Consider the following 57,671-nt stretch of genomic DNA (forward strand, 5'->3'; position numbering starts at 1 on the left):
CCATACAGCAGATACCCGGAACCGACTGGGACACTCTCACCCGGGACCTGGACACCCCTTTTCTGGACTGGGAGTGGCTGCACCTCCTGGAGGAGTCAGGTTCGGTCTCACCTGAAGCAGGCTGGCAGCCATGTCACCTCGGGCTCTACAGCAGCCACAGGCTTATTGCCGCCGCCCCTTTGTACATCAAGTACCACAGCCAGGGCGAATTTGTCTTTGATCAGCAGATTGCCCGCCTGGCAATGCGTCTAAACCGCGCCTACTATCCCAAGCTGGTGGGCATGAGTCCCTTCACCCCCCTGAAAGCATACCGGTTCCTGGTGCATCCCGGACAGGACCAGGACGCCCTGGTCCGTCTCATGCAGGAAGAAATAGAAAACTTCTGCCTCAGACACAACCTGTCCGGCGCACATTACCACTTTGTTGACCATCCATGGATGAAACTTTTAAACACCAAAAACTTCGCTTCCTGGCTGCATCCAGGCTTTGTCTGGGAAAATCATGGTTACCGGGACTTTGACGCTTTTCTGGCCGGATTCAAGTCCAGCAGGCGCAAGAACATCAAAAAAGAACGCAGCAAACTCGCTACTCAAGGCATAAGAATTCAGGCCCTCACTGGTGATGATATTCAGCCGGAACACCTGCAAAGCATGTACAATTTCTACCTGCACACCAACCAGAAATACTTTCCCTGGAGCTGTAAATACCTGACCCGGGAATTCTTTCTGGGACTGACCCGGGATCTGAAAAAACAGGTCCTGCTCCTGGCCGCCTTAGGTGAGGAACATCAAGAGCCTTTGGGCATGTCCATGCTCCTGTTCAGTAAAGACAGGCTCTTCGGCAGATACTGGGGAGGCATGGATAATCTGCCTTTCCTGCATTTCAGCCTGTGCTACTACGAACCTATAAACTGGGCCATCCAGCAGGGAATACAGACTTTTGACCCCGGTATGGGCGGTGAACATAAACTGCCCAGGGGATTCAGACTGGTTCCCAACTACAGCCTGCACAGAATCTTCGACCCCCAGCTTCAGCACATTCTCAGCACCTGCCTGCAGGAGGCCAATATGCATCTGCAACAAAACATGGATGAACTGAACCGGACGTTGAATTAACAATGCACTGCCTGGTTTTATTTTTTTAAAAATATCAATACAGTATTGACCAAACCTCTGTTCCAGCCTAAACTCGGGACATTACAATAAGTTAATCGGTAGCCATTCAGGGGGCCTCGTTATTGATTACTGGAACCAGGCATCCCCTGAATGGTTACGTTACGTTAATCGAACAAGGCAGGAGGAGAGTATGGCCGGGATAGAATTCAAAGTCCATCACCAGCAGTCGCTTTTTCATAATCCCTTCCAGGACATGCAGCTCACTACTCAGGACCTGGAGGTCCGCACAGACCCCCTTACCGGGCATCAGAGCGTGCTCAACACCGGACTGGAAGGCAAGGCTCAGATCCTGTTTCCCGACACTGACTATGAGTACCTGGAGCAAAGAGGCCAAGAAACCGCCCGGACCTGCTTTTTATGTCCTAAAGACTGGAAAAAGAACACCCCGGCCTACCCGGAGGAATTTCTGCCCCAAGGCAGACTGGAACACGGCCAGGCTGCACTTTTTCCCAACCTTTTTCCCATCGGCGCATATCACAGTGTAATCAGGCTGGGGGACAAACATCTGCGCAAGCTGAATGATTTTCCGGTGCAGCTGCTGGCAGACGGCTTTAGCGTGGCCCTGGACTTCGTGCGCAAATGCCACGGTTATGATCCAGAGATGCGCTATGCCACTCTTAACGCCAACTACCTTTTTCCGGCGGGAGCCAGCCTGGTGCATCCCCATTTCCAAATAATAAACAGCCCCACGCCAAGCACCCATCATGAACTCATACTGCAAAAATGCGCCCGGTATCATGAGCAGCACAACAGCTGCTTCTGGGATGACCTGCTGCAGCAGGAAAAGGCCCGGGATGAGCGCTGGATAGGAACCACTGGAAACGCCTGCTGGATTACCGCTTTCGCACCCATGGGCTACAATGAAATCCAGGTCGTCTGGCCGGACAGGCAGAACTTTCTGCAGTGGACCCACCAGGACGTACAGGACCTGGCCCGGGGCCTAAACCATGTATTTAACGTCTGGCATGAAATGAGCCTTTCCACCTTCAATTTCACCTGTTTCAGCGCACCTCTGGACCAGGACAGCCCGCATTTCTGCTGCATGATGCGCCTGGTGAACAGGCAAAACGTAGCCCCGCATCACAGGACGGATGATTATTTTTTCCAAAAGCTCATGCAGAACGAACTGATTCTGAACAGACCGGAAAACATGGCCCGGAAGATGCGTGAAGCCTTTAGCTCATAATTGCCCTTGTGAAAAATCAATGCCTGATAAATATCAATTCAAACAGATCATAGAACATGTAAGGCAGGATGAAAGAATCCTGGCCCTTTACCTTATGGGCAGCGCTGCAACAGGAAAAATGCGTCCGGACAGCGATGTTGACCTGGCGCTTCTGGTCAAAGATCCCAAGTTATTTAGCGACATGGACCGCCTGCACCTGGCCGGGGACCTGGCCTTTATGACAGGATTGATGCTGGATATAGGAGAAATAAGCTCCCGCAATCTGGTTTACGCAAAGGAGGCCCTTTTGACAGGACAAAGAATTTTTGTCCGGGATAAATCCGAAGCTGACTTGAAAGCCTGCACACTCCTGGGAATGTACATTGTCTTCAACGAAGAAAGACAGGAGGTGCTCCGCGCCTATGAATCATGATGATATCACCCGGAACAAGGCAGCCATAATCGAACGCAGCTTACGCAGGATGAAAGAAGAATACAACCTGGACTCGGACTTAAAACAGCAGACGCACATTGATGCCCTGATTCTGAATTTGGAACGGGCCTGCCAGGCGGCCATCGATCTTGCCATGCACCTTGTGGCCGAAAAGCACCTGGGCATGCCTCAAAGCAGTGCCGATGCTTTCAGGCTCCTTTTCAAAAGCGGCATCATCTCGGAACAGACCGCCCGGAGTATGATTTCCATGACCGGATTCAGAAATGTGGCTATCCATGAATACCAGAGCTTGAATATGAATATTGTCAGATCCATTGCCAGTGAAAAATGGATATCCCTGGTTGATTTCTGCCAAGAACTGGGTTTGAAAATAAAGCCGTAATGCTTGCCGGGGGTATCATGAAAATTGACAACTCTAACCCGGGAAAAAATTATTGACTTGACCCTTTCCAGGGAGTTTCAAAATATTGTGGTCCTGGATCTGGAGATTCATCCGGAAAGGAAGACCCTGATCAAAATCGGGGCCACAGGACCCGGATGGCAGCCCAGGCTGGCCTTTCAGGGAAATTTCAGGGCCGACGAAGCCCTGTCCAGGCTGGAACAGTCCTTCGGCAGAGCTTCATTTATGCTGGGGCACAATATTATCGGTCATGACCTGCCCTGGCTGCGCAAACATTTCCCGGAATTTTCCCTATTAAAGCTGCCTGCCCTGGACACCCTGCACCTCTCCCCCCTGGCCTTTCCCAAAAATCCCTACCACCACTTAGTCAAGGACTACAAGCTGGTGCGTACGGCAAAAAACGATCCCATCCAGGACTGTGCCCAGGCCGAGCTTGTCTTCCAGGACGAAATTCAGGCCTTTCAGGCCCTGCCCCGGGAACAGCTGATATTTTACGGCACACTGATGCACAGGTCCCATCCTGAAAGCGGCCTGGGGCATTTTTTCGCAGTCCTGGCCGGGGCAGACCTCAAGGACAAAGAGTGGTGCAAATCCTTCTGGGAAGAAAACGCCGGGGGGCATGCCTGCGTCAGCCATGCACAGTCCGCCTTTGAGACCCTCTGGGATGACAGCCGGGAATCCTGCTCCCTGGCCTATATCCTGGCCTGGCTGCAGGTGTCCGGGAGCAACTCGGTTCTTCCCACCTGGGTCTGGAAACGCCATGCTGCAATCCCGGGCATTCTGCGCTCCCTGCGCGAGACTCCCTGCAGCGACCCTGCCTGCAGCTACTGCAGCAGCGCCTTTGATTACCGGGCACAGCTGCAGCGCTACTTCGGATACCCCGACTACCTGCCGGTGAAGGACGAGGACCCGCCCCTGCAGAGACTGGTTGTGGAGACGCTGATCCGGGGCAACGACTGCCTGGCCGTGCTGCCCACTGGCGCGGGCAAATCACTGTGCTACCAGCTTCCGGCCCTGATGAAGGCCGAACAGGGCAAGAGACTGAGCATCATTGTCTCGCCACTGCAGTCCCTTATGAAGGACCAGGTGGACGGGCTCCTGCGCAAGGGCATACTGCAGGGCTGCACCATCAATTCCACCCTGACCCTGCTGGAACGCTCCCAGGCCCTGGAAGGCATCCGCATGGGGGACCTGGACCTGGTGTGGATATCCCCGGAACAGCTTCGAAACACCACGGTCAAGGATGCCCTGCGCTCCAGGGAAATCGCCATGGTCATCATGGACGAGGCCCATTGCTTTTCCAAGTGGGGCCACGACTTTCGCCCCGACTATCTGGCCCTGGCCTCGTTTCTGGATGAAATATGCCCCGGACCGCCCCACCCCGAACCCCAGATCGCCTGCTTCACGGCCACGGCCAAAAAGGACGTGGTGGACGAAATCCTGGACTACTTCAGAAATGAAATGGGCCGGGACCTGGTCCTTTTCCAGGGCGGGCACGAGCGCTCCAACCTGCGCTTTGACGTCATCCCCTGCGCTGAACCGGAAAAGACCCAGCGCATGCACTCTATTCTGCAAAGCGTCCTGGTCGACAAGGAAGACGGCGGAGGAATAGTCTTCGCCTCCACCCGCAGAAAAACAAAAGAGTACGCCGAGGCCCTGGAACATATGGGCTGGAACGTGGAATACTACCACGCCGGGCGCACCCCGGAAGAGAGGACCTCGGTGCAGGAAAGGTTTCTGGCAGGTGAAATCCAGGTCATAGTGGCCACCAACGCCTTCGGCATGGGGGTGGACAAGCCCGATGTCCGGGTGGTCATTCATGCCTCGGCCCCGGGTTCACTGGAAAACTACCTGCAGGAGGCCGGACGGGCCGGCCGGGATCATCGTCCTGCTGTCTGCTGCCTGCTGTTCGACCCTGATGATCTGGACACCCAGTTCGAACTCTGCCGGGCCTCGGAAATATCCGCCCGGGACATCAGGTCCATGTACGGCGGACTCAAAAGCCTGGCCTCTTCCAGAAACAACCCGGACATGGTCATGACTTCCGGGGAGCTCCTGGCCAGCGAGGAGTTCGAAGAATACGGTTTCGACACCCTGGACTCCCATGAACCCATGGCCGACACCAAGGTGCGTACCGCCCTGTCCTGGCTGGAGCGCCGGGGCAAGATCAGGCGCGGAGACAACAAGACCACCGCCATCCAGGGTCGTCTGCTGGTCAAGGACAAAGAGGAAGCCCTGAAAATAATGGGCGGCCTGAACCTTTCGCCGTCAGAGCACGCCCTGTGGATGGCCCTGCTGGACATAATCATGCAGGCTGACCCTAAGGAACTTTTAAACACAGACATGCTCTCCGCCAGACTGGGAGCGGAACCGGATCGCATCCTGCGCAGCCTGGGAGCCATGCGCCAGGCCCGGATACTTAACCATGACCTGAACATGACCGCTTACCTGCGAAAAGGCATCCAGGATGACTCCCGGTCCCGCCTCAGGGAATACCTGGGGCTGGAGGAAAGCCTGTTCGCCCTCATGGAGGAGGACGAACCCGATGCCCGGGCCGGGGTCGTGTACAACATGCCCCTGCGCCCGGTTTGCCAGAGGCTCAAGGAACGCGGACATACAGAAGCTGCTCCTGCAAAACTGCTGCATATCCTCAAACTCCTGGTGGATGAAAAGCTCTTGCGTCTGCATCAGCTCTCCCAGAACTCCTACCAGGTAATCCTGCAGCATGAATGGGACCGGATCAGGCAGCACGCATCCAGGCGCAACCAGTCGGCCAGGGTACTGCTGGTTTTTTTGCTGGACAGGATCGACACCGGGGTAAGCGGCAAAGACCTGCTGGTTTCCTTTCGCACCGGAGAGGCGGAAAACGCTCTGCGCGCAAACATGATCACGGCCCACTTGAGCGATCACCCCTCATTGTGCCGGCAGGGCCTGAGCGCCCTGCACCACTGCCGGGCCGTATGTCTGCAGAACGGCCTGTCCATCATCCGCCCGGCCATGAGCATCAGCGTAACCGATCCCAAAGGACGGTTCAGCCCCGGGGACTATCTTTCCCTGTCCTTATTCTACAGGCAAAAAATCGCCCAGGTGCACATCATGGGCCGCTTTGCCGAACTGGGCGCTGTATTCGACGGCATAAGCCAGGCCCTGCGCTTTGTCCGCGATTACTTTCAAAAAAGCCGCACCGCTTTTGTGGCCGAGCACCTCCAGGACCGCAGGGACATCCTGGAACTGCCTGTCACCAGGGAGCAGCACGCAGCCATTCTGGAGAAACTCAGTTCAGTGCAGCGGGGTATAGTGGAGGCCCCGGCCGAAAAAAACATGCTGGTGGTGGCCGGCCCAGGCTCCGGCAAGACCAGGGTCATCGTGCACCGCATGGCCTATCTCATCAAAGTCCTCAAGGTACGCCCCTACAGGATCCTGGCCGTGGCCTTCAACAGAAGCGCTGTGGCTGAAATGCGCCGCCGCCTCAAGGACCTGCTGGGTAAAAGCGGTGCCGGAGTCAAGATCCACACCTACCACAGCATGGCCATGTCCATAACCGGGCATTCACTGGCCGGCAAAGGCGGCGATACATCAGTGTTCCAGGGAATTCTCCAGGAAGCTGTGGACTACCTGGACGGAACCAGCACCCAGGAAGACGGTTCCGCCCTGCACTGGCGGGACAGGCTGCTGGGCATTCAACACATCCTGGTGGACGAATACCAGGATATAAATGACCTGGAGTACCAGCTTATCTCCCTTCTGGCCGGCCGAAACGAAGATGAACAGAGCCCGCGTCCGTCCATGCTGGCCGTGGGGGACGCAGACCAGAACATCTATTCTTTTCAGGGTGCAAATGTACGCTTCATCCAGCGTTTTGCACAGGAGTACCAGGCGGAAATAGTGCACATGGTGCACAACTACCGCTCTCTGCCTCCGGTGACCCTGGCTGCCAATGCCCTGATCCGCCACAACCAGGACCGCATGAACACGCCTCCGGTGGAAGCGGTGCGCAAGGACAAAGCCGAACCCGTGGGGATGATCATGGCCGGGTCCAGGGAAGCCATGCTCAAGGCAGCTCTTGACCAGGCCCGGCGACTTATGGTCCAGGATGGACTGTCCCCAGAGGACATCTGCATCCTGTGCCGCACCAACCAGGAGGTCTTCGCCCTGGCCAACCTGGCCAGGCACGCCGGCATGGAGCTAAGCCTCATGCGCCGCAGAAACATTTCCCTGCCCCTGGTGCGCGAGGTACATGAAATCATGGACCTGCTCATGCGCTGTCCCGGCAGCCTGTGTACAGGAAGCGAGGTTTATGACCTGGTCATGCACCTGATGGTTGAAAGCAGCGCCCGCAGCCGGCTCTGGCTGTACCACCTGGAAATCATGGCCCGGGATTACCGGGATGAATGCGGCTCCATGCGCAGACCTGTGTATGAGTTCTGCGAGCATGTCTGGGATTCATCCAGGGACTTGCGCCGCATGGAAAGCCGCTCTCCCGGCGCTCTCCGGGCGGGCACCATGCACGGGGCCAAGGGGCTGGAGTTTCCGGCGGTGATTCTGGCAGGCACCCCGGGGGACCGGGAAAGCCCGGAAGAGGAGCGCAGGCTTTATTACGTGGGCATGACCCGGGCCAGGGACAGGCTGGTACTCTGCTGCGGTCCGGATCATCCCTTTGCCCCGGAGATTCTTGCCGCCGGACCAGAAGCGGTGAGCAGAATTTCCTGCGACATTGCGTTGACCCCGGTTGAACAGAACCTGGCCCGGGAAGAACTCTGGGAGATGTCCCCGGAACATGTCATCCTGTCCTACCCGGCCTGGGACAACATCCACGGGGAGACCACTGCAGCCATTGATGCCCTGCAGGATAACCCGGGAAAGGAGTTCACCTTTCTGCCCTGGGCAAACAGGTATCTTGTCTGCACCGCAGGTGTTCCAGTCACCGCCCTGTCGGACAGGGGCAGCAGAATATACGAAAACTACCTGTCCCGGGGCTTCAGGGTAAAGCAGGTCATCTTCCTGGCCGCCCTGCACCGCAAGGCCTCCCAGGAAGACCAGACCCTGAAAGAACTGCGCTGTTCTTCATGGTACGTGCCCCTTTTTCAGGTAGTCTGGAGCAGATGCCAGGATTAAAACCCGGCCCGATACAGTGCAGACATCACGGCATTAAACCCTATTGCTCATCTTTTTTTGTTGTTTTTTTTATTGACCGTGGCAGATTTTGGAAATATTAACTTTCAATAAAGATAATGCAGAGACTTTAAAGCAAGGAATAAAGTCATGAATAAGCTCAAACTGACGACTTCTTTGAACACAAACCGCCTGCTTCTGACAGCTGCAGTGATCTGGATCGCCGTACTGGCGGTGTCTCTGGCCTGGAACTGGCATCAGGTGGAAAATACAACCAGGACTCTGGCTGAAAACGAAGCCAGGGCCTACTTTGAAAAAGATATTGCCTACCGGCACTGGGCTGCCATGCACGGCGGTGTCTATGTCCAGCCCACCGAGACCACCCCACCCAACCCTTATCTTGATCATGTCCCTGACAGAGACGTAACCACCACTGGCGGCAAGGATCTGACCCTGCTCAACCCATCGTACATGACCCGTCAGGTGCACGCACTGGGCTTACAACACTACGATATGCTGGGGCACATCACCAGCCTCAATCCCCTCCGTCGGGAAAACGCCCCGGACCAATGGGAGAGCCAGGCCCTGCTGTCCTTTAGGCAAGGCGAAGACCGGGTTTCTTCCGTGGAAGACATTACTGGCCAGCAATACCTGCGATTCATGGAGCCATTAAAAACACAGGAAAGCTGTCTTGGCTGTCACGGGCATCAGGGGTACGCCGTAGGCGATATTCAAGGCGGAATCAGTGTTTCCGTACCCTGGGAGCCATATATGGCCCAGGGCGCAAAGCAGAAAACAGATCTGGGGATTGCCCATGCACTCATCGGTGTTCTGGGGTTGCTGGGGCTGGGCATGGGATACCGTCTTGTGCGACATTCGGAAATGCAGCTGCTGGAAAGCAGGGATCATACAGCAGCTACCCTGCATGCCATAAGCGATGGAGTCTTTTCCTGCGATAAACTTGGACGGATACAGGAAATGAACCCGGCTGCAGAGAACCTGACCGGCTGGACCATTGATGAATGCATGGGTCGCCCCCTGAAAGAAGTCTTCAACATTGTCACATTAGATGACCACAGCCAGGAGGAAAATCCTGTATCTAAGGCGTTGCAGCAGGGCCGTGTCGTTGGCCAGGAGACCTATTCAGTGCTCATAGTTAGAAACGGCAGCAAAATAACCATCAAAAAGAGCTGCTCCCCCATCAAAGACAACATGGGCAACATTATTGGAGCTGTACTTGTTTTTCGCGACATCACCGGTGAACATACAGCTAACCTGCTGACCATGAAGAGGCTGGAGCTTTATGAGTATGCAGAAGCTCATTCCTTAGATGAGCTTATGACCAAGGTTCTGGATGACGCTGAAGAATTTGTGGACAGTTCCATTGGCTTTTTTCATTTCGTGGAAAAAGATCAGAAGACCCTTTCCCTGCAGAGATGGTCAACCAGGTCATTAAAGGAACTGTGTCACATGCCCGGCAACAAAATGCATTATCCCATTGACCAGGCAGGGGTCTGGGTGCAGGCTGCCCGTGAGAAAAGGCCGGTTATCCACAATGATTATGAGTCCATGCCGGACAAAAAAGGCCTGCCAGAGGGACATGCCAGGGTAATTCGCGAAGCCGTGGTTCCGGTTATTCGGGATAACAGGGTCGTTGCAATCATGGGCCTGGGCAATAAACCTGCAGCCTATGATAAAAAGGATGTCGAAGTAATCTCCTTTTTTGCAGATGTAACCTGGGACCTGGTGCAACAGAAGCGCACCCAGGAAGCCCTGCAGAACAGTCAGGCCCGCCTGAAAACAATAACCGATGCTGCCCAGACCGCCATAATCATGATGGATGCCCAAGGATATGTATCTTACTGGAATCCGGCCGCAGAAACCATTCTGGGCTATGCCCGGGATGAAGCCATAGGCCGGGATCTGCATGAACTGATCATGCCTTCCCGGTACACCGAGGATTTCCATGCTTCATTCCCAGAATTTCAAAGCACCGGCCAGGGCAATGCCGTAGGCAGAACTACGGAACTTTACGCTTTGACAAAGAATGGCCGCGAAATACCAGTGGAACTGTCTCTTTCATCTGTGCTTATCCAAGGGCAGTGGCATGCCATAGGCATTGTCCGTGACATTACAGAAAAAAAACAGGCCCAGGAAGAATTGCAGCGCAATGCCAGAAATCTTGAGCTGAAAAATGCAGAACTGGATGCAGCCCGCATAAACGCCGAGGAAGCCACCAAAGCCAAGAGCGAATTTCTGGCCAACATGAGCCATGAAATCCGCACCCCCATGAACGGGGTCATCGGCATGACCGGGCTGCTTCTGGATACGGACCTGGACAGTGAGCAGCAGCATTATGCCCGCACTGTGCGCTCCAGTGCCGAGTCCCTTTTGACCGTGATCAACGACATCCTGGATTTTTCCAAGATAGAGGCCGGACGCTTAGACATTGAAACCGTTGATTTCGACCTGGAGGCCATGCTCAGGGATTTTTCGGGCATGATGGCTGTCAAGGCGGAAGAGAAAGGTCTGGAACTTATCTGTTCCATGGACCCGAACGTACCCTCCATGGTCCGGGGAGATTCGGGCCGGTTGCGTCAGATTCTCATGAACCTGGTGGGCAATGCGGTCAAGTTTACCGAACATGGAGAGGTGGAGATCAAAGTCAGTAGAATGGTGAATGATGAATGCGAAAACCCAAATGCAGAAACTCAGGAAAATTCCCATGACCTGTATCGTTCATCATTTACCACTCAGCATTCCTGCCTCATGCACTTTTCCGTCCGCGACACCGGCATAGGCATCCCTGAAGACAAGCAAGACAGTCTTTTCGAAAGCTTTTCCCAGGTTGATGCCTCCACTACCCGCAAATTCGGCGGTACCGGTCTGGGACTGGCCATTTCCAGGCAACTGGCCGAGATAATGGGCGGTACAGCAGGCCTGGAAAGTGTAGAGGGCCGGGGAAGCACATTCTGGTTTACAGTGCGCCTGGGCATTCAGCATGAACAGCAGCAGGAAAGGCCTGCTCCGGCCTGCCTGCAGGGGGTTCGCACTCTTATAGTGGACGACAATTCCACCAACCGGGAGACACTCAGGGTACGCCTTGGATCCTGGGGTATGCGGTCCGAGGAAGCTGCCAATGGTTCTACAGCTCTGAGCATGCTGCATCAGGCCAAGGCAGATAATGACCCCTTTGAGGTGGCTGTCTTAGACATGCAGATGCCGGACATGGACGGAGAAACCCTGGGACGAAATATCAAGGAGGACGGCCAATTAAAGGACACCAGGCTGATCATGATGTCATCGGCAACCGGACAGACAGGTGATGCTAAGCGTCTACATGAGGCTGGATTCGACAGCATCATGAACAAACCTGTCCTGCCCAGTGAACTGTATGCCTGCCTGGAAAAAATCCTGGCAAAAACAGACACTGCAGACCTGGTGGCGGAGCATGCGGAACGGGAAGAAACTCCGAAGGGGTATCCGGACTTTTCCGGCACAAAAGCCCGCATCCTGGTAGCCGAAGACAACATGGTCAACCAGCAGGTAGCCCTGGGAATTCTCAAAAAAATGGGCCTGCGTGCCGATGCCGTGGCCAACGGCCGGGAAGTCCTCCACGCCCTGCAAAACATTCCCTACGACCTGGTGCTTATGGATGTGCAGATGCCGGAGATGGACGGACTGAAAGCTACCCGGCGCATCCGCGCCTCAGAAGTCAGAGGTCAGAAATCAGAGATCAGAAGTCAGAAGTCAGAGGTCAGTGATCAGAGGCTGGAGAGCGAATCCCAAAATTCCTCAATTCCTGAATCCCCCAATTCCTCAACCCCTAAATCCCCCAATTCCTCAATCCCTGAATCCCAGAATCCCAGAATCCCCATAATCGCCATGACCGCCGGAGCCATGCAGGAGGACCGGGAACGGTGCATTGAGGCCGGGATGGATGATTATACAGCCAAGCCGGTCAATCCGGATGAACTGGCCCGGGTGCTGGAGAAGTGGTTGTTGGAAAACAGAGGACAGAGGGCAGAGGACAGAAGTCAGGGGGGAAAAGAGGAAGTTCTCAGGACCGGAGAGGCTGCGGAAACGAAACAGGAACCCCGGTACGCTTTTACTTGTAAAATGCCAGTCTTCGACCAGGAGGATTTCATTACAAGAATTGGGCATGACAGTGAGATGGCCAGTGAGATCATGAGCATTTACCTGGAATCCATACCCAAAAACATAGAAGCGCTCAAAAAATTTATTGAACAGGGTCAAAAAGAAGGAGCAACCCGGGAGGCTCATTCCATCAAGGGCAATTCAGGCAATGTCAGCTGTCTGGCCATGGCTGAGATTGCCGGAATGATTGAAGAAGCCGGTCATGCCGCAAACCTTGAGCAAATGGGCAACCTTTTGCCCGAACTGGAAAGGCAGTTTGAAATATGCATGGCGGAAATAAGAAAAGTAATGGAAGAGGAACATTAAAAGCTGATTTTGAGAATCTTTATCTGATTTCAACGACAACAACCGCTTTCCAGCTTATTATTTACACTACAGCGAAACTTATTTATTGACCTCCGAAGACAGGGCCATGGATGGTGATCGGGAGAAGTTCCTGGAGGCCGGTATGGATGACTATTTGGCCAAGCCGGTTCAGAAAGAAGACTTGATCAAAGTACTTAAAAAAACATTGTGGCTGATGAACGACTGAGTGAACATAACGGCTATTCTTGGAGCAGTAGTCAGAAAATGAACTTGAATGGAATACCATTCGCATGGATCATTTGACGGGAAGCTGGGACTGCCTATGGCCTGGCACGTAGTCTAGCGTAAAATTTCAGTTATTTTTATTGTCTTACCCAAACCTGCTTGGAGCAACAATGCCACAAAAACCCGCATCCCAAGACTTTTCCGCCCCCTCCCCGGAACAGTGTCAGAAGTTGTTCATAAAGCGAGCTGAAAAACAGATGTCATCACCTGGCAACCAATAAATCAAAAAACAGGCCCATCATGAATAAGAACCAGCAGACATTTCCAAAACCCGTCGTCCTCATTGTGGACGACCAGCCGGCCAGCATTGAGGTTCTGGGCAGTCTGCTCCGGGAGGACTATCACGTGCTGGTGGCCGCGGGCGGTACCAGGGCCCTGGAAATGGTCTTTGGCAATACCCGGCCGGACCTGATCCTGCTGGACATTATGATGCCGGACATGGACGGCTACGAGGTCTGCCGACGGCTCAAGGCGGATGAGCGCACCCGTGGCACCCCGGTGATCTTCTTGACCGCCATGGACCAGGACGAGGACGAAGAACTCGGTTTCAGTCTCGGTGCTGCTGATTACATTACCAAACCCTTCAAACCCTCCATAGTCCGGGCCAGAGTTCGCACCCAGATCAATCTCAAGCTCCATGCCGATCTTCTTGAACAGGCTGCTGTTGAGCGACGCGAACTTTTGATAGAATATGATACCATCTTCAATAATGTGCAAAGTGCATTCTTTTTGATTGATATCGACCCCCAGGGCCGTTTTATTATTGAGAATCTGAACGCTTACCATCAGGAAAAAACCGGGCTGGACCTTTGGAACATCAGAGGTAAAACACCAGTGCAGGCCTTTGGGCCGGAACTCGGTGCCCGGATAGAGGATAATTATCGCAAGTGTTTTGAACTGCAGCAGAACATCAGCTATGAAGAAACACTGCTTCTTCCGGCAGGTGAAAGGACCTGGCTGAGCAGGCTTACTCCGGTTGTAATCAACGGCCGCACTGTTAAACTCGTTGGCAGCGCTCTGGATGTTACGGATTTGAAAAATGCGCAGACAGAACTGCTGACCAGTCAGTCCAGGCTGTCCTGGGCCCAGACTTTGACCCAGTCCGGAGTCTGGGAACACGACATGGACCAGGGCACCGTGTTCTGGTCAAAGGAGTGTGAGGCCCTGTTCGGCTTGCAGGAAGGCGAGTTTGAGGGGACTTATCAGGCGTTTCTGGACCGGGTGCACCCTGACGACAGGGAGTACGTGATCAGCACAGGCCGGCCCATTATTGAAATGAAGGAAGGCACTACTCTGGAATACGACCATCGCATAGTCAAAAAGGATGGTCAGATCTGCTGGGTCAGGGAATCAGCCGGGGTTGTACATGATGAGGCGGGCGATCCATTGCGGGTGGTCGGCTTTGTGCAGGACATCACCCAGCGTAAAGAAGCCGAGCGGGCCATAAACAAGCAGAAGGCCCTGGAAGGCCTGCTTATGGAGCTGGCTGCCGACTCCATCAATGCTCCCCTGGATGATTTCGAGCACACAATAAGCCGGCTTCTGGAAGCTGTAGGCAGGTCAGTGGAAGTAGACCGGGTTTACCTCTTCAATTATGACTATGTCCGTAAAATTGCAGTGAACACGCACGAATGGTGCGCTGAAGACATAAACCCGGAAATCGGCAACCTCCAGGCTGTGCCCTTTGATCTTATTTCTGAATTCATCCCGGCCCATGAACGGGGCGAGAGTGTTCATATTCCTGATGTCGGCGAGTTGATTGAAAATCCTGGCATGCGCTCACACCTTGAGGATCAGGGCATCAAGTCCATAGTTTCCATCCCTTTGATGGACAACCGGGCTTGTCTGGGTTTTGTCGGCTTTGACGCAGTCAGGAAGGAAAAAGTTTTTTCAGACACTGAAATGTATCTGTTGAGCTTTATGGCCCAGGTCATAGTCAACCTCATGTCAAGACTGCAGGCCAGCAAGGAGCATCAGGAAAGCGAGGCCCGCTGCCGGGTCATTGCTGAGAATATTGCCATGGGAGTGGCTGTTATTGATGAAAACATGCGCATCACCAGCGCCAATCCCAGGCTCAGGCAGTGGTTCCCCGGGCTTCGCCCCGAGAACACCCCTCTTTGCTATGACGTCTTTTGCCATACAGCCCGCAAAAAGGTCTGCAAAGACTGTCCATGTATTGTTTCCTTTGAAAACCACCGTGTGCATCAGGGGATAAAACGCAGAAATCACAAGGGTGATGAGCAGATATTTCGCCTGACATCCTCACCGGTACCCGGTCCGGAAGGTCGCGTCAGTCAGGTGGTCCTGATGTTCCAGGAGATCACGGATGAGGTCCTGCGTGAAGAAGAATTGCGCAACAGGCTCAATGAAGCGGAGAACCGCCTGGCCGGGGGCGGCCCGGGCGGGTTGTGCGGACTGCGCGGGGCAAGCCGGGCCATGGGTGAGGTCTACACCCGGATCAGGACAACGGCTGGTACGGACAAAGTGGTGCTGCTCATGGGAGAGACCGGTACAGGCAAGGAGCTGGCAGCCAGAGCCATACATGAATTAAGAGGCCGGGGCGAATTCATGGCTGTCAACTGCGCCAATCTCTCCCCTTCCCTGCTGGAAAGTGAACTTTTCGGACACTGCCGGGGTGCCTTTACAGGGGCATCAAGCGACAAGAAAGGCCTTTTTGAAGCTGCTGGCAACGGCATAATCCTGCTGGATGAAATCGAGGCAGCTCCTTCCCGGATGCAGACTGCTCTGCTCAGGGTGCTGGAATCCCGCGAAGTCACCAGGGTGGGCGATTCCCGGCCCCGGTCCATTGGGGCCAAGGTCCTGGCAGCGGCCAACCAGGACCTGGAAGCCATGGTGGAAAAAGGCCGGTTCAGGGACGACCTTTTCTATCGACTCTGCGAAACAGTAATCCACCTCCCTACCCTGAGGGAGCGCACCGAGGATATATCTATCCTGGCCGACCATTTCCTGGAAGAATACAGCAGGCTTTCCAGCAGGCGTCCCCGTCAGCTGTCTCCCAGGAGCATGGAACTGCTGTGCGGATACAACTGGCCGGGCAATGTACGTGAACTGCGTAACCTGGTGCATACCCTGGCTGAAATATCTCCTGCACCCATGATCCGCCCGGCAGATCTTCCAGACTGGCTGGCCGGCGGCACAGGAGGGTTCACCACCCTGGAAGAGCGGGAAAGAAAGGCTCTGCAGGATGCCATGGACCGGGCTTCAGGCAATAAAACAGAGGCTGCCCGGCTCCTGGGGGTCTCCCGCAAGACCGTCTACTCCCTGATAGACAAGTACGGCATGGACCAGGGCTTATGGTGTCGGACCTAATCAAGTTATTGTACTAAGGGATTTGTCGCTGTGATTTGACATTATATTGCTTGATCTGTAAATGTACGGCGACAATCGGAGAAAAAATGAATCTGTCTGACCTTTTCGCCATTCAGGCCTTGCTGGTGGGGAATCTGCCCGCGACGAGGAGGTTTTTGTTTGAGCGGATCAATTGGGATAACCGCCTGATCTGTCTTTATGGCGGTCGGGGTGTGGGCAAGACAACGCTCATGTTGCAGCGTCTCAAGGACTGCGAGCAGGAAGGCGGCAAAGGGCTTTACTTCGCGGCTGACCATATCCAGGTTACGGCCATGGGCATCTATGACATTGCTGCGGAATTTTTTCGCCACGGCGGTGAAGTCGTGTTCATCGACGAGGCCCATAAGCGGCCTGACTGGGCTCAGGAGATCAAGTCACTGTACGATTCGTTTCCCAGAGGCCGCCTGGTGGTTTCGGGCAGTTCGGCCCTGGCCATGCAGACAGGCAAATACGATCTTTCACGGCGGGCCTTCTACCGCATGTTGCCGGTTCTCTCCTTTCGCGAATATTTGAGCATTGTCCACGGAAGAGAGTACCAGCCCGTGACCCTGGAAACCTTGTTGCGCGACCACCAGCGCCTTGCTTCGGATGTTCTCGGCTCCGGCCAGGTACTCGGGCATTTTCGGGAGTATATCGAAGCCGGGGCGTATCCTTTTGTGCTTGAGGGCAAGGCGGAGTATCTCCAGCGCCTGGAAAACGTGATTGAAAAAACGCTGTACGAGGATTTGAGCCTGGCAGAAGGCCGCAGGTCCGGGGGGGTTCGGGTCATGAAAAAACTGCTCTGGCTGGTGGCCACGTCCCCGCCCATGCAGTTGTGCATTGAGAGTGTGGCCCGTGATGTCGGCGTCAGCCGGCCCACTGTCTACGATTATCTGGCCGTCCTGGAACGGGCCGGGCTGTTGACCACCGTCCCGCCTCACGGACATGGGGCCAGGCTTGTTCGAAAGGATTCTAAGATTTTTCTGGAAAACACGAACCTGTTATGGGCCATCAGCCAGTCCCTGACCCGAACCGATCCCCTGGGCAGCCTGCGTGAAACATTTTTCGTCAACCAGCTGTTCTCCGCCGCTGCGCGGATCAGGGTGGCGGCGCGTGGCGATTTTATAGTGGACGATACATATACGTTTGAAGTCGGCGGCAAAGGCAAGGGCTTTGGCCAGATCGAGGAGACGCAAGACGGCTACGTGGTCAGGGACGGTCAGGAAGTCGGCCATGGTCGAATTCTGCCGCTGTGGTTGTTCGGGTTTTTGTATTGATGGCCCGAGTGCTTGTACGTTCGGTGTGTACGTTCGGGACGTTCGGGGTCGGACCTAATCAAGTTATTGAACTAATTGATTAAAGGACCTCTGCAGGGCTAAAATACTGCCTTAAAATGCCTTTTATGGTGCCAAAAACATAGCTTGAGAGTTCAAAGTTCCTGATTGCAAGAAATTATGTCAATGAATTTGGATAGATACATAGCCTAAAGCGGGCTTTGCCCGCAACCCAAGAAATAAAGAAACCTTAACCGCCCGTTCGAAGACTCACTCAAGACGCAAAGGTCGCAAAGGAAGGCAGGAAGTTTTTTTCATTTGCCGGGTGTACGGCAAATGAAAAGGCAGCCTTGTCCAAAACCGTGTCCCGGTTTTGGACAATACACCTGCTTCGCGTCTTTAACTTTGCGTACTTAGCGTCTTTGCGGTTCAAAGGCCTGCCACGCTTCTTAGCGTGGTTCTTGTTTTTTTGTAACCCCAGTTAAAACCAGTAAAGCAGGAACGCTTTCAGCGTTGTTAAACTGGGCAGGCAGGCTTTCAACGGTTAAGTCACTGACAGTAACGGTATATTGGTATTTTGAATACCCCTAAGTACCCGCAGGGCATCAGTCTGAGGACCGCAAAACGCATTCCCTCTGTCACCAATCTACACATTTTCTCAAAACAGCCAAGAGCCTATGACCTGCCGGGCTTTACAGACAATTTGCCTTTGTATCGCCCAAAGCAGCGTATCAATTTTACCCGTTTCTTTCAATTCCAGCTCAGCACTTGCCTGTAAAGGCTTTACAGATAAATTTCAGCTTTCAGGGGTACTTTGTTGTAACCAAAAGTAACAAAAGCTTCAGACAGTTCCTGAAAGATAAAAGCATCATAAATACAAATACACAATTATTATTGTTGGTTACGCCAAACAATTTGATTTGGCATGATAAGTGCCTTGGCCTGCCAGAAATGTAGGATAACATCCATGACCAGAGATACTTTTATGCACATCCTGATGGCCGGCACAAAGGGAGACAATAAATTCTGGAAGGCCATGGGCCTTCTGGAAGAACTGTCCGCGAAACGCATCGCAGTCACGGACAAAGAGTCCCTTTTCCAGGCTCTAAGTACAATTCCAGGCCCGGTCATGGTTCTTGTTCTTTCCTCATGCCTCTCGGAAAAGCTGACCAAGGAAGAGATTCTAAGGATCCGCGAGGATTATGAGGCCGAGATCATTGTAGCAGGAAAGTTTTCGACCTGGCGAGACGAGCTTAGTGCGCGCACCGCCGGAATCGCCTGCTACATCCTGCTGCCGGATGAAGCCCCTGTCCTGGCAGAGCAGACCAGACATCTGCTGAATACCTGCCGCAGGCGTCTGGACAATCAGCCCGGGCGCTTGCGCGGGAATAACCGGACCGGACGGAATGTACCTTTTGCATCATGAATGTCGCAATACCGGGCGTATAGTAATGGGCGACCGACAGGTAACAATTCAGGAGGCACTCAGTTGGAGTTCCTGGCACAAGGTCTGGGGACTGTCCCTCGCTATGTACTATCTTTGAAGGTTCTCACAACTTAGAGTTTGTCATATTTAAATTGTACTGGAAGGTAATCGCGGGGGCTGTCCCCAGGCCGTTGAGGCACCCCCTGAATGCTTACACCGGAAGAAGAGGTGTAAGATATTGGGCGCTCTGCGGTCACCCTCTTAAATCCAGGATGCCCAGCATTGTTTGCCCGTAACCAGTGGCCTGCCAGATGAATTTTTAATTGTGAAGACATGAGAGGCATAATATGAATTTTTTTCGCAATCTGCGTTTGAGCTTCAAGGTTTTTATTCCCCTGACAATTATTTTGATTGTTTTTATAGGGGTGTTGTTTTGGGTCTTGAATGATCAAACCCAGAAGGTCAGTGACGAGTTTATTTCTCAGATCAGTAAAAATAAACGTGCCGAGATAGAGTCCTCCGTGGATTTAACCATCCAGGAGGCTCAATCTGTAGCCTCCACTTTTTCTCGGTTGCCGGAGGTGATCCAGGCATACAACCTTGCCTTGGAGGGCAACATAAACGACCCGGAATCCCCGGAATCCCAGGAGGCCAGGGAAATGTTACGGGAGAAGCTTTCCGCTCAAATGGAGGGTTATCAAGAGTTTTCCGATCAGCAGTTGACCTTGCATTTTCATCTCCCCAATGGCCGCAGCCTGGTTCGGTTGTGGAGGGATCACAATGCCATGCAGGACGGGGAGTGGGTGGATATATCTGACGATATTTCAGAGTTTCGTGCAACAGTTATGCACGTAAACCAGCAGCAAGAACCAGCGCAGGGAATAGAAGTAGGCAGGGGCGGCTTCACTCTGCGTAATGTTCTGCCTGTTTCCGATCAGAATAGTGATCACCTGGGTTCGGTAGAGCTGCTCATGGATTTTGAGCCTATAGTAGAAGCAGCAGGTGCCGCAGCAGGTGAAGAAGTAATGATTTATATGAACCGAGAGCTCCTGGATATCGCCACCGGGCTTCAGGATGAGAGCCAGTTCCCGTTAATTGACAACAGGTACGTGGAGGCTATCGGGGACAGTCGCTACAGTGACTTAATTACAGCAGATCTCCTCGACATGGGGAGAGAGGAGCTAAGCCTTGTACAAGAGGGTCACTACGCCCTGTCCTTCTTTCCCATCAAGGATTATGCCGGGAATCAAGTGGGTGTGACCGCCTACATCCTGGATATCTCTGATGAACAGGGTATGATAAGCCAAATGACTCAGATCTTGATGGGTGTTACCGCAGGTCTATTAGTAATCCTGCTTTTGGTGGTCAGGTTTGTCATGGGGTGGGCTGTGCTAAGTCCATTTTCCAAGGGAGTTGGATTTGCTCAGCAGATCTCCCAGGGTGATCTGACCCAGAGGCTTGATATCAAACAGAGAGACGAGGTGGGCATTCTGGCTGACGCCTTGAATGATATGGCGGATAGCTTGCGCAATATGTTCGGGGATATAAACAGCGGGGTGGAGACCCTGGCTTCCTCTTCCACGGAACTGAACGCCATATCCGAAGATATGTCCCAGCGCTCCGAGACCACCGCCTCCAAGGTCCAGGGTGTGGCCAGTGCGGCCGAAGAGCTGAGTACCAGCATGAGTTCCATAGCTTCGGCCATGGAGCAGGCTTCCAGCAAAGTCAACACTGTGGCTACTTCCTCCGAGGAGATGGGCGCCACCATCTCCGAGATCGCTCAGAATACGGAAAATGCCAAAGATATTACTGGCAATGCCGTGGAGAAATCCAGGCAGAGCTCCCAGCGGATAGATAGACTGGGCAATGCAGCCCAGGAGATCAGTAAGGTCACTGATACAATTACTGCAATTTCTTCCCAGACAAACCTTCTGGCCCTTAATGCAACCATTGAGGCGGCACGGGCCGGTGAAGCAGGAAAGGGCTTTGCTGTGGTGGCCAACGAGATCAAGGAGTTGGCCCAACAGACCGCTCAGGCCACTGAAGAGATCAGGGACAAGGTTGAGAATATTCAGAGCGAGACCAGCTTAACTGTGGAGGAGATTCAGGAGATCAGCCAGATCATAAGCGATATTGATTCCATCATCAGCACGATTGCTGCTTCAGTAGAGGAACAGAACATCGCCACCCAGGAGATAGCTGAGAACGTGAGCCAGGCCTCCCAGGGCAATCAGCAGGTGAATGAGAACGTGTCTCAGGTCTCCTCGGTGGCCGAAGATGTGGCCAGGGACATATCCGAGGTGAATATGGATACGGAAGAGATGAAGAGCTCCGGGGTCCAGGTCAAGCAGAGCTCCGAGGAGCTCTCCAGGCTGGCGGAGCGGCTCAAGGAGCTGGTATCTAAGTTCAAGGTATGATTTATGTACAGAGGTATGGCTAACGCTGGCCAGGCCTGTAACTTAGTTAAAGGCAGTTAATTTAGATTTATGAAACTCTTTACTCGCGGTATTTCACTGAAAGCTGCGCTGCTTGCTCTTTTTGCAGTGGTGACAGTTGCTGCAGTGGCGCTGGTGGGCCTTTTTTCTTATTACACCGGAAAAAGAGCAGTAAATGATGTGGCCCTTCAATTGCGGGCTGAGGTCGTGGAGCGCATCAATGAACATGTGCAGGATTACCTGCTCCTGCCCCATCAGATAAACCATGTCAATGCCCGGGCCATAGCTCTGGACAACGGTCTCGCCCAGGACCAGGAAGCCTTGAGCGCCCGTTTTGCCGAACAGGTGGATCTGTTCCCCACGTTAACCAGCATCAGTTTCGGCAATGCTCTGGGGGGCCTGGCCAACAGCGGTAGGGAGCCAAGGAATGACTCCCGCTATGTCATTGTTACGGACAGGTTCCAAGCTGGGACTTTTCGCAAGATCGCCCTGGATTCCGACGCAAGACAAGACCGGGAAATTGACGTCCTGACGGAATTCGATGCACGGACCAGACCCTGGTATAAACTTGCCCAGGACAAGGGCGGGCCTGTTTACAGTGATATCTACATCCTTTTTACCGGACAGGACATGTCACTGGCTGCCAGCAGTCCGGTTTACGACCGGCAGGATAATTTTCTGGGAGTGCTTTCCATTGACCTGTTTCTCGGCCATCTCTCCGAATTTCTCCGGGATCTGGATATCGGGAACCAGGGGCAGGCCGTTATCATGGAACGCTCCGGGGATCTGGTGGCCAGCTCCAAAGGCCGGGTGCTCATGGTTGATAAAGTTCCGTCCCTGAGTCGCCGGGTGCAGGGGGTGGAGAGTGAAGTCCCTGCTGTGCGTGAGGCTGTCCGTTCTCTAATGTTCCGGTTTGAAGATCTGGATGCCATTCAGGAGGATCATTTCCTTGATTTTAAGGTCCAGGGCCGAAAACACCTGCTGCAGGTATCCTCGCTCAAGGTTGATCCCGGCATTGACTGGCTGGTGGCGGTTTCCATGCCGGAAGAAGATTTCATGGCCGGGTTTGCAGCCCAGAACCGGATCACCATCCTGATAACCCTGGCCGTCCTGGGCCTGGCTCTGCTGGCTGGAATGTTCGTGACCAGAGGTATTGTCAGACCTGTCAGTCTGCTGGAAAGGGCCGCCGGCAGGCTGACGTCAGGTTACCAGCCCGAGGAGATCGCGGAAAAGTCCCGATTTGTGGAGGTCCGCAACCTGACCAGGTCCTTCAACCAGATGTCCCGCAAGGTTTCCGACTCCATTCTGAAGCTGAACAACGAACTGGCTGAGCGCAGGCGGGCCGAGGAATCCCTGCGGGAGAGCCAGGAAAGAATGCAGGCGGTTACTGACTCAGCCCATGACGCAATTATCATGATGGGACCTGACGGCGAAATATCATACTGGAACCCCATGGCCGAATCAATATTCGGATATACTGCACAAGAAGTCATGGGGAAAAGCCTGCATCATCTCCTGGCACCTGAAAGATATCATACAGACATCACAAAAGCCATGCCGGAATTTCAAAGGACAGGTCAGGGAAATGCCGTGGGCAAAACAATTGAATTGTCAGCTATTGGCAAGGATGGCCTGGAGATTCCCATTTCGCTTTCCATGTCTTCTGTCTTGCTACAGGGAAGATGGCATGCAGTTGGAATTGCCCGGGATATTTCCCGGCGCAAAGCGGCTGAAAAAGAACTTATCCAGGCCAAAGAACAAGCCGAGGCAGCCAACATCGCCAAGTCCAAGTTTCTGGCCAACATGAGCCACGAACTGCGTACTCCATTCAACGGCATCATGGGCATGATGCAGCTGTTGCAGACCACGGACCTGAATGATGAACAGCAGGAATTCGTCAATCTGGCTATTCAGTCATCCGAAAGGTTCGTCCGCCTGCTTACGGACATTCTGGAACTGTCCAACATCGAGGCCGGTAAAATGAGCATTTGCTCTGCAGAATTTAGAACTGGAGAATTACTTGAATCCTTGTCAGACCTGTTTTCCGCAGAAGCCCTTAAAAAAGGGATCGTTCTGGAATTTTCCATGGAGCCTGATGTTCCAGAGCAAGTCAGTGGCGACAAGACCCGGGTCAAGCAGGTCATGTTCACCCTGGTGGGCAATGCCTTGAAGTTTACAGAAAGTGGCAGCGTCCAGGTCCACCTGACTTCTATTTCTGGGGCCAAAGGCGGAGATACCAGGTTGAAATTTTCTGTGTCCGATACCGGCATAGGCATCCCCGATGACAAACTGAGCACTTTGTTCAACCCCTTTGTACAGGTGGATGGATCGTATACACGCAAATACCAGGGCGCAGGCCTTGGTCTGTCCTTAGTCAAACGCCTGGTGGATATGATGAACGGGAACATTTCCGTTGAAAGTGAAGTGGACCGGGGGACCACAGTGCACGTGGTCCTGCCTTTTACCCTGCCGGCTGTGGATCACTTGGAATCAGTTACTGCAGCCACAACTAAGCCAGAGTCCAAAAAGTACCTGGACATCCTTCTGGCTGAAGACGATAGGTTGAACCAGTTATTTATGAAAACGATGCTGGAAAAGCAGGGGCATAATGTCCTCCTGGCCAATAACGGGCAGGAAGCCGTAGACTTGTTCCAGGAACAGAACTTTGACTGCATACTCATGGACATCCAGATGCCGGTGATGACCGGGGTAGAGGCGACGCAGCGGATAAGAAGCATGGAGCAGGGGGCATGGGGCCCCAGTGAAACCCCAGTCTACGACAGGGAGCCCTTTGGGCTGTTTCACGGGGCAGGCATGGAGCATGGCGCAGAGGTCAGAGGTCAGAGATCAGAGATCAGAGATGAGAGACCGACTGCAGAAGTACGTATCCCAGAATCCCTCAATTCCTCAATTCCTCAATCCCCCAATCCCCGGATTCCAATAATCGCAGTAACCGCCCATACCCAGCCAGGTGACCGGGAGAGGTTTCTGGAGGCAGGCATGGATGATTACATTGGTAAACCAGTGAATAACGAGGATTTTCAAAGGGTGTTCAGTAAGTTCTTTGGGCAGGAGCATTTACAGCAATAACCGTGGCAAGAATAACAATTGAAGTTATCGGCTATTATTGTAGCAGTAGTCAGAAAGTGAGTTTGAATGAAATACCATTCGAAAGGATCATTTGATAGGAAGCTGGGACCACCTGCGGAGCTTGCACTAGTCTTGCATCTACCGCAATTTTTTCCTCGCTATTGAAAGAGTCCCTGCCAGCAGTCATAACCTTTCTATCTTGTACTCGGAGCTGGCTTCATTCAGAAGTTGGTCCCAATCATCCGGCGGATTACCCTGGTGCAGCATTTTCTTGAAAACAGTGTATGGATCTTTTTTTCCTTTTGCCTGGCGCAGGGTTTGCTGGTCATTGACCCAGGCATAGATAATGATCTTCGAAGCAGAGTCGTAGCGAAAAAAGAGGCGAAAGCGCCTGCCTACCCTGGCTCTGCACCAGTGCCTGTGATCCTCTCCCAAAGTGTTGCCCTGGCGGTACACGGGATGACCAGGATCGGCAGGTATGGTCCTTAACATCAGCCTTGATAGCGCATGAAACAGCTTGACATTTGCATTGGCCAGCCAGCCTTCAGGGTCGGAAGACCTGGCGCGTTGGCAAGCTGCAAAAAGGCGTTTCAGCTGTTGAACCAGGCAGTCATGAAAGAGCAGCGTCCAGCCATGGCTCTGCATTACAGGTCCACATCTCCAGAGATTTCTTGATCATGGTCTTGATCGTATTCAAGGGCCGTGACCAAGCTCTTGACAAGATCGTCCGGGAGAACTAAAACATGGCGGCCGTGCGCGATGTCCTGTTCCAGCAGATTCAAAAAAGAGGCTACAGCAGGGTCATTGTGCTCATCTTCGGCGCTAATCACGATTTCATTGCCGCGGAGGGTGAAGGCCAGCCTGGACCCTGCATCAATATTCAGAGCCTTACGGATGGCTTTGGGCAGGGTCACCTGGCCCTTGGAAGACATGGTGGCCATTTCTCTAATTGTCGTCATGCTCGTTGCTCCTGTTTCTTGTAAAAGTAAGAATTATTTCTTACCATGTCAATCATAAACATTCTTTCAAACGAAAATCAGCAAACAGTTTTAGACTTATTGAATCAGGAAGTTACATCTTAAGCATATCTGAGCGTTTTAAGTTTCAAAAAAATGCTATAAAGCCAGTGTGCTGTACGAGAACTTTTGACTGTTTAAAGGATCAAATGATGTCTGAAAAAACACTGAACACAATCCTGGTAGTTGACGATACCCAAACCATTCGGCACATTACCAAGAAAACTCTGGAAGCGGACAACTACGTTGTCCTTGCTGCGTCGAACGGCCCTGAGGCTCTGTCAATCGCAGCAGACAAGATTCCTGATTTGATTCTGCTGGACGTGATGATGCCTGACATGGACGGATTTGAGGTCTGCTCCAGGCTCAAGGCCGATATCTGCACCAGAGATATACCGGTGGTCTTCATCACTGCCTCGGGCAATAAAGAACACGAGGTAAAAGGTTTGGACCTGGGCGCCGAGGACTTTGTCCACAAACCCTTCCACGAGGGAGTCCTTCTAGCGCGGGTGGGGCAGATACTGCGCAGGCTGCAGGCAGAGGAACAGTTGCGCACAAGCAGGGAGAGCCATCGCATGCTCCTGGACAGTATTGAAACCCAGGTCTGGCATCTAACCGACGAACATACTTACGGGGCGGTTAACAGGGCGCACGCGGATTTTTTTGGTTTCTCCCCGAGTGAGATCGCCAATAGAGACATTGACCAGTTCCTGCCGGAAGGTATGGTTGCTGCCATTCGCAAAGGCAACCGGGAAGTCTTTTCCAGAAAAGAGCAGATTCACATTGAAGAATGGGTTTCCAATGCATCTGGCGAGCCTAGACTGTTGTCGATTACCAAAACACCCAAGATTGATGAACAGGGCAATGTTGATTACGTAGTCTGCTCTGCCGAAGACATGACCGCACAATGGAAAGCGACGGAGAAATTAAAAGTAAGTGAAGAAAAATTAAGCAGTATTTTGAATAATATGAAAGATGTAGTCTGGTCCATTTCCTGGCCTGACTTAAGGCACCTCTATCTCAGCCCCTCTTCGGAAAAGTTATATGGGATATCTGCACATGAGTTTTATGAAAATCCAACGTTATTCAAAGATGTAACCCATCCAGAAGATCGACACCTTACAAAAAAAGCTGTTGAACAATTATTAGAAGAAGGCGAGGCTGTGCGGGAATGTCGCATAATAAGACCAGATGGCAGCATTGTTTGGATCAACGATACGTCAAAAATGATTTATGATGACAATCAGCAGCCAGCAAGGGTGGACGGAGTAACCCGGGATGTCACGGAACTGGTAAAGGCACGACAGGATTTGATCCAGGCCAAGGAACATGCCGAGGAAGCCACCCGGGCCAAGAGCGATTTTCTAGCCAACATGAGCCATGAAATCCGCACCCCCATGAACGGGGTCATCGGCATGACCGGGCTGCTTCTGGATACGGACCTGGACAGTGAGCAGCAGCATTATGCCCGCACTGTGCGCTCCAGTGCCGAGTCCCTTTTGACCGTGATCAACGACATCCTGGATTTTTCCAAGATAGAGGCCGGACGCTTAGACATTGAAACCGTTGATTTCGACCTGGAGGCCATGCTCAGGGATTTTTCGGGCATGATGGCTGTCAAGGCGGAAGAGAAAGGTCTGGAACTTATCTGTTCCATGGACCCGAACGTACCCTCCATGGTCCGGGGAGATTCGGGCCGGTTGCGTCAGATTCTCATGAACCTGGTGGGCAATGCGGTCAAGTTTACCGAACATGGAGAGGTGGAGATCAGGGTGTCGAAATCAGAGGTCGTAGATCAGAGGTCAGAGGTCAGTGATCAACCGGCGAACCGCCTGTCCCATGAACAGACAGGTATTAAAGATCAATATGGTGACTCCAGGATTGTGGAACTTTGTTTCCAGATCCGGGACACCGGCATAGGCATTCCTCAAGACAAGCAAGACAGTCTTTTCGAAAGCTTTTCCCAGGTTGATGCCTCCACTACCCGCAAATTCGGCGGTACCGGACTGGGACTGGCCATTTCCAGGCAACTGGCCGAGATGATGGGCGGTACAGCAGGCCTGGAAAGTGTAGAGGACCAGGGAAGCACATTCTGGTTTACAGTGCGCCTGGGCGTTCAGGATGAACAGCAGCAGGAAAGGCCAGTTCCGGCCTGCCTGCAGGGGGTTCGCACTCTTATCGTGGACGACAATTCCACCAACCGGGAGATACTCAGGGTTCGCTTCGGCTCCTGGGGTATGCGGCCCGGGGAAGCTGCCAATGGTTCTGCAGCTCTGAGCATGCTGCATCAGGCCAAGGCAGAGAATGACCCCTTTGTGTTGGCTGTCTTAGACATGCAGATGCCGGACATGGACGGAGAAACCCTGGGACGAAATATCAAGGAAGACGGGCAATTAAAGGACACCAGGCTGATCATGATGTCATCGGCAACCGGGCAGACAGGTGATTCCAGGCGTCTGCATGAAACAGGATTCGACAGCATCCTGAATAAACCTGTCCTGCCAAGTGAACTTTATGCCAGCCTGGAAAAGATCCTGGCAAGAACAGGCGCTGCGGACCTGCCTGCAGGGCATACGGAACCAGAGAAAATCCGGCAGGGATATCCGGACTTTTCCGGCACAAAAGCCCGTATCCTGGTAGCCGAAGACAACATGGTCAACCAGCAGGTAGCCCTGGGCATTCTCAAAAAAATGGGCCTGCGTGCCGATGCCGTGGCCAACGGCCAGGAAGCCCTCCACGCACTGGAAAACATTCCCTACGATCTGGTGCTCATGGATGTACAGATGCCGGAAATGGGCGGACTGGAAGCCACCCGGCGGATAAGAAGCATGGAGCATGGGACCCCAGTGAAACCCCTGTCTACGACAGGGAGCCCTTTGGGCTGTTTCACGGGGCAGGCAGGGGGCATGGAGCATGGAGCAGAGGATAAAGGGCAGAGATCAGAGGTCAGAGATCAGAGGCTGGAGAGCGAATCCCAAAATACCTCAGTTCCTGAATCCCTCAATCCCTCAATCCCCCAATTCCTCAATTCCTCAATCCCAGAATTCAGAATTCCAATTATCGCCATGACCGCCGGAGCCATGCAGGAGGACCGGGAACGGTGCATTGAGGCCGGCATGGACGATTATACAGCCAAGCCGGTCAATCCGGATGAGCTGGCCCGGGTGCTGGAGAAGTGGCTTTCAAAAGAAAGAAACCAGAGGACAGAGGACAGGAGTCACAAGTCAGAGGTCAGTGATCAGGGAACAGGCGGCAGACATCAGGCAGAGGGCAGTGGTCAGGGGGAAGAAGAAGGTGATCTCGGGACCGGAGAGGCTGCGGAAACGAAACAGGAACCCTCGAAAGCTTTTGTCTGTACCAGGCCAGTGTTCGACCAGGAGGATTTCTTGACAAGAATTGGACATGATAGTGATATGGCTGAACACATACTGAATATTTACATGGAATCCTTACCTAAAAACATTAAATTACTGAAAAACTTTATTGCACAGGGCCAGAACGAAGAAGCAACCAGACAGGCCCATTCAATAAAAGGCAATTCAGGCAATATCGGGGGGCTGGCCATGGCTGAGATTGCCGGAATGATGGAAGAAGCAGGTCATTGCGGTAAACTCGAGCAGATGAAAGAACTTATGCACGAACTGGAAAGGCAGTTTGATATATGTATGGCGGAAAATTAAAAAAACAATACCGACAAAGGATTAACACAGGCTGCGGGCATGGTCCGTACGTAAGCATTCAGGGGTTGCCAGCAACTCACGTTCAGCACAAGTACTTCTTCCAGGAAAAACATCTAACCATGAAGGACATGTTGAGATGGTTCCTCGACGTTTGATGTGGATTAACTGCTCACAAATGAATATTATTTTATCTCTCGCCCGCCCCAGTTGAATACCTTTCAGGCTTGCTCTACGAGCAATTCAACGGGGTAAACTCGAAGACTTGCCCAGTTAAATACGGCGTAGCCGTAGACTGCAGGTCTATTTAACCGGGCAGGCAGAGTCGCGGAGAAGAGATTTTTTTCATTCCCGCGAGTTGCGGTAATAAAAAAAGTCTTCCGCCCCGGGCGGGGAGCAACTTATCCATAGACCCCGGCTCGGGGGATATGAATATTTATCTCTTCCTCCTGCCTTGCTCCGTGGCTCTAGAGCCGCTTCCCTCCGGGGCGTAGGCCCTATGGGCCGGAGGCGGCCCGGGCGTGAGAAATTTCTTCCAGGATGATTTGCTTGTCACTATTGATGCCGAAAAAGCCGTTGGCAGCATTAAATGCAGAAAATCCCATGAAAAACAAAGAGCAATTGCTGCAGCTGGCGGACGAGGCCCTGTACCAGGCCAAGGAAGCCGGCAGAAACCGGGTTCATTCACAATGAATATACACAAAAAATAGTAACCATTTAAACCTGGAGAATGACTTTTTGCAGGTAAATTATTGACTTGCAAAGCGGCGGGAAGAGAAAACAGGTGGACATAAATACTGGTTCGAGGTAATATTAACCTTGTTTTGTAGACTGTCTTCAACCGTAACCATTCAGGGTGCCGCAATCACGCCTCTGGCGTGACTGGGGACAGTCCCCGCGACACCTTTCCTGCACAATTAAATTATGACAAACGCTAAGGGATTAGAAAAATACTGATATACCGCCATAGTGATGCTTTGCCCGCAACAATGAAGAGAAGAGTTTTTTGACAGGATGAACAGGATTAAGAGATGGATTAAGAGAAAATTTTTTTGTCCTGGCCGGAAGCCAGGCCAAAAGGTAATCACTCCATCTATGCCTGCCACGCGTCTTTAGCGTGGTTAATCCTGTCTAAAGATTCTTGTTTTTTGTAAAAGGCTTTCAACGGTTAAGTCACTGACAGTAACGGTATATTGGTATTTTGAACATCCCTAAGTTGTGTGAACCTTCAAAGATAGCACTTAGCGGGGACAGTCCCCAGACCTTGTGTTAACTTCGCGCCTTCAGGCTTCATGGTTAACAACTTTTCTCAATCATCAAAGCCAGTCCCCTGGCAACACAGTTAAAAGGATGATGTATGGAAATAAGCGTAAGCCTTATAAGGCAACTGGACCAGGTAGATCCTGATCTGCGCAATATACTTTTTGCCATACTGGAAGAATTTGAACGACAGAGCAAGGAACGGGTGACCAAGGACGAATTCAGGGAACTCAGGCAGACAGTGCACGAGCTTGCCCAGGCCCAGGCCAGGACCGAAGCCAGAATAGATGAACTTGCCCAGGCTCAAGCCAAGACTGAAGCAAGGCTGGATTCACTCGTGCAGAGGGTGGATGAGCTTGCTCAGGCCCAGGCCAGGACCGAAGCCAGGCTGGACTCTCTGGTCCAACGAGTGGATGAGCTTGCTCAGGCCCAGGCCAAGACCGAAGCCAGAATAGATGAACTTGCCCAGGCCCAGGCCAAGACTGAAGCTGAAGTGCGAAAACTGGCCATGAGTCACCGGGAGTTGAAAACCCAGGTGGCAGGATTGTCCGATTCAGTAGGCTACGGCCTGGAAGATCGCCTGATGCCCTATATCCCGGAATATGCCCGCCTGGAATTCGGCCTGGAAGTGGAGTCCCTGGATCGGAAAAACGTGATCTACCCCGATGGCAGGTACGATGAGGTTAATATTCTGGCCAGGGGAAGCTTGAACGGAGAAACCGCCTGTCTGGTGGGAGAATGCAAGGCCAAACCCGGCAAAAAGGATGCAGACCGTTTCGCATCCCTGCTTGAACGTTTGTCCACTGTGCTGGAGGGCAGGCTGATACCTGTACTCATAGGCTATACCTTTGCCCCTGAAGTGGAGAGGCACGTGTCCAGGAAGCACCCCCACATACGCCTGGTCAAAACCTACGCCCTGGAAATGCGTGCCCGTGGCGACAGAAAAGCTTCGGTCTGAACCTTGTGGATGCACTGCCCGGCATGGTCATCCGTACAATACCGGGCAGTGCGCCTTTAAGCAACTACAAAATGAATGCCCCTGAAAGTTTACCATCTCGACGTTCCAGGGGAACCGGCCAGGGGACAGTCCCCGCGACACCTCTACTGCACAAAATAACCTGACAAACGCGAAATTGTGTGAACCTGCTCAGTTAGTGCTTAGCGGGGGACAGTCCCCAGGCCTGGTGCCAGGGACTAAAACTGAGTACCCCCTGAATGCTTACGTGTTTGAGATCCCAGGGCAGATGATTATACAGTCTGTCACCGCAGGTTCATAAATTTTTTCGGCAGTCGTGACTGCTCCTCACTACTGCGGCCTGATAGTCATTACTGGAACTTGTGAAGTCTTAACAACTTTTTCAGCTATTGATCCGAACAACAACCTGTCCACTCCCTTTCGCCCGTGGGTACCCATTACGATCAAGTCTACATTTTCATCCTTGGCATACCTCAAAATCTCTTCATCTGCATGCCCGCTCAACACCTTTGCTGTCACCTTGTCCGTGCTGAATTGCTCCTGGACAAGAGCATCAATCTTCTTTTCTGCTTCTCCCAGAACTTCTCCGTGAATCTCCTGAAGAGAGGGAGGGGCTACATTAAAGCTGGCATAATGGTCCAGACGCTGGACCACAAAAATCACGTGAACATCAGCGTCCATTTTTTTGGCCAGAGTGTCTGCGTACTCAACAACTTTGGGGGTCATTTCTGAAAAATCAACAGCGCATAATATCTTCTTTATTTCAGCCATAACTACCTCCTGTTTTGAGTTTCATGTCACGAAACACCAATACCACCGGCACAATTATCCATATTTTTCAGATGCACATGCATAACCAAAAAAATCAGCCTTTTAAACAGCTTTACAGCTCATGATTTTCCAGTTTTTTCCTTACATATTTCTTTTACGCGGGCCAAGCTGAATAAATTGCAGAACGTGTAAAAAAGTCTTTTTTCACGCGCATCTGTTCATCTGCTATCAAAAAATAATGTTGTATTTGTTTGCTTTAACAGATAGATAATTTTATTTGCTATCAAAATACCAATAAACATCTTTTATGCTGCGGCAAGGGCTGGTATTCTCCTGATTTCTTTTTTAAAAAAATCTCAAGAAATATGCCTGCACCGGAACTTTCCTGCCTTCTGTTTATAGTCAGGTTGAGGAAAGGGGGCAGAATACCGCGATGGAAAGTGTGGTCACTGAGCAGGCCGGAAATCTATTGTTGTGACTTGCGTCAAAATACAGTAACCTGGAGGCCTTGGCAAGCTTCCCGGATTTAAAAAAATCTGATGCTTAAGGACAAAGCAAAGCCTGACAACCTTTAAAAAATCTGAAAGGATGAACAGTTACCATGTGCTCAAATAAAAAACCCGACTTGAAAGACTTTCTGGACAACTTGAAAAAACCCATGCCCTTATCCCGGAAGGCCGGCCTCTACTTTCGCAATAACCTGCTGAAAATCAGAAAATTACAGTCCTGCTGCGGCAATCACGGAGAACCCGGGTGCTGAGCTGGAGACAAGCCAGCCGGTCCGGCTGAATAAGTGTAACCTCTTGAAAACTCTGTCTCATCCGCTATTAACAAAACAATGATCCTTATTATCGCTAAAGCGAAACTTATAAAATACACTATGGTATCTCAATAAATAAGTTTCGCTGCAGGGTTATTGACCTCCGGGGAAATACTCTATGAACCTTTATTTTTATATCAAGCTCTACCTGATAACTGTACCTTTCTTTTTTGCTGTAGACCTGATCTGGCTTGGCCTGGTGGCCAGAAATTTTTACCAGAAACACCTGGGATTCATTCTCAGTCCGGAGGTCAACTGGGCTGCGGCTATTACCTTTTACCTCATCTACATAGCGGGCATCATTTTCTTTGCCGTGATCCCGGCCCTGGAGAGGGACTCCCTGGCAACCGCCCTGATCTGGGGAGGGCTTTTCGGATTCTTTACCTATGCCACCTACGACCTGACCAACATGGCCCTGATAAAAGGCTGGCCCCTCAGGGTTGTCGTGGTGGACATAGCCTGGGGGGCTGTTTTGTGCGCTGTTGTCGCTGCACTGAGCTTCAAGGCCGCTGGATGGATAAGTTAACTTATAAACAGGGCCATGGACACCCCGGCCATGGGCAACAGACTGAAACTCACACTGGAAGCCACAAAAACCGAAAGTCCCAGGCTGCCCGGCTTTTGATCCAGCAGCAAGACTCCTGAAAACCACAAACCCAGGCAGAGCAAGGCAATCAGATACATGCCAGTGTAGCCAAGACCGTGAAGCATAAACAGGGCAAGAAGAAAAAAAGCACCGGCATTAAGGGCCAGAATAAGCCTCTGATTGAGCCGTCCCCCCAAAAGGACTGAACTGCTTTTTTTCAGGCTCAGTCGATCCGAAGGCTCATCTGGAAGAGAGGTGCTCATGGCACAGGACAGTGCCAGAAGAAGCATCAATCCCATGTAAGGCCAGTAGATCCCGCTCAGGCTTCCATGCTGCGCCAGATATCCGAGCATGGGCAGCACCCCGCCTACTCCAAGCATCTGCAGCAATTCTCCCCCTCCACGGTAAGAAAGGCGAAAGGGTTTGAAACTGTAGGCCCATAAAAGAACCAGGCCTAGAAGAACCAGAAGCAGCGGTCCCCACCCTGACGAAAACCATGCAAGCAACACCCCTGCAAGTAGACAAAGCAGGGCGCTAACACCAGCTGCAGAAAAAAGGCTTCTGGAAGACAGGCAATCATCTGCCAGGACCCTGGAACCCCCGGAAAAAATTGTATATGTCGAATTAAGCCTGTCTGTATCCTCATCAGCGACATCATTGGCAAAGACAATAAAAAGCTGCATGGCCAATCCGTACAGGTGGCAGAACAAAAAAACCGACCAGGAAAAAGCCCCCTGGGTGAAAGCCATAGCCTGCCCCATGAGCAGGGGCAGAAAAATGTACACCTGTGAAGGCATCCTGGCCGCCTGAAACCATGCGGACCATGTACTGTTTCTTGAAAAATTAAAACAGCCTGCCTGCCCTTCTTTGACATGCTTAAATGAAGATTCCGGAAAAAACCTTTTGATTATAGATATCATTCCGATATTGTAGGTGGTGCCGGCTGCATAATCAAGCAAAACGGTCCAGTCTTTTTTTGAGTTTTCAAAACCTGGAACACATTTCTTGACAATCAAAGCAATGTATAACAATTTTAATATTCGTATAAACACCTGTACTGACTTGAACACCATGCCTTTACACACCATTATTCTGCTCAACCTGGCGGCTGTCATGCTGCTTATGCTGGCGGCCTGGATCTTATCCCTCGCCCGGGACAAGGCCTGTGTGGCTGATTCCTTCTGGGGGGCGGGCTTTGTGCTCATTGCCTGGCTGACCTGGTTCATGGGGCCGGAAACTTTCAGGAGTCTCCTTGTGGCCCTGCTCATCAGCATCTGGGGGATTCGACTCATTTTACATATTACCCGGCGTAACTGGGGACAGCCTGAAGACAGGCGATACCAGGCCATGCGGGATTACCACGGAGAAAGTTTCCGGTGGATAAGCCTGTTCAAGGTGTTCATGCTGCAGGGGAGCTTGTTGTGGATTATCGCCCTGGCTCCCCAGGTGGCCCAGGCGTCCCCACGCCCCGGTGAACTTGTCTGGCTGGACTTTCTGGGAATTTTCATCTGGGCCCTGGGCATGCTGTTCGAAGTTGTGGGTGATTACCAGATGTCACAGTTCAAAAAGGATCCCTCCAACAGGGGCAGGGTCATGGACAGGGGACTCTGGGGATGGACCCGCCACCCCAACTATTTCGGGGAGTGCCTGGTCTGGTGGGGCATATTCTGTATAGCCCTTTCGGTACCTGGAGGATGGATGACCATTATCAGCCCCTTACTCATAACCTTCCTCCTGGTCAGAGTTTCAGGGGTGGCCATGCTGGAGAAGGACATGGGTTCAAGACGCCCGGAATACGAAAACTACAAGAAAAGAGTCAGTGCATTCGTGCCCTGGTTTCCCCTTAAAAATAAAGAAGCAGGAGATCATGAACAGCCATAACCAACTTTCCGGTGCAGGCAGCCTCAAAATCGCCGTAATCGGGGGCGGAGCAGCCGGCATGGCGGCATCCTATTACCTGGGCCGCAGGCACAGGGTGGACCTCTTCGAGGCTGAGCAGATCCTGGGAGGCCACGTGCAGACGGTCATGGCCCCGGACGGTGATGAGCAAAAGATCCCGGTAGATATGGGCTTTATCGTCTTCAACGATACCAATTACCCCCGCTTTATCCGCTTTCTGCAGGACCTGCAGGTACAATCCGCACCCACGGACATGTCCTTTTCCTACAGTGAATCCCATACAGGGTTCGCCTACAGCGGCAGCACACTGTCCGGTCTTTTTGCCCGCAGGGCCAATATCATTGACCCCCGTTTCTGGAGGATGCTTTTTGCAATACGCAGTTTCTGCAGAAATGTCACCAGGGACCTGCAGGAAGGAAAGCTCACAGGGGGCACCCTGGGCGGATATGTCCGCGACAACAGATACCCAGAAATCCTTATGAGCCGCTACCTGGCCCCCATGGTCCGGGCCATCTGGTCCGCCGAGAGCAGCGGCCCCGAGGAATTTCCCCTGGAACGCTTCGCGCAGTTCTTTTTCAATCACGGCCTGCTCAGCTTCAGCGGGGGACCTGTATGGCGATATATCCCCGGGGGCAGTCACACTTATGTCCAGGCCTTTGAAAAATCCTTTACCGGCTCCATTTACACCTCCTCGCCCGTACAGGCTGTATTCCGGGAAAGCACAGGTCCGGTGCTGCAGGTGCAGGGGCAAAAAATGGAGTATGATGCACTTGTCCTGGCCTGTCACGCAGACACTGCACTGCAGCTTCTCCAGGACCCGGACCCTGGAGAAACAGCATGCCTGAGTCCCTGGAGATACGCTGCAAATGACGTATTCATGCACACGGACGACTCTTTTTTGCCCCACAATACCAGGGCCTGGGCCTGCTGGAACGTCATTTCCCACTCCGGAGACACCCAGGAAAGGGTGAATGTGCATTACTGGATGAACAGGCTGCAGCGCTTCCAGGCCCAGAAAAACCACGTGGTCACTCTGAACCCCCGCCGGCCGGTGCCAGCTGAAAAAACATCCAGGCACCTTAAAATGATGCACCCCCAGTTTACCCGGGACGCCTTAGATGCCCAGGCCCGTTTTGGCCAGCTGCAGGGTGTGCGGGGCACCTATTTTTGCGGCAGCTACCATGGTAACGGTTTCCACGAAGATGCTGCCGCGTCCGGGATGCGGGTGGCTGAACTGCTGGGAGCCGAAGTATGAACTCCAGGGTTGTGCCTGTAAGCATTTCCCATGAAAGGTTTGGGCACAAGAGCCACCGGTTTGAATACAGGTTTATGGTCCTGCTGCTGGACCTGGACGAACTCAAGAGATTAGACGAAAATACAAGACTTTTCGGGTTCAACCGCTACAGACCGGCCTGTATATTCCAGAAGGACTACCTCACCCCCGGCCCAGAAAGCATCCGGGACAAACTTGGAAACCTTCTTCAGTCATATAAGTTCATGACCCTGGATCAAGACTCCAGGGTTCTGCTTCTCACCTGCCCCAGGATCTTCGGACGGGTTTTCAATCCGGTGAGCTTTTACTTTATCTTCAGCCCGGCAGGGAAACTGCAGTTAACATTAGCGGAGGTCAACAACACATTCGGAGACAAACATGTATACATCCTGGAGAAATCAGGCCGGTCCCCGGGGTTTCCGGTACAATTCAAGACACCGAAAAAATTTCATGTATCGCCTTTTTTCGACATCTCGGGGCAGTACCTGTTCAGCTTCAGTGATGTCCGCAAAGAAATAGATATAGCCATCACCCTTGAAAAAAATCACCGGCCTGCCCTGGAGGCCAGGATGTGGCAGGCGGCCCGGCCAGGGGAACTGACCGACGGCAATCTTTTAAGCACCTGGATATTTCATCCCCTGGCTTCCAACATGACCTATCCCCGCATCCTGCGCCAGGCCGTCAGCCTTTATTACGGCAAAGGCCTGCCTGTATTCACCAGGCCAGAGCCGGAAAACCCCCTGACCATCAGGACCATGCAGCAAAAATCAACCATTTTAGACCTTATTGCCAGGAGACTTGTGCTGGCGAACCTGAAAAAATTCCGCAAGGGACGCCTTGAAATCCAGATGCCAGACAAAACTGTGCACGTATTCGGAGAGGTTGAGCCAGGTCCCTCGTGCCGCATGAACATTCATGACCCCCGATTTTTCCGGAAAGTCATCAAAGGCGAGGACGTCGGCCTTGGTGAAGCCTATACCATGGGCATGTGGGATACCGACAACCTCACCAGGCTCATGGAACTGCTCATTATGAACATGGGCCACCTGTCCTACATGGAGAACTGGGGGGCCGCCGGGAGGATGCTGCACAAAATGCTGGTGCCGGCCAGAAAGATGATTCCTGACAATGACCCCCGGGGATGCAGACAAAATATCCAGGCCCACTACGACCTGTCCAACGATTTTTTTGCCGGTTTTCTGGACCCGGGCATGACCTATTCCTGCGCTGTATTCGAAAACCTGCAGGAACTGCGGCAAACAGGTCAACCAGTTTCCCAGAGCCGACTGCAGCAGGCCCAGGAGCGTAAGTACTCCATGGTGGCCCGGGCAGCCGGCATCAAGCCGGGACAGAGTATCGTGGAGATCGGGTGCGGCTGGGGTGGATTCGCCCTCTTTGCCGCCCGTGAATTCGACTGCCAGGTAAAGGCAGTGACCATATCCAGGGAACAGTACAATTATGTGCAGCAACAGGTTATCAACCAGGGACTGCAGGACAGAATAGAAGTAGCCATGGAGGATTACCGCCATATACAAGGGCGCTTTGACGCCCTGGTATCCATTGAAATGCTGGAGGCTGTGGGGCACAAATACCATCCCCGCTTCTTCCAAAGCGTGGACCGCCTGCTAAGACCCGGGGCAAAAGCCTGCATTCAGAGCATTACCATCCCGGATCAGCGCTATAACACCTACCGTAAAACCCAGGACTGGATAAGCACCTATATCTTTCCCGGGGGACTGCTGCCGTCCCTGGACAGGATAAGCAGCGTCCTGGCCCGGCACACCACCCTGGTTATAGCCCAGGTTACGGATATAGGTCCTCACTATGCACCCACCCTGGCTGCATGGAGGGAAAAGTTCCTGCAGAACTGGCAGGAAATCAAGAGCCTGTCCCAGTGCTTTGATGAAGATTTCCGCAGAACATGGGAATATTACTTCTGCATGTGCGAGGCATCATTTGAGCAGCGCCATATCCGCGATCTGCAGATCGTCCTGGACCGGCCCAGGTACTCACCCGGGAGAATGCGGTGATAAACCAGGAAAAATTGATGCAGACAGCTTTGCTTCCGTACTGGTGAAGATTCACCATAATACCGTGAGCGGCAAAGCCGCCCGCTCGCCCCGTGAAACAGACTTTTGTCTCCGCGTAGCGGGTTTCACCGGGGTGAGCAACGAAGTTGCCCGTGCCAAAAAAATCTTCTCCGGCACGGGAAGCCTTCAGCTTCACACGGGTGCTCCGCACACACAGTTTTTAAGAATAAGTCCTGGAAGGGTTTGCCTGCCTGTCACTCAGGATGCTTTGCATGCTTCCTGCTCCCCTGAAGGACTACTTTCTTCCTGTCCTCTACAGCTTCAAACTCCCGGGAATCGGCCTGACTACAATCCATACAGGCCAGATAAGCCTGGACAGCCTGATCCCAGGAGAGATAACTATTGGGTTCAACTCCCTGCTGACTCCGAAACAGTGCCCTGAAATCTTCCAGGGTATCCACGTCTCTTAATTCAGGCAGAATGTGCGGATTCAGCCCCAGATCCTTCAGCCTGTTCAGGGTGGTCTCCAGCACCCGGGAGGTACTCCAGGGAACATCGCTGAACACACCCGGGAAAAAAACATCCCTGTGCAGACCCAGGAGATAATATCCGCCGTCCAGAGCCGGACCAAGCACAGCTTTGCAGCTCTCAAGACCTTTTTGAGCCTGCTGTAGAGTCTCCCGAAACATTTGGGGCACATCAGTGCCGGCAAGTACTACCCGGTCAAAACCCAGTTCAAAGGACTGCTCAAAGGCAGCCCGCATTTTATCGCCGATATTTCCAGGCCCCTGGATAAAATAGTCATTTTCTTCACCCAGCCATGCCCGGTACTTATCAAGTGTACTGTCTGGGTGACAAAAGAGCAGAATGGGCCAGGACAGTGTCCTGCACGTGGCAAGGGTTGTCTGCACAAAAGAGCGGTAGAGCAAAGCAGCATTGACCTGGCCGATATCTTTGCCCAGCCTGGTCTTGACCCGCCCCGGAGAAGGGTATTTAAGCATAAGGGCCAGGCAGGCCCTGCTGGAATGCATATTCAAGTCCGCCTATGTTTTGCCAATTAAAAAGCCTGTGCGCATGGAAACAATTCCTGGAGACAAATCAAAGGGTTTTGGCAATATACTCCAGGGACTGGACAGCTTTGTGACCAGCCGTGGTTAAAAAGTAGTATTTTTTACGGTCCTGCTGCAATGTAAAGAGTTACAAATTCCTCAAGCAAACTCATTCAGGATATCCAGCTCAAATGGTGATAAAAGGCAAACATCTTTTGCTGAATAATTATTGTAAGGATTGACAAGGTAAAGCCCCTGGCTTTGAGAGTAACTTTCTCTGAACTTGAAGAGCCCCTGAAAATCAGATTCTTTAAGCCGACTTTTATACTTGATTTCTACAGGAACAGGACCGCGGTCGCAGTTCAGAATTAAATCAACTTCCTGTTGGTTTTTTGTTCGCCAGAATTTCAGCCTCTCCGGGTCGAATCCATTTTTTATCAGCTCGGATATTATCACCCCCTCGAATAAAAAGGAGCTGTCCGGCCGCATTTCTGGCGGGTTGAAGTTATTCAGGAAAAAATTTCTTACCCCATTGTCTGAAAAATAAATCTTGGGTGTTTTGACCAGCTCCTTGTTGCGATTGGTAAAAAATGCTGTATGCACTGTAATGACAAAGGTTTCCCGCAGGATTTCCAGATAGTTCTTGGCAGTCTTTTCGCTTATCGAGGCCACTTGAGCCAGTTGACTGTAAAAAATTTCCTGGCCGTGATTTACAGCCAGATGCTGAATTAGTGTTTTGGCGTGTTTGATGCGCTCCCAGGCTAAAAAATCCACCAGATCCTTTTTTACATAAAGATCAAAAATTGAAGCAAGAGCTTCCTTTTTTTCCTGATCCTGAACCTGAGCGACTTCTGGGTAGCCGCCATAGATCATGAACTTTTCAAATTCAGTAAATATCTCAGGAATCAAAGTTTTCAGATTCTTACTTTTCACCCCTGAAATATTGCTGATTTTTTCCATCAGGTCAATTTGATCAGTAAATTCAAGGTATTCCGCAAAGGACAAAGGATATACTTTGACAATTCGCTTACGCCCGGCAAGGCTTTCCTGAACACGCTCGTTGATAGCCAGCGAAGATGAACCAGAAGCAAATACCTTTACATCTGGATTATGATCTGCAAGATTTTTAAGAATCAGGCTTATATCCGAGTACCTTTGAAATTCATCAAGAAAAAGATAAAAACGCTGGTTGTGCTTGGATTGATAACCGTTAAATTTTAGTGACTTACTCTAGATATCCTGTCATAAAAAACAAGAAACTTAGACAGGATTAACAGGATGACAGGATAAGCAATCAGCGGCCGGAAGCCTCAGATTGCATTAACCATCCAGCACTCACTTTCTTCTGGGATTCATGAGAGCCGGAAAAAAGTGAGTGCTGGAGTGATAACCTTTTGGCCTGGCTTCCGGCCAGGACAAAATAATTTTTTTCTTTATCCATCTCTTAATCCTGTTAATCCTGTCAAATAGCTCTTTTCTTTATTGGGTTGCGGGCAAAGCCCGGGTTAGAACATTTAAACAATTTTCATAAGTACTCACTTTTTCATAGTTGGAGTACTCATCAAGGTCTAAAAACAGCTTGGGGCAATCCTGGGGCAGCCTATTGTAAACTTCCCGTAGCAAGGTTGTCTTTCCAACCTGCCTGGCTCCAATAAGCAGCGTGATTTTTCTGTTTTTAGTCTGTTCTTCTAAGCTGGCAAAGATTTTGCGTTTTCTATACATCCTTACTTTTCCTTTTTTGGATTTATATTCCAAAAAAATTTAGACTATTCCGGAGCAAGCGTCAAGAAAGGTAAGCTATAAAGCAAAGGAACACCTCGCGCGGAGTAGGCAATAAACTTGGAATCTTACACTTGGTGGTGGTGACATCCCGTTCGGGAATATGGGCCAGATCCTGAAGTCTAAACAGGAAGTCTCTCTTGCTTGTATTAAAATATGTTTGACAAGGGTTGAGATAGGGGATTATATAGCTATTACTATCCATATTTAACATAGGGATGGAATATGAAGACAGTTCAAATAACCATAGATAAAGAACTGGTCCAGGAAGTGGACCAGATAACCCAACAACTCCGGACAAGTCGCTCCGCCTTCACCAGGAAAGCCCTGCAGGAAGCCCTGGATCGATATAAACGTGAACTTCTGGAACAAAAGCACAGACAGGGCTATGAAAAGCACCCGGTAAACTCTGAGGAATTTCCGGGTTGGGAAGAGGAACAGGTCTGGGTAGATTAGTGAATGTCGAACAATGACCATCCGATTCATCGGTCTTCCGCCATCACCACCCGGTCCCGGCCGGCCTGCTTGCCCCGGTACATAGCCTCATCCGCATACCTGAGGGTTTCTTCGATTCCTCCTTCAACCTGGTACTGAGACACGCCGAAAGTAGCGGTGACCATGATCTGACAGTCCTGGTAACAGACCGAGGATCGGGCCATGATCCCGCGGATTTTTTCGCAGGCTGTAGCAGCGGCTTCAAGCCCGGTTTCGGGCAGCAGCAGGATAAATTCCTCTCCACCCCAACGGCCCACCGCATCAGTCTCCCGCACATTATCCTGCAGCACCTGGGCGAAGGACACCAGCACCTGGTCCCCGCAGTAGTGTCCATAGGTATCGTTGATCTGCTTAGAATTGTCGATATCGACGATGGCCAGGGAAAAACACCCCTTGTCAGGGTCTGGCCTCGCGTCTGACATAATTCACCAAAAAAAGGCTGACAAACTGACTGAATTATCACTATTTCAGTCAGCATATTCATCCATACTTTATCAATCAGAGTCATCATGTATATAGCACAAAGACAGCTGTCCAATTTCACATATGCGGACAGACCGGGCAAAGTCGTGGTCGTCTAAGCCCCGCCAAGCCGGAAAGACAGTCCTTTTGAAAAAATTGCTCGAGTCCATAGAGGATGACATCCTCTTTGTGAACGGGGATGATGTCGTTGAGGACAAAGTCCGCGTTAGTCCGAAGTTATTTACGTTACTTTATTAAAAGACCCCCGGCTATGCCCCGGCAGTCCGGTTCAATAATTTTAAAGGCTGACAAAAGAAAGTTTGAATCGATCAATTCGTGTGCCACTTACATCGGTCATGTCATTTGCTCCTGACCTCTAATGACTTCAAAGGTTGACACATGTAACCAGTGCGGTTACATAGTCCTGTATGATTAAATCCTTTAAGCACAAGGGACTTGAAGTTTTTTATTATTATGGATCAACAAGAGGCATTAGCCCCGAGCATGCAGACAAAATATCCAGAATCCTGGATCGACTGAACGCTGCAAATGACATAATTGATATGAACTTCCCAGGGTCTAACCTGCATAAGCTTTCAGGAAAACTCAAGGGACAGTATTCCGTCCGGGTCTCGGGAAATTGGAGAATATTCTTTAAATTCATAGAGGGCGATGCTTATGTCGTTGACTATGATGATTATCATTAAAAGGTGACTATTATGACGACAATGAAAAGACAGCCATCTCATCCCGGATATATTCTGAAGAAAGATTATCTGGAACCACTGAACATTTCTATAACCGGCATGTCTGAAACGCTGGGTGTATCCAGAAAAACCTTGTCAAAGATATTGAATGGGCGAGGTTCAGTGACTCCTGACATGGCCCTAAGGCTCTCACGAGCCCTCAACACGACACCAAGGTTGTGGCTCAACCTCCAGAATAGCTACGATCTTTGGCATGCAGAACATCTTTCCAGCGCCTGGAAGGATGTACGCCCCTTGACATCACAAGCCCTGAATTCTGTCTGAAAATTATGATGGTTGCCTCACTCTAAGGCGGGCTTTGCCCGCAACCCATTTTTTCTCACGCAAAGGCGTAAAGATCGCCAAGGAAGACAGGATAATTTTTTTTCATTTGTCACTCGTTTCTCGTGACAAATGAAAAGGCAGCCTTGTCCAAAACCGTGTCCCGGTTTTGGACAATACCTCTGCTTCGCCTCTTAAACTTTACGTACTTTGCGGCTTTGCGGTTCAATATTTTCTTGTTTTTCCTGACAGGGTTTCAGAAATAAGTCTCTAATGACTGCTACCCAAGTCAACGGGTATTTTCTTAGGTTGTCCTTCCCAATTATTCTGAAGACCGGTGGAAAAAAACTTGTTTGTTATGGCGGCTTAAAACTCTCTCAGAGCATGTACGTTGCCTGCAATAATCAACACCGAGGACCCTCTGAATGGTTACGATTAAACTACACCCAGGATGAGCAGGATGGAAACAAGCATGAGCATAATGCCTACAATAAGCTGTACTGTCCTGAAGGTGATTTTGGACAATACTCTGCGCCCGATAAAGGCTCCGGCAAAGGCTGCCAGCATGGCCGCAGCAATAAGAGGCAGGTTTTCACGGATTTCGGGACTGTGCACCATACCGGAATAAACGGTGATCCTGGAAACATCCACAAGCACCGCGATAACCACACCGGTTCCCACAAAGGCCTCTTTGTCCAGTCCGGATTTGAGCAGAAAAGCACTGCGAAAAGCCCCCTGGTGTCCGGAAAGGCCCCCGAAAAATCCACTGAGCACTCCTCCCAGGGGCAGATATACAGGAGATATCTGCAGCCGGTTCAGGGGTGAGTATAGCTCCAGCATGGCAAAAAACCCCATCAGGAGTCCAATGACCAGGTTTACCGGGTAAACCTCCATGTGCCTTCCCCAAAGCTCATAACTATAAACCGGCTCCAGGTCCGCCAGAGACAGAAGAAGCCAGGCCCCGGCAAAACCCGCTGCCAGGGCCGGCAGCCCAAAGCGCAGCAGTGTTGCGCTATCTGCTTTGTTGCCTATGAGAAAAAGCTTGAAAAGATTGTTGGCCAGGTGCACCACTGCAGTCATGGCTACAGCAGCCTGAACAGGAAAAAACAGGACAAAGGCCGGTAAAAGAAGGGTGCCCAGGCCGAATCCGGAAAAAAGGGTGAGTCCGGAAACACCCATGGCCACAATACAGATAAGCAGATAATCCAAAGCAGCACTTCCTGTCTGTTTACCAGATAAAAGGGCTGTAATCATTCAGGGGGAGCCAGCAATCGCTACCGAGAATAGACTTGAGGCGTACTCTCCAGCCGTGAATGGCAGAGCCGCCCGCGTGCAACGAAGTTGCCAGCCTGCCCCGTTGAATAGCTCAAAGAGCTAGCCCGCAGGGCATTCAACTGGGGTGCCAAAAAAATCTTCTTAGGCACGGGAAGCCTTCAGGCTTCACACAGGTACTCCGCACACAGGGTTTGGAAGAATAAAGATCCCCAGAAGCATGCCCCGCCCATATCTTTAAACGCAGCCTTGATGTATTCGTTAGAGTTTCTTCAGGCTTTGTGTGCGCAGGTAGCAAATAGTTTTAAGGATATGTGCGGGGGCATTACCCGCGTGGCAGACAGGCAAATTGGCATACCCTGAAGGGTTACAAAGGGCTTATGTTTTCTGTTTTCCAGCATGCATGGCCTGCCAGCGTTCTTCACACACACATTCTTTGGCCGAAGGGCACCAGTCCACGCAGGAGGGCATACGGTCCCTGAAAACCATCTTTTTGCATCTGGGGCATCTTCTTTTAGTTTCGTCGGAGAACATCTCTACTTCATGGCCGCAATCCTGACAAGATATCAGGTCCACCTCCAGGTTGCGGGTACTGCTGCCTGGGCACTGGATTGGATTAGACATTTTCTTCCTCCACGTTTTGCCTGCAGGCTCAATAACTCCAGGAGGGGTTGCCCCGCAAGCTTGCCTATGTTTTTTTCAGCTGCTCAACACAATAATTGCTTTTGCCGGGTTCAGAAGCGAGATGCTGATCTGAAAGTCAATTTCCGCTGATGGTTGCACAAGCCGGGCAAATCGTTCATTGACTTAAGTCAAATAATGAATGAATAATGCAGATAAAGCTGAACAGTTTTTCTGTTTTGACTCAACCAAAACAAAAGGTGATAACAAAATGTCCAGCAGGCGTCTTAGCCTTGATTTGCACCCGATCTTCAACAAGGGTCGCGAGATCGATGCCGCCCTGGAAAACGCCTTTCAGGAAGCCAGGCAGAAAAAAGCCAAAGAACTGGAGATAATCTGCGGAAAAGGAACAGGACAGTTGAAAAAACGAGTCCTGCGCTTTCTGGACCGGGATGACATAAAAAGCACTTACCACCGGATCAACAGGGATAAAGACAACTCGGGCAGGGTATTTGTCTATTTTCGCTGGCAAAGAGGCCAGTAACATGCCTGCAAAACCTGGAGGCATGAATACATCCAGGGCCGGAAGATATCAAGCAGTGATTATCAAGCTATTGACTAAAGGTATTGCCAATAAAAAGATCTGGATTTAATGTATCTGGAGTTTTAACGGCGAAAAAGATTTTCCAGCAACTCGAACAAGAACCAAAGGAGGGCTTTATGGCTACACAGGCTTCTGACATCAAAAATAAACTTCAAGAGATTTATCCCGAGATCGCTCAATACGGAGTGGGGCTTCAGATTGACTACAATTCCGAAAAAAAGGCCTGGGAGGCCACTTTCGAAAAAGACGGCAACACACTTTCAACACACCTGGAAGATACTGATGTAGACAACTGCCTTCTGGGTAAAAAGTGCTACAATTTCGGAATCCAGCTGGGGCAGTTCATCCGCAATTATTGCGAAGGCGGCGAGGCCTGCAAGCTGTAAGCAAACCTCAAAGCAAGGTTAGCTGCCAGGCAGCACAATAAAAAAATCAAATGATTACAGGATGCGCCTGCAACAGTGTTACTTGCAGGCGCGTCTTCAATTAACCATGTTCAGGTTTTCAGCATATCACCTGCTGCACTTTGCAGCCATTTCCTCAAGTTCCTCCCAGCGTGCGTAAAGCCGCATCAGGGCGGCTTCAGCCTGTTCCAGTTCACTGCAAAGCCTTTCCAGTTCCTTGGCGTCACTCATGACTTCCGGACGGTTCATCTTTTCCTTGAGGCCGGCCACTTCGTTTTCAGCCCTTTCAATATCGCCTTCAATGCTTTCATATTCCCGCTGGTCCTTGAATGACATCTTGTTCTGCTGCCTTGGTCTGGGCTTTGCTTTTTTCCCGGACTGAACTTTTTGTTCAGGCTTGTCCGTCTGGGCAGCTTCCCGTATATACTGGACATAATCGGCCACAAAAGTGGCCCTGCCCTGACCGTCCAGGTAAAGAAGCCTGTCGCAGAGATTGTCCAGAAACATCCGGTCATGGGAAATAAGCACTATGGCCCCGGGAAATTCTTCCAGACTCTGCTCCAGAATTTCCAGGGTGGGGATGTCGATGTCGTTGGTGGGCTCATCCAGGAGCAGGACATCGGCAGGCTTGAGCATGAGCCTGGCAATAAGCAGCCTGGACTGTTCACCTCCCGACAGCCTGGACACCGGCAGGGGGAGCTGGTCCGGGTCAAAGCGCATGCGCCTGGCCCAGGACACCACGTGCAAAGCCCTGCCCTGGTAAACCACCTGGTCGCCGCTGGGGCACAGGGACTCCTGCAGGCTCTGTTCCTGGTTCAACTGCTCCCTGTTCTGGTCAAAATGTACCACCTTAAGTCCCTCAGCCCATTGTACCGTACCGGAGTGCGGCTCCATCTCCCCTGACAGGATCTCCAGCAGACTGCTTTTGCCGGTACCGTTTCGGCCCACTATGCCCAGGCGGTTTCCCGGAGAAAGAGTCAGGTCAAGGCCTTCCAGTAGTGTGCGGCCCTGGCGCTTGCAGGAAACATTTCTGCAGCGAAGAAGTTTTCTGGTCTTGCGGCCGGTACCGGAAAATTCAATTTCAGCCGCCCTGTTTCCGGCATTTCTGGATCTCACCTGGCTTAGCTCTTCCTGCAGAGCCAAGGCGGTTTCTTTTCTGTGTTTGGCCTTTGTGGTCCTGGCCTTGGGCCCCTGGCGCAGCCACTCGATTTCCCTGCGGGTCTTGCTGGCCAGTCTCTGCTCCAGCTTTTCCCGGGACTGAGTAAATTCCTGGCGCTTCTCCAGGAAGGTGGAGTAGCTGCCTTCCACACGCAGACACCCTTCCGGATATATCCTGCTCAATTCCACTATCCGGTTGGTAACATTTTCCAGGAAAGCCCGGTCATGGCTCACCAGGACAAAGGCGAAATCCGGATTTTTAAGGACATTTTCCAGCCAGAGTATTCCTTCCAGGTCCAGGTGGTTGGTAGGTTCGTCCAGAAGCAGCAGGTCAGGCTCCTGCAAAAGCGCCCTGGCCATGGACAGCCTTTTAAGCCATCCCCCGGACAATGTACAGACCATGGTGTCCAGGTGAAAAAAGCCCATCTGCCCGGCTGTTTTTTTCAGGCTGACATAGCTTTCCGGATCATGGTCTACACTCTCCATGACCTGCATAAGGGCCTGCTCAACCGTCTGGTCCCGGTCAAAATTTTCAGTCTGGGGAAGGTAAACCAGCCTTGTATCCCGCCTGACTGTAAGTTCACCCGAGTCCGGGGTTTCCATTCCGGCCAGGATCTTGAGCAGGGTAGACTTGCCCGATCCGTTGGGTCCTATGAGGCCGGTACGTTCCTGGGGGAAAAAACCCAGGCTGAGCTCTGAAAAGAGTTCCCTGCCGGAATAGGCCTTCTTTATACCATGACAACTTATAAGTGGAGTTGAAGACATGTAACTACCCTTTTCAAATACTTAAACAAGCATGAAACAACTTGATTTTTTTATTAAAAACTTCCAGATTCAGCAGGTAACCATAAGCACCACAATTCAGGGGTATATATGAGCCAGATTGACTGGAATGACTTCCAGAAAGTAGACATCAGAGTCGGAACCATTACCGAAGTCCATGATTTTCCCAAAGCAAAAAAACCTGCTTTTAGACTGGTGGTGGATTTTGGTCAGGAAATCGGCACCCTCAAATCCAGCGCGCAGATCACTGACTTGTACGACAGGGACTCCCTGCCTGGCAAACAGGTAATAGCTGTGATCAACTTTCCCCCCAGGCAGATAGGCCCGGTCATGTCCCAGTGCCTGGTGACCGGATTTCATGACCAGAACGGAGCAGTGGTCCTGGCGGTGCCCGATGCCCATGTACCAGACGGAACCAGGCTCTGCTGAAAACAGTCTTGCGTAAACCACACATAACAGGTGAAGAATGAAAGTCCTTTATATCGCAGCAGAATGCAAGCCCTTGTCCAAAGTGGGCGGAGTGGGCGACGTGGCCGGAGAACTGCCCCCTGCCCTGAAAGAACAGGGAGTGGACTTAGAAATAGTCACTCCATGCTACGGGCAGACCCTGCAGAAAAACCCCGGGCTGAACTCTTTGACCCCGACCCATGAATACTCCCTGACATTTCACGGCGTAAGAGAGGACATAAGTATCCTGCACACTGAATTCCGTGGGGTTCCGGCAAACCTGCTAAAAAGCCCGGCCTATTTTGAGACTGATTACACCCTGGAACCGGACAAAGCTCCCTTCAACCATCCCCTGCTCTTCAAGAATGATTACTCCACACCTTATGTATACAGCCGGGAAATACCCTACTTTGACGACGCCCTGCGCTTTTCCTTTTTCTGCAGGGCCTGCCTGCCCCTGATCCAGGAAAAGGACCCGGATATTGTACACATAAACGACTGGGTCATGGGATACCTGCCGGGCTGGATGAAGATCATGAACATGCCTCAGAAGACGGTGCTGACAATCCACAATATTGGCTATCAGGGCAATATTCACCGCCAGGCCATTCAGGACTGGGACATGCAGGAGATTGACCGGCATCAGGACACGATGGGCCTCTTCACCGATCCCCGAAGGGAATGGAACAGTGTCAACGCCTTGAGACTGGCCATGGAGATGTCCCATGCTATCAACACCGTCAGTCCCACATATAAAAAAGAAATAACCATGCCCCAGGACCAGTCCAGGTTTTTCCAGGGCGGCAACGGCCTTGATGAAGTTGCCGCGCGCCTGGATAGTCAGGGCAGGCTCCACGGCATATTAAACGGGTTCGAATACTCTTTTTCCCCGGATGATGCCGGGTTTGAAAGCATGATCCGGGAAAAATCACGCATGAAGGCCGCTCTGGGAAATAATTTTCCTGACCCGGAAGGTCTGCTTCTGGGTTTTGTGGGCCGGGCCGTGGAGCAGAAGTTCAGGCTATTGAGGGAAGAAGTACAGGGCAAAAGCGTTTTGGAGCACATCCTGGATATGCCCGGAGTAAATGTGGCAGTGCTGGCCACTGGAGAGCCGGAATACGAAAGTTTCCTGCAAAGTCTCTCAGACAGACCCAACCTGTACGCTGTAATAGCTTTTGACGCCCAAAAAGCCGGACAGATCAGCCTGGGCAGCGATGTCTTCCTCATGCCCAGCCTGTTTGAGCCCTGCGGCATCACCCAGATGCAGTCCATGAGCCATGCCACCCCGCCCCTGGTGCGCTGGACCGGCGGCCTGGCGGACACTGTCAGGCCGCACAACGATCCCGCGGGTACAGGCTTTGGATTTGACGGCTCGTCACGCAGGGAAATCCTCACCAACCAGCTGGAAGCAGTAAACCAGGCCCGACAGGTGTACACACAAAACCCGCTGCATTTTCGCGCCCTGCAGTATACAGGATATTATGAAAGGTTTCTCTGGGCAAACTCCGCACTGGAATACATTGAAAAGCTCTACCAGCCGGTTATGAAGATGTGACTGCAAAAGGTCATTTTTGCAGTCACAGAGGTCAGAGATCAGACGTCAGAGATCTGTAAAAACAAAGAGTTATGTCGCGCGAAAACGCGTGATTGATTTCTCGACTTTTTGCAGGTGCATCATCATACTCATCCTGTAAACCCGGGAGGTAGATCATCTGGTTCCTCTGTGTCCGGCATGATCTCTTCGGGGGGTTCGCGTTCGCGGTCCGGATCCGGATCCAGGACCATGCCCTGGGCCCGGCCCTCCTCGATATACGAACCTTTGTTCATTCGCAGGGAATTCATGGGTTCCACCACTATGGCCGACTGGGCCTGCACCGGGCAGTGAAACTCGCAGGCCCCGCATCCGGAACATTTTTCCAGGACCACGAAGGGCACCGGGATATCTATGCCCGGTACCCGGCGCAGTTCCAGGGCCGCATAAGGGCAGACCTCGAAACAGACCAGGCATTTCCTGTCCCAGGCCCAGGCCAGGCATTTGCCCCGCACCACCCTGGCCGTGCCCATCCTGGCCCAGACCCTCTCGTTTATAGGCAGGTCCCTGATGGCCCCTGTAGGACACACCCGGCCACAGACATTGCATGTGGGATCACACGGTCCCCGCCTAGGCAGGGCTTTGGGGCTGAAAAGTCCCAGCACCCCGGCCTCAAACCAGACGGGCTGCAGGGTATTGGTGGGGCAGGCCTTCATGCACTGCCCGCACCGGATGCACCGGCCCAGAAAATCCTCCTCTTCCAGGGCCCCGGGAGGGCGGATCAGAAACTGCGGAGTAACATTGCCCGGGACGGTATCGCTGCGCACCTCTCTTATGCCTGTCTGTAAAAGAAGGGCCGATCCCACACCCCCCAGGACCGAAGCCATTACCTTACGCCTCTGGGGCAGAAAACCGGAATCAGCCGCTTCTTTACTCCTGCCCGTTTGAAAGGACACAGCCTTTTCCGGGCAGACCCGCACGCACTCCAGGCAGACAATACATTCCTGGTGGCTGGTTCTGTGCGGGTCTTCCTCGATGGCCTGCATGGGACATCTTCTCTGACAGAGACCGCACTCGGTACAGGAGGTAGAGACTTTCCTGCGCAAAAGAGGCTTTCTGGAAAAAATGGCCAGAAGCGCCCCTGCCGGACAAAGACTGCGGCACCAGAAGCGCGGGGCCAGGACCACCAGGGAAAAAACCAGGATGAAAAAGGCCAGGATAAATATCTGGGTGGCAAAACGGTAGCTCTGGGGCTCGAAGTAGGCCAGGCTCTGCAGCCCCAGACCGGAGTAGACCATGTACAGGTTGTCCAGGCCCAGGTCGAGAACATGCACAGCAAAGGGGTAAATCACCAGCCCGTAAAAGCGGGTGACAAGGGACAGGGGTGAAGCAATAAATACAGAGGACACTCCCACAATGGCTGTACCCAGGATGAAAAACAGCACCAGGTACTTGACCCGGCGAAGGGTCAGGAGTGACTGGACTGACAGGTTTCTGCCGGAATCTCTTGGCCTGAAAATCCGGTCGCTTATATCCAGGGTGACACCCATGGGACAGATACAGGAGCAGAAAAAACGCCCCAGAAACAAAGTAGCCAGGATGATCAGAAGCCCGGGCAGCAGTGCTCCTGCCCACTCCCTGGCCCCCAGCACAGTGCCTGCAAAGACAAGCGGGTCCAGACGCAGGAAAAAATCAGTGGGGAACCAGGTCCTGAGAGGAAAGGCCGCCAGCAGAAGCAGGGTGATAAAAGCAAAAAGACTTAGAGCCTGCAGGGTCCTCTTGAAATTCATCAGGCATCAACCGTCTGGATCTCCAGGTTGTCCAGGTCCATCCTGCCCAGACCCCGCTCATGGGCCATTTTTATATGCTCCACCTGGTCCGGCCGGATCTTTCGTCCATACCAGGGAAACAACTCCACTGTCTTGGCGTCTGCAGCCACCATATCCCTTGAGGCCAGCACAAGCTCACCCTCAATGACGTCTCCCGGCCCCTGCGGACCGTGGCTGGACAACACCCTGGTCGCGTCCACTACGGTGAGATCCGCCTTGAGCAGGGTGCACAGGTCCACAATGGCCTGGTTCAGATTGTAACGGCTGTGCATCACACCCCGGTTGCGGATGAGTCCCATCATGCCCTTCATGGAAACACTGACCCCGGTGGCTGAATGTGACTTGGCCACGGGAGCGGCAATCAAAACATCCGCATCCAGAACATCGCGCATGACCTCGGTGCTTCGAAAACTTTCACCTTCAGAAATGGACACCTCCTGGAAGAATCGGCGGGCATCCAGGGTCTCTACCCGGGTATTGGGGATATCTGCACAGGCATCCCGGATGCCTGAAAGCTCCATGCATCTCTGGGCCGACTGCAGGGTGTTGTCCAGGACCATGACCCTGGATGCCCCTGCCTCCACACACATCTCAGCCAGGGTCCTGACCACCCGGGGATGTGTATTGGTGGCCCGGTCCGGGGTATGGGCAAAGCTCATATTCGGCTTTATCACCACCTTGTCCCCGGAACTGACAAATGAAGACATGCCGCCCATGAGATCCACACATGCTCTGGCAGCCTCTGCCGGGCCGCCCCTGGCTACGCCGATATCCGGGCTGTTTCCTGCACTGGAAACAGACGCCTGACCCAGAACTCCAAGGCCGGAAAAAGCCACTGCAGCCGCCAGACCCGCCTGACTTTTCAAAAAATCCCTGCGTGACAAGGAATTCTCCGGCATCAACCTCTTCAACACCCTGTATTTTTTATTCATAGCTCCTCCGGCAATCTGAAAAAATGCGGTTCAAGATGAAAAACCGATAAAAAATGTTCAGATTGTTTTATAATCATAGAGCTACATCTAAGCAAGAACTATTATCAATCAAAGAAGTTAAAGTCCAGCTGGTGAGGCACACTGTCTTCAGATACATGGACTATTGCGGCCTGGCTAAAGGGAAAAAGAACCGTTTCCGGATGAAAACTAAATGTATCGTCTTGTTGCGATCACGCTTCTGAAAACTTTTCTGCGCATGAAGTCAGCTTTTCCGGGGGCATGGTAAAGAAGGTGGGTCCTGAAGCACAGGCAGGAATATGTTTCCGCGAAATCCTCCCGGGCATCCTTGCGCGCTCTTTTTGAGACAAAGCCTTTTTCAGCCCTGCGCAGGGCGAACCATTCATCCCGCAGACCCTGGTCCAGGACCCGGAAAAACACATGGTGCCCTATCTCATGGTACAGGGTATGAAAAAAACCATCCCTTGTCTTGAAGGGATAAATAACCACCACCGAGTCCGAACTGTCCCAGTCATGCAGGTATGTGCCCCTGGCCCGCAGGGACTCGGGATTGTTGTTGATATAGGCCATTTCCAGGGCCAGGCTGCGCTCGGGATCGTATCGGATTATCTTTATTTTGGCGTAGTGCTCCCGGGGCAGGCGCTCTACAGCTGCCCTTATCTCATGGGGCGAAACCAGGCTTTGCCGGGAAAAATTGACTATTGCCACACGCATTGCTGTTCATCCGGAAATTTTGTACTCGACTTTTTATCCATGATAAATTTATGCAAATAGCGTGCGCAAAGCAGGACAATGATACTCCACAGGAACCGAAACTTAAAAAGCCCGGCCTCAAATTAGATTTGCGGCCGGGCTTGAACACTGGCAACCATTCAAAATGCTGTACCCCTGTTCTTGCTCTCTGATATTGGGTAAATTGATAAGAGTGACTTACTCCTAACACTACAGCGAAACTTATAAAATTTTTCAATTTGTCTAAACTGGGGACAGGCACTTTTGCCGGTAGCAAATTTGCAAATGCTTCGAAAATTCGGCGGCAAAAGAGCCAGTCCCCGGAGGTCAATAAATAAGTTTCGCTGTAGTGCTAAAACCCTGTCATAAAAAACAAGAAACTTAGACAGGATTAACAGGATTGGCAGGATAAGCAATCAGCGGCCGGAAGCCGCAGATTGCATTAGCCATCCAGCACTCACTTTCTTCCGGCACTCATGAATGCAGGAAAAAAGTGAGTGCTGGAGTGATTACCTTTTGGCCTGGCTTCCGCCTGTCCCGTTTAATTGCTCGCAGAGCAAGCCCGAAGGGCATTAAACTGGGAGCCAGGACAAAAATGTTTTTCTCTTAATCAATCTCTTAATCCTGTCAAAAAAGCTCTTTTCTTTATTGGGTTGCGGGCATGGCCCGCGTTAGTAAACCACCCTTCTGACCCCGTCAATTTCCAGGAGTTTCTCCTGCATCTCGGAAGTAGGTTTTTCCTGGATGGTATATATGGTCTGGGCCAGCCCGTCCAGGCGTCTGGAATTATTTTCCTGAATGTTCACCCCCAGATCGCCGAAGGCTGTGCCGAACTTGCCGAACATACCCGGCTTGTCCTCATGGGTAATGAAAATGGTATAAAGATCAATGCCTTCGTCGATTACAGTCTGGCCCACATTGACTGACTGCCTGAAGTCCCCATATTTTAAATACTTGGAGACCACATCGGCGATTTCCATCCCTGTCTTGCGGGCGGCATTGGCTGTGGAAGCCCCCAGGTGAGCGCTAAGGACAATATTGTCCAGTTCGGCCAGCTTGCTGGTAAAAGGCTCGCCTTCGCGCTTGGGTTCCTTTTCGTAGCAGTCCAGGGCCGCTCCGGCGATCCTGCCGTTTTTAAGGGCATAATAAAGGGCGTCTTCCTCCACATTCACCCCTCTGGAAGCATTTATCAGGAAGGCGCTGGATTTCATACGTTCAAGCTCTGGCTCTCTTATCAGGGTGTGCGCCCCTCCGGTGTTGATGCTTACAAAGTCGGCATGATCCAGCACCTCTTCCATGGAATCCATATAGTCCACTTCCGAATCCATCCAGCGCTGCATGTCGAAGCCGATGACCTTCATGTCCAGGTCCTTGGCCTTGTTGGCCACGGCCTGCCCTATACGCCCACATCCGATGAGGCCCAGGGTCTTGCCCTGCAGTTCCACACCTTTAAAACGGGCCTTGTGCCAGATGCCCGATTTCAGTGTATGGTGGGCAAAGGGCACTTTGCGGGCAATGGCGAACATGAGCCCGATTACATGCTCCGCTGTGGCATTGATGTTGCCGTGTGGGGCGAATTTGACCACAACACCGCATTCCTTGGCGGCCTGCAGATCGATGTTGTCCGTGCCTACTCCTCCGCGGCCGATTATCTTCAGCTTGCCCCGCTTAGTGGTGGCTGCCTCGATGAGCTCCCTGTTTACCTTGGTGGCGCTGCGCACCAGAAGGGCGTCGAAATCAGGAAGGTCTCCAAGCAGATCTTCATAATCACGCTTTTCCGTGTCCACGCTGAAACCTTCCCGGCGCAGAAAGTTGACAGCTTCATCCACCAGGCCGTCATTTGCCAGAATTCTCATAAACTTTGACCTCCTTTGCCAGACCCTGTGAAGGGCACCTGTTTTTTAAGCCTGCAGTATGCCTTTCAGTGTCTGCAAGTATTCCTCCAGCATATCCATATTCATATCGCCCATATGCCCGATACGGAAAACCGCTCTTTTTCCGGCCTGCTCCAGGGCGTCATTGAGTTTGCCGTAACCCGGGTCAAAAAGGTATCCTTTCTCCCGGAGGGTTTCCTTGATTTCCTTCAGCCTGGCCGCTGTCATACTTTCAGGCACGCGTACGCAGGTCACTGTTGGAGAACGGTAGCCTTCTGGAGCAAAAAGTTCGAAGCCTTCAAGTCCAGAGACAAATTCATGCACTGCATCACGCATCTGTAAATGTCTTTTGAAGCGGCTTTCCACACCCTCCTCATTTACAATATACTCCATCTGCAGATACATCTGATTGGCCAGGGTGCAGTTGGGAGTGGTCAGAGTCTGAAATTTTCTGGCCCTGGGCAGTTGGGCCAGAATGTCGGAAACAAAGCCACGGTTGGAAACCTTTTCCGCCTTGGCCAAGGCTTCCGGACTCACAAAGGCGATCCCGAAACCGGCCGGAAGTCCCAGGCTCTTCTGGGTGGAAGTTATGTACATGGCACATCTGGTATCCTCGATATGGCTGGGGGAACCTCCGAATATGCTGATTCCATCCACCAGGGCCAGGGCCCCGGACCTGCGGATGACCTCGCAGGCAGCCTTGATATCATTGGTAACACCTGTGGATGTCTCGTTGTGGGTCAGGGAAACCACCGCCGGCCTGTGCTCATCCAGGGCTTGCTGCAGCCTGGCTGTATCTATGCATGAGCCGGGGTCAAACTTCAGCTGAACAGCATCCTTGCCGTTCACTGTGGCGATCTTGTGGTAAAGGTCTCCGAAGGCCCCTACGGACACATTGAGCACCTTTTCACCGTCAGCCACCAGGGACCTGATGGAGGCCTCCATGGCATTGGTGCCGCTGCCGTTGAAAATTATCACCTCGTAATCGTCCGGTGCACCGGCCAGAATCTTGAGGTTTTTCATTATGGGTTCAAAACGCTTGCGGTTTTCTGCGTCCCTGTGGCCGAATTCCGGCCAGAGCCCCGCCTGACGTACCTCCGGGCGGACATAGATAGGACCGGTTATAAAAAGCTGCAACTCGGGAAACGGACTTTGCATCAATCTCTCCTCCTGATAAAATTCAAATCCTGGTTTTAGCCCAAAAAAACCGCCCGATTCTCACGGAAACGGCTCAGCCCGGAAAGACGGGCATACAGACCGGGCGCGCTCTGGAAACATAGAAGCATCAAGGTTAATGCAACTTGAAAAGACTCTTCAGGTGGGTATTGCAGGCGAGCAATGGCGTGTTAAAAATCCAATGCTCCTTATAAAACCTCTTATTTGAAGAGAATTAGACTGGATGGATAAAAATGTCAAATTATATCTCAAGCTGTCTGACACTGAAACAGCAAGAATTATTACTGCTTGCTGCGAGTTACTCCCTGCTTGGTTTCTTGCGGAAAATTACATGGATCACTCTGTTTTTCCTGTGGCCAGCCACCATGAAGATTGACCTGTAAAAAAAACGGATGCCCGTTAATTCATCTTTTTTACTGTTTGATTTTTTGCACTCTGCCTAACAGGGGCAAGCAGCTCACACTGACTACTGCCCATCCTGGACAGGCCGGTCGATTGCTTCCCGCACTCTGGACAAAAGTTCCGGCACCCGGTAAGGCTT

43 protein-coding genes and 1 pseudogene (2 of these 44 running past the window's edge) are annotated in these 57,671 nt (G+C 51.9%); 25 read left to right on the forward strand and 19 right to left on the reverse strand.

The features are described from left to right. The 10 genes from DTHIO_RS03810 to DTHIO_RS03850 form a co-directional block, all read left to right on the forward strand. A protein-coding gene (locus tag DTHIO_RS03810) for a GNAT family N-acetyltransferase (RefSeq protein ID WP_008869030.1) crosses the window boundary here: on the forward strand, positions 1-1,115 show its 3' portion. The gene continues 52 nt to the left of window position 1, outside the view; the window shows 1,115 of its 1,167 coding nt (coding positions 53-1,167); the start codon falls outside the window, past its left edge; the stop codon is at positions 1,113-1,115. Between the two features lie 190 nt (positions 1,116-1,305). Further along, positions 1,306-2,361: a hypothetical protein gene (locus DTHIO_RS03815; RefSeq protein WP_008869031.1), complete on the forward strand. Its 1,056-nt coding sequence runs from the start codon at positions 1,306-1,308 to the stop codon at positions 2,359-2,361. 19 nt (positions 2,362-2,380) lie between these two features. Further along, positions 2,381-2,773: a type VII toxin-antitoxin system MntA family adenylyltransferase antitoxin gene (gene mntA / locus DTHIO_RS03820; RefSeq protein WP_008869032.1), complete on the forward strand. Its 393-nt coding sequence runs from the start codon at positions 2,381-2,383 to the stop codon at positions 2,771-2,773. After that, positions 2,763-3,176, forward strand: a complete 414-nt coding sequence (gene hepT / locus DTHIO_RS03825) for a type VII toxin-antitoxin system HepT family RNase toxin (protein ID WP_008869033.1) — start codon at positions 2,763-2,765, stop codon at positions 3,174-3,176. Before mntA ends, hepT begins: the two co-directional genes overlap by 11 nt. Positions 3,177-3,200: 24 nt before the next feature. Continuing rightward, positions 3,201-8,309 carry a RecQ family ATP-dependent DNA helicase gene (locus DTHIO_RS03830; protein WP_008869034.1) on the forward strand — a complete coding sequence of 1,703 codons (5,109 nt, stop codon included), beginning with the start codon at positions 3,201-3,203 and terminating at the stop codon, positions 8,307-8,309. Between the two features lie 147 nt (positions 8,310-8,456). Further along, the gene (locus DTHIO_RS19485) at positions 8,457-12,770 is read left to right on the forward strand and encodes a PAS domain S-box protein (protein ID WP_008869035.1); all 4,314 of its coding nucleotides are present in this window, start codon (positions 8,457-8,459) and stop codon (positions 12,768-12,770) included. A gap of 85 nt (positions 12,771-12,855) precedes the next feature. After that, positions 12,856-12,996 carry a response regulator gene (locus DTHIO_RS20935; protein WP_161598627.1) on the forward strand — a complete coding sequence of 47 codons (141 nt, stop codon included), beginning with the start codon at positions 12,856-12,858 and terminating at the stop codon, positions 12,994-12,996. 299 nt (positions 12,997-13,295) lie between these two features. Beyond that, positions 13,296-16,385, forward strand: a complete 3,090-nt coding sequence (locus DTHIO_RS19490; protein WP_008869036.1) for a sigma 54-interacting transcriptional regulator — start codon at positions 13,296-13,298, stop codon at positions 16,383-16,385. An 86-nt stretch (positions 16,386-16,471) separates the two neighbouring features. Next, positions 16,472-17,680 carry an ATP-binding protein gene (locus DTHIO_RS03845; RefSeq protein WP_008869037.1) on the forward strand — a complete coding sequence of 403 codons (1,209 nt, stop codon included), beginning with the start codon at positions 16,472-16,474 and terminating at the stop codon, positions 17,678-17,680. 964 nt (positions 17,681-18,644) lie between these two features. Beyond that, the gene (locus tag DTHIO_RS03850; protein ID WP_008869038.1) at positions 18,645-19,103 is read left to right on the forward strand and encodes a hypothetical protein; all 459 of its coding nucleotides are present in this window, start codon (positions 18,645-18,647) and stop codon (positions 19,101-19,103) included. Positions 19,104-19,234: 131 nt separating this feature from the next. On the opposite strand, the gene DTHIO_RS21600 is transcribed toward DTHIO_RS03850, so the two are convergent. Then, positions 19,235-19,555 carry a hypothetical protein gene (locus tag DTHIO_RS21600; protein WP_161598628.1) on the reverse strand — a complete coding sequence of 107 codons (321 nt, stop codon included), beginning with the start codon at positions 19,553-19,555 and terminating at the stop codon, positions 19,235-19,237. Between DTHIO_RS21600 and DTHIO_RS19495 the strand changes: the two genes are divergently transcribed. Together DTHIO_RS19495 and DTHIO_RS19500 are read left to right on the forward strand one after the other, a co-directional pair. Further along, positions 19,544-21,520, forward strand: a complete 1,977-nt coding sequence (locus tag DTHIO_RS19495) for a methyl-accepting chemotaxis protein (RefSeq protein ID WP_161598629.1) — start codon at positions 19,544-19,546, stop codon at positions 21,518-21,520. The genes DTHIO_RS21600 and DTHIO_RS19495 overlap by 12 nt on opposite strands. Positions 21,521-21,589: 69 nt before the next feature. After that, positions 21,590-24,628: an ATP-binding protein gene (locus DTHIO_RS19500; RefSeq protein ID WP_008869040.1), complete on the forward strand. Its 3,039-nt coding sequence runs from the start codon at positions 21,590-21,592 to the stop codon at positions 24,626-24,628. A gap of 183 nt (positions 24,629-24,811) precedes the next feature. Here DTHIO_RS19500 and DTHIO_RS03865 read toward each other — a convergent pair whose 3' ends face one another. Next, on the reverse strand, positions 24,812-25,273 hold the full coding sequence (locus DTHIO_RS03865; RefSeq protein ID WP_008869041.1) for a type II toxin-antitoxin system YhaV family toxin: 462 nt from the start codon (positions 25,271-25,273) through the stop codon (positions 24,812-24,814). Continuing rightward, positions 25,273-25,587: a type II toxin-antitoxin system PrlF family antitoxin gene (locus DTHIO_RS03870; protein WP_008869042.1), complete on the reverse strand. Its 315-nt coding sequence runs from the start codon at positions 25,585-25,587 to the stop codon at positions 25,273-25,275. Before DTHIO_RS03870 ends, DTHIO_RS03865 begins: the two co-directional genes overlap by 1 nt. Positions 25,588-25,796: 209 nt before the next feature. Here DTHIO_RS03870 and DTHIO_RS19505 point away from each other — a divergent pair, with 209 nt between their 5' ends. Next, a complete protein-coding gene (locus tag DTHIO_RS19505; RefSeq protein ID WP_008869043.1) occupies positions 25,797-29,324 on the forward strand; it encodes a response regulator in 3,528 nt (1,175 codons plus the stop codon). 1,354 nt (positions 29,325-30,678) lie between these two features. Next, complete coding sequence (locus tag DTHIO_RS03880) at positions 30,679-31,539, forward strand: hypothetical protein (RefSeq protein WP_008869044.1); 861 nt, start codon at positions 30,679-30,681, stop codon at positions 31,537-31,539. A 348-nt stretch (positions 31,540-31,887) separates the two neighbouring features. Here DTHIO_RS03880 and DTHIO_RS03885 read toward each other — a convergent pair whose 3' ends face one another. Beyond that, positions 31,888-32,328 (reverse strand): universal stress protein, encoded by a 441-nt coding sequence (locus tag DTHIO_RS03885; RefSeq protein ID WP_008869045.1) that lies wholly within the window; start codon positions 32,326-32,328, stop codon positions 31,888-31,890. Positions 32,329-33,266: 938 nt separating this feature from the next. On the opposite strand from DTHIO_RS03885, the gene DTHIO_RS03890 reads away from it, so the two are divergent. Continuing rightward, entirely contained in the window at positions 33,267-33,674 is a 408-nt protein-coding gene (locus DTHIO_RS03890; RefSeq protein WP_008869047.1) for a DUF2177 family protein, read from the forward strand. Here the strand turns inward: DTHIO_RS03890 and DTHIO_RS03895 are convergent. Then, on the reverse strand, positions 33,671-34,693 hold the full coding sequence (locus tag DTHIO_RS03895) for a prenyltransferase (RefSeq protein ID WP_161598630.1): 1,023 nt from the start codon (positions 34,691-34,693) through the stop codon (positions 33,671-33,673). The genes DTHIO_RS03890 and DTHIO_RS03895 overlap by 4 nt on opposite strands. Before the next feature lie 112 nt (positions 34,694-34,805). On the opposite strand from DTHIO_RS03895, the gene DTHIO_RS03900 reads away from it, so the two are divergent. Genes DTHIO_RS03900 through DTHIO_RS03910 form a run of 3 tightly spaced genes read left to right on the forward strand, consistent with a single transcriptional unit; the run spans position 34,806 to position 38,936 of the window. Next, entirely contained in the window at positions 34,806-35,615 is an 810-nt protein-coding gene (locus DTHIO_RS03900) for a DUF1295 domain-containing protein (protein WP_040417939.1), read from the forward strand. Further along, positions 35,602-36,888, forward strand: a complete 1,287-nt coding sequence (locus tag DTHIO_RS03905; RefSeq protein ID WP_008869050.1) for an NAD(P)/FAD-dependent oxidoreductase — start codon at positions 35,602-35,604, stop codon at positions 36,886-36,888. The genes DTHIO_RS03900 and DTHIO_RS03905 overlap by 14 nt, the downstream gene beginning before the upstream one ends. Then, the gene (locus tag DTHIO_RS03910) at positions 36,885-38,936 is read left to right on the forward strand and encodes a DUF1365 family protein (protein ID WP_008869051.1); all 2,052 of its coding nucleotides are present in this window, start codon (positions 36,885-36,887) and stop codon (positions 38,934-38,936) included. The genes DTHIO_RS03905 and DTHIO_RS03910 overlap by 4 nt, the downstream gene beginning before the upstream one ends. Before the next feature lie 254 nt (positions 38,937-39,190). On the opposite strand, the gene DTHIO_RS03915 is transcribed toward DTHIO_RS03910, so the two are convergent. From DTHIO_RS03915 to DTHIO_RS03925, 4 genes and pseudogenes are all read right to left on the reverse strand, one after another. After that, entirely contained in the window at positions 39,191-39,967 is a 777-nt protein-coding gene (locus DTHIO_RS03915; RefSeq protein WP_008869052.1) for a TIGR04282 family arsenosugar biosynthesis glycosyltransferase, read from the reverse strand. 177 nt (positions 39,968-40,144) lie between these two features. Then, entirely contained in the window at positions 40,145-40,945 is an 801-nt protein-coding gene (locus DTHIO_RS03920) for an ATP-binding protein (protein ID WP_144311434.1), read from the reverse strand. Positions 40,946-40,981: 36 nt separating this feature from the next. Then, positions 40,982-41,173: pseudogene (locus DTHIO_RS22880) on the reverse strand (ATP-binding protein); the annotation flags it as partial. 291 nt (positions 41,174-41,464) lie between these two features. Further along, a complete protein-coding gene (locus DTHIO_RS03925) occupies positions 41,465-41,740 on the reverse strand; it encodes an AAA family ATPase (protein ID WP_144311435.1) in 276 nt (91 codons plus the stop codon). A gap of 249 nt (positions 41,741-41,989) precedes the next feature. On the opposite strand from DTHIO_RS03925, the gene DTHIO_RS03930 reads away from it, so the two are divergent. After that, positions 41,990-42,220: a ribbon-helix-helix domain-containing protein gene (locus DTHIO_RS03930; RefSeq protein WP_008869056.1), complete on the forward strand. Its 231-nt coding sequence runs from the start codon at positions 41,990-41,992 to the stop codon at positions 42,218-42,220. 26 nt (positions 42,221-42,246) lie between these two features. On the opposite strand, the gene DTHIO_RS03935 is transcribed toward DTHIO_RS03930, so the two are convergent. Beyond that, positions 42,247-42,681, reverse strand: a complete 435-nt coding sequence (locus DTHIO_RS03935; RefSeq protein ID WP_008869057.1) for a GGDEF domain-containing protein — start codon at positions 42,679-42,681, stop codon at positions 42,247-42,249. A gap of 468 nt (positions 42,682-43,149) precedes the next feature. On the opposite strand from DTHIO_RS03935, the gene DTHIO_RS03940 reads away from it, so the two are divergent. Then, positions 43,150-43,428: a type II toxin-antitoxin system RelE/ParE family toxin gene (locus DTHIO_RS03940; protein WP_008869058.1), complete on the forward strand. Its 279-nt coding sequence runs from the start codon at positions 43,150-43,152 to the stop codon at positions 43,426-43,428. 12 nt (positions 43,429-43,440) lie between these two features. Beyond that, positions 43,441-43,752 (forward strand): HigA family addiction module antitoxin, encoded by a 312-nt coding sequence (locus DTHIO_RS20330; RefSeq protein ID WP_008869059.1) that lies wholly within the window; start codon positions 43,441-43,443, stop codon positions 43,750-43,752. Positions 43,753-44,184: 432 nt separating this feature from the next. On the opposite strand, the gene DTHIO_RS03945 is transcribed toward DTHIO_RS20330, so the two are convergent. Together DTHIO_RS03945 and DTHIO_RS03950 are read right to left on the reverse strand one after the other, a co-directional pair. Then, the gene (locus tag DTHIO_RS03945) at positions 44,185-44,958 is read right to left on the reverse strand and encodes a sulfite exporter TauE/SafE family protein (RefSeq protein WP_008869060.1); all 774 of its coding nucleotides are present in this window, start codon (positions 44,956-44,958) and stop codon (positions 44,185-44,187) included. A 441-nt stretch (positions 44,959-45,399) separates the two neighbouring features. Continuing rightward, positions 45,400-45,645, reverse strand: coding sequence for a hypothetical protein (locus DTHIO_RS03950; protein ID WP_008869061.1), 246 nt, complete (start codon positions 45,643-45,645; stop codon positions 45,400-45,402). A gap of 268 nt (positions 45,646-45,913) precedes the next feature. On the opposite strand from DTHIO_RS03950, the gene DTHIO_RS03955 reads away from it, so the two are divergent. Together DTHIO_RS03955 and DTHIO_RS03960 are read left to right on the forward strand one after the other, a co-directional pair. Then, entirely contained in the window at positions 45,914-46,186 is a 273-nt protein-coding gene (locus DTHIO_RS03955) for a Smr/MutS family protein (RefSeq protein ID WP_008869062.1), read from the forward strand. Between the two features lie 176 nt (positions 46,187-46,362). Further along, entirely contained in the window at positions 46,363-46,632 is a 270-nt protein-coding gene (locus DTHIO_RS03960; RefSeq protein ID WP_008869063.1) for a hypothetical protein, read from the forward strand. 126 nt (positions 46,633-46,758) lie between these two features. Here the strand turns inward: DTHIO_RS03960 and DTHIO_RS03965 are convergent, their stop codons facing one another. After that, entirely contained in the window at positions 46,759-48,573 is a 1,815-nt protein-coding gene (locus DTHIO_RS03965) for an ABC-F family ATP-binding cassette domain-containing protein (protein ID WP_008869064.1), read from the reverse strand. A 108-nt stretch (positions 48,574-48,681) separates the two neighbouring features. On the opposite strand from DTHIO_RS03965, the gene DTHIO_RS03970 reads away from it, so the two are divergent. Then, the gene (locus tag DTHIO_RS03970; RefSeq protein ID WP_008869065.1) at positions 48,682-49,020 is read left to right on the forward strand and encodes a tRNA-binding protein; all 339 of its coding nucleotides are present in this window, start codon (positions 48,682-48,684) and stop codon (positions 49,018-49,020) included. A 37-nt stretch (positions 49,021-49,057) separates the two neighbouring features. Next, positions 49,058-50,593 (forward strand): glycogen synthase, encoded by a 1,536-nt coding sequence (locus DTHIO_RS03975; protein ID WP_008869066.1) that lies wholly within the window; start codon positions 49,058-49,060, stop codon positions 50,591-50,593. A gap of 128 nt (positions 50,594-50,721) precedes the next feature. On the opposite strand, the gene DTHIO_RS03980 is transcribed toward DTHIO_RS03975, so the two are convergent. From DTHIO_RS03980 to DTHIO_RS19510, 6 genes are all read right to left on the reverse strand, one after another. After that, a complete protein-coding gene (locus DTHIO_RS03980; RefSeq protein WP_008869067.1) occupies positions 50,722-52,359 on the reverse strand; it encodes a 4Fe-4S binding protein in 1,638 nt (545 codons plus the stop codon). Continuing rightward, entirely contained in the window at positions 52,359-53,330 is a 972-nt protein-coding gene (locus DTHIO_RS03985; protein WP_008869068.1) for a DUF362 domain-containing protein, read from the reverse strand. The genes DTHIO_RS03980 and DTHIO_RS03985 overlap by 1 nt, the downstream gene beginning before the upstream one ends. Before the next feature lie 207 nt (positions 53,331-53,537). After that, positions 53,538-54,062, reverse strand: a complete 525-nt coding sequence (locus DTHIO_RS03990) for a zinc-binding metallopeptidase (protein ID WP_008869069.1) — start codon at positions 54,060-54,062, stop codon at positions 53,538-53,540. Between the two features lie 689 nt (positions 54,063-54,751). Next, entirely contained in the window at positions 54,752-55,936 is a 1,185-nt protein-coding gene (locus DTHIO_RS03995) for an NAD(P)-dependent oxidoreductase (RefSeq protein ID WP_008869070.1), read from the reverse strand. A 45-nt stretch (positions 55,937-55,981) separates the two neighbouring features. Further along, positions 55,982-57,112, reverse strand: coding sequence for a pyridoxal-phosphate-dependent aminotransferase family protein (locus DTHIO_RS04000; RefSeq protein WP_008869071.1), 1,131 nt, complete (start codon positions 57,110-57,112; stop codon positions 55,982-55,984). Between the two features lie 484 nt (positions 57,113-57,596). Next, positions 57,597-57,671, reverse strand: the 3' portion of a protein-coding gene (locus DTHIO_RS19510) for a hybrid sensor histidine kinase/response regulator (protein WP_008869072.1). 2,490 nt of this gene lie beyond the right edge of the window; only the last 75 of its 2,565 coding nucleotides appear in the window; the start codon falls outside the window, past its right edge; its stop codon occupies positions 57,597-57,599.

Origin of the sequence: Desulfonatronospira thiodismutans ASO3-1, assembly GCF_000174435.1 — a bacterium.
Classification (GTDB): Bacteria; Desulfobacterota; Desulfovibrionia; order Desulfovibrionales; family Desulfonatronovibrionaceae; genus Desulfonatronospira; species Desulfonatronospira thiodismutans.

What these genes read in the sequence shown, in the direction of transcription:
- DTHIO_RS03815 (WP_008869031.1), top strand. Translation starts at nt 1,306, where the DNA reads ATGGCCGGGATAGAATTCAAAGTCCATCACCAGCAGTCGCTTTTTCAT.
- mntA (WP_008869032.1), top strand. Translation starts at nt 2,381, where the DNA reads ATGCCTGATAAATATCAATTCAAACAGATCATAGAACATGTAAGGCAG.
- hepT (WP_008869033.1), top strand. Translation starts at nt 2,763, where the DNA reads ATGAATCATGATGATATCACCCGGAACAAGGCAGCCATAATCGAACGC.
- DTHIO_RS19485 (WP_008869035.1), top strand. Translation starts at nt 8,457, where the DNA reads ATGAATAAGCTCAAACTGACGACTTCTTTGAACACAAACCGCCTGCTT.
- DTHIO_RS19490 (WP_008869036.1), top strand. Translation starts at nt 13,296, where the DNA reads ATGAATAAGAACCAGCAGACATTTCCAAAACCCGTCGTCCTCATTGTG.
- DTHIO_RS03845 (WP_008869037.1), top strand. Translation starts at nt 16,472, where the DNA reads ATGAATCTGTCTGACCTTTTCGCCATTCAGGCCTTGCTGGTGGGGAAT.
- DTHIO_RS03850 (WP_008869038.1), top strand. Translation starts at nt 18,645, where the DNA reads ATGACCAGAGATACTTTTATGCACATCCTGATGGCCGGCACAAAGGGA.
- DTHIO_RS19500 (WP_008869040.1), top strand. Translation starts at nt 21,590, where the DNA reads ATGAAACTCTTTACTCGCGGTATTTCACTGAAAGCTGCGCTGCTTGCT.
- DTHIO_RS03865 (WP_008869041.1), bottom strand. Translation starts at nt 25,273, where the DNA reads ATGCAGAGCCATGGCTGGACGCTGCTCTTTCATGACTGCCTGGTTCAA.
- DTHIO_RS03870 (WP_008869042.1), bottom strand. Translation starts at nt 25,587, where the DNA reads ATGACGACAATTAGAGAAATGGCCACCATGTCTTCCAAGGGCCAGGTG.
- DTHIO_RS19505 (WP_008869043.1), top strand. Translation starts at nt 25,797, where the DNA reads ATGTCTGAAAAAACACTGAACACAATCCTGGTAGTTGACGATACCCAA.
- DTHIO_RS03880 (WP_008869044.1), top strand. Translation starts at nt 30,679, where the DNA reads ATGGAAATAAGCGTAAGCCTTATAAGGCAACTGGACCAGGTAGATCCT.
- DTHIO_RS03885 (WP_008869045.1), bottom strand. Translation starts at nt 32,328, where the DNA reads ATGGCTGAAATAAAGAAGATATTATGCGCTGTTGATTTTTCAGAAATG.
- DTHIO_RS03890 (WP_008869047.1), top strand. Translation starts at nt 33,267, where the DNA reads ATGAACCTTTATTTTTATATCAAGCTCTACCTGATAACTGTACCTTTC.
- DTHIO_RS03900 (WP_040417939.1), top strand. Translation starts at nt 34,806, where the DNA reads ATGCCTTTACACACCATTATTCTGCTCAACCTGGCGGCTGTCATGCTG.
- DTHIO_RS03905 (WP_008869050.1), top strand. Translation starts at nt 35,602, where the DNA reads ATGAACAGCCATAACCAACTTTCCGGTGCAGGCAGCCTCAAAATCGCC.
- DTHIO_RS03910 (WP_008869051.1), top strand. Translation starts at nt 36,885, where the DNA reads ATGAACTCCAGGGTTGTGCCTGTAAGCATTTCCCATGAAAGGTTTGGG.
- DTHIO_RS03915 (WP_008869052.1), bottom strand. Translation starts at nt 39,967, where the DNA reads ATGCATTCCAGCAGGGCCTGCCTGGCCCTTATGCTTAAATACCCTTCT.
- DTHIO_RS03920 (WP_144311434.1), bottom strand. Translation starts at nt 40,945, where the DNA reads ATGGAAAAAATCAGCAATATTTCAGGGGTGAAAAGTAAGAATCTGAAA.
- DTHIO_RS03930 (WP_008869056.1), top strand. Translation starts at nt 41,990, where the DNA reads ATGAAGACAGTTCAAATAACCATAGATAAAGAACTGGTCCAGGAAGTG.
- DTHIO_RS03935 (WP_008869057.1), bottom strand. Translation starts at nt 42,681, where the DNA reads ATGTCAGACGCGAGGCCAGACCCTGACAAGGGGTGTTTTTCCCTGGCC.
- DTHIO_RS03940 (WP_008869058.1), top strand. Translation starts at nt 43,150, where the DNA reads ATGATTAAATCCTTTAAGCACAAGGGACTTGAAGTTTTTTATTATTAT.
- DTHIO_RS20330 (WP_008869059.1), top strand. Translation starts at nt 43,441, where the DNA reads ATGACGACAATGAAAAGACAGCCATCTCATCCCGGATATATTCTGAAG.
- DTHIO_RS03950 (WP_008869061.1), bottom strand. Translation starts at nt 45,645, where the DNA reads ATGTCTAATCCAATCCAGTGCCCAGGCAGCAGTACCCGCAACCTGGAG.
- DTHIO_RS03955 (WP_008869062.1), top strand. Translation starts at nt 45,914, where the DNA reads ATGTCCAGCAGGCGTCTTAGCCTTGATTTGCACCCGATCTTCAACAAG.
- DTHIO_RS03960 (WP_008869063.1), top strand. Translation starts at nt 46,363, where the DNA reads ATGGCTACACAGGCTTCTGACATCAAAAATAAACTTCAAGAGATTTAT.
- DTHIO_RS03965 (WP_008869064.1), bottom strand. Translation starts at nt 48,573, where the DNA reads ATGTCTTCAACTCCACTTATAAGTTGTCATGGTATAAAGAAGGCCTAT.
- DTHIO_RS03970 (WP_008869065.1), top strand. Translation starts at nt 48,682, where the DNA reads ATGAGCCAGATTGACTGGAATGACTTCCAGAAAGTAGACATCAGAGTC.
- DTHIO_RS03975 (WP_008869066.1), top strand. Translation starts at nt 49,058, where the DNA reads ATGAAAGTCCTTTATATCGCAGCAGAATGCAAGCCCTTGTCCAAAGTG.
- DTHIO_RS03980 (WP_008869067.1), bottom strand. Translation starts at nt 52,359, where the DNA reads ATGAATTTCAAGAGGACCCTGCAGGCTCTAAGTCTTTTTGCTTTTATC.
- DTHIO_RS03985 (WP_008869068.1), bottom strand. Translation starts at nt 53,330, where the DNA reads ATGAATAAAAAATACAGGGTGTTGAAGAGGTTGATGCCGGAGAATTCC.
- DTHIO_RS03990 (WP_008869069.1), bottom strand. Translation starts at nt 54,062, where the DNA reads ATGCGTGTGGCAATAGTCAATTTTTCCCGGCAAAGCCTGGTTTCGCCC.
- DTHIO_RS03995 (WP_008869070.1), bottom strand. Translation starts at nt 55,936, where the DNA reads ATGAGAATTCTGGCAAATGACGGCCTGGTGGATGAAGCTGTCAACTTT.
- DTHIO_RS04000 (WP_008869071.1), bottom strand. Translation starts at nt 57,112, where the DNA reads ATGCAAAGTCCGTTTCCCGAGTTGCAGCTTTTTATAACCGGTCCTATC.